This is a genomic window from Cellulomonas sp. A375-1, assembly GCF_001040865.1.
In the GTDB taxonomy this organism is placed as follows: domain Bacteria; phylum Actinomycetota; class Actinomycetes; order Actinomycetales; family Cellulomonadaceae; genus Cellulomonas; species Cellulomonas gelida.
The window spans coordinates 1-41,486 of sequence record NZ_LFKW01000013.1; the positions used below are offsets into that span (position 1 = coordinate 1).

Annotated in this window: 34 protein-coding genes and 1 pseudogene; 12 read left to right on the forward strand and 23 right to left on the reverse strand. The window is 73.3% G+C overall.

Annotation, left to right across the window (positions count from 1 at the left end):
• A pseudogene (locus CWIS_RS18565) lies at positions 1–877 on the forward strand (DEAD/DEAH box helicase); the annotation flags it as partial.
• A gap of 48 nt (positions 878–925) precedes the next feature.
• Positions 926–1,681, forward strand: a complete 756-nt coding sequence (locus tag CWIS_RS01420; RefSeq protein ID WP_048341449.1) for a DNA-formamidopyrimidine glycosylase family protein — start codon at positions 926–928, stop codon at positions 1,679–1,681.
• Positions 1,682–1,879: 198 nt separating this feature from the next.
• On the opposite strand, the gene CWIS_RS01425 is transcribed toward CWIS_RS01420, so the two are convergent.
• The 3 genes from CWIS_RS01425 to pgsA all read right to left on the reverse strand — a co-directional run bounded on the left by CWIS_RS01425 (position 1,880) and on the right by pgsA (position 3,651).
• Positions 1,880–2,221 (reverse strand): helix-turn-helix domain-containing protein, encoded by a 342-nt coding sequence (locus tag CWIS_RS01425; protein WP_048341450.1) that lies wholly within the window; start codon positions 2,219–2,221, stop codon positions 1,880–1,882.
• A gap of 319 nt (positions 2,222–2,540) precedes the next feature.
• Complete coding sequence (locus CWIS_RS01430; RefSeq protein WP_048341451.1) at positions 2,541–3,062, reverse strand: CinA family protein; 522 nt, start codon at positions 3,060–3,062, stop codon at positions 2,541–2,543.
• A gap of 1 nt (position 3,063) precedes the next feature.
• Entirely contained in the window at positions 3,064–3,651 is a 588-nt protein-coding gene (gene pgsA, locus CWIS_RS01435) for a CDP-diacylglycerol--glycerol-3-phosphate 3-phosphatidyltransferase (RefSeq protein ID WP_048341452.1), read from the reverse strand.
• Between the two features lie 134 nt (positions 3,652–3,785).
• Here pgsA and CWIS_RS01440 point away from each other — a divergent pair, with 134 nt between their 5' ends.
• Positions 3,786–5,096 carry a CapA family protein gene (locus CWIS_RS01440; RefSeq protein WP_048341453.1) on the forward strand — a complete coding sequence of 437 codons (1,311 nt, stop codon included), beginning with the start codon at positions 3,786–3,788 and terminating at the stop codon, positions 5,094–5,096.
• Positions 5,097–5,105: 9 nt separating this feature from the next.
• Here CWIS_RS01440 and CWIS_RS01445 read toward each other — a convergent pair whose 3' ends face one another.
• Both CWIS_RS01445 and CWIS_RS01450 read right to left on the reverse strand, forming a co-directional pair.
• Entirely contained in the window at positions 5,106–7,535 is a 2,430-nt protein-coding gene (locus CWIS_RS01445) for a bifunctional diguanylate cyclase/phosphodiesterase (RefSeq protein WP_229747442.1), read from the reverse strand.
• On the reverse strand, positions 7,532–10,213 hold the full coding sequence (locus tag CWIS_RS01450) for a DNA translocase FtsK (protein ID WP_048341454.1): 2,682 nt from the start codon (positions 10,211–10,213) through the stop codon (positions 7,532–7,534). Before CWIS_RS01450 ends, CWIS_RS01445 begins: the two co-directional genes overlap by 4 nt.
• A 164-nt stretch (positions 10,214–10,377) precedes the next feature.
• Between CWIS_RS01450 and CWIS_RS01455 the strand changes: the two genes are divergently transcribed.
• Positions 10,378–11,322 carry a DMT family transporter gene (locus tag CWIS_RS01455; RefSeq protein WP_048341455.1) on the forward strand — a complete coding sequence of 315 codons (945 nt, stop codon included), beginning with the start codon at positions 10,378–10,380 and terminating at the stop codon, positions 11,320–11,322.
• Positions 11,323–11,359: 37 nt separating this feature from the next.
• Here the strand turns inward: CWIS_RS01455 and CWIS_RS01460 are convergent, their stop codons facing one another.
• Positions 11,360–12,151, reverse strand: coding sequence for an MBL fold metallo-hydrolase (locus CWIS_RS01460; protein ID WP_048341476.1), 792 nt, complete (start codon positions 12,149–12,151; stop codon positions 11,360–11,362).
• 70 nt (positions 12,152–12,221) lie between these two features.
• Between CWIS_RS01460 and CWIS_RS01465 the strand changes: the two genes are divergently transcribed.
• Positions 12,222–13,238, forward strand: a complete 1,017-nt coding sequence (locus tag CWIS_RS01465) for a GlxA family transcriptional regulator (RefSeq protein ID WP_048341456.1) — start codon at positions 12,222–12,224, stop codon at positions 13,236–13,238.
• Here the strand turns inward: CWIS_RS01465 and CWIS_RS01470 are convergent.
• The 4 genes from CWIS_RS01470 to CWIS_RS01485 form a co-directional block, all read right to left on the reverse strand.
• Complete coding sequence (locus CWIS_RS01470) at positions 13,213–14,898, reverse strand: ribonuclease J (protein WP_048341457.1); 1,686 nt, start codon at positions 14,896–14,898, stop codon at positions 13,213–13,215. The genes CWIS_RS01465 and CWIS_RS01470 overlap by 26 nt on opposite strands.
• A gap of 115 nt (positions 14,899–15,013) precedes the next feature.
• On the reverse strand, positions 15,014–15,931 hold the full coding sequence (gene dapA, locus CWIS_RS01475) for a 4-hydroxy-tetrahydrodipicolinate synthase (protein ID WP_048341477.1): 918 nt from the start codon (positions 15,929–15,931) through the stop codon (positions 15,014–15,016).
• Positions 15,932–16,019: 88 nt separating this feature from the next.
• A complete protein-coding gene (locus CWIS_RS01480) occupies positions 16,020–16,553 on the reverse strand; it encodes a dihydrofolate reductase (RefSeq protein ID WP_048341458.1) in 534 nt (177 codons plus the stop codon).
• Positions 16,550–17,398, reverse strand: a complete 849-nt coding sequence (locus tag CWIS_RS01485; RefSeq protein WP_048341459.1) for a thymidylate synthase — start codon at positions 17,396–17,398, stop codon at positions 16,550–16,552. Before CWIS_RS01485 ends, CWIS_RS01480 begins: the two co-directional genes overlap by 4 nt.
• Before the next feature lie 67 nt (positions 17,399–17,465).
• Between CWIS_RS01485 and CWIS_RS01490 the strand changes: the two genes are divergently transcribed.
• The 4 genes from CWIS_RS01490 (at position 17,466) to CWIS_RS01505 (ending at position 19,833) form a co-directional block, all read left to right on the forward strand.
• Positions 17,466–18,215, forward strand: a complete 750-nt coding sequence (locus CWIS_RS01490) for an AzlC family ABC transporter permease (protein ID WP_231583628.1) — start codon at positions 17,466–17,468, stop codon at positions 18,213–18,215.
• Positions 18,212–18,532 carry an AzlD domain-containing protein gene (locus tag CWIS_RS01495; RefSeq protein WP_048341461.1) on the forward strand — a complete coding sequence of 107 codons (321 nt, stop codon included), beginning with the start codon at positions 18,212–18,214 and terminating at the stop codon, positions 18,530–18,532. Before CWIS_RS01490 ends, CWIS_RS01495 begins: the two co-directional genes overlap by 4 nt.
• Positions 18,533–18,640: 108 nt before the next feature.
• A complete protein-coding gene (locus CWIS_RS01500; RefSeq protein WP_048341462.1) occupies positions 18,641–19,282 on the forward strand; it encodes a TIGR00645 family protein in 642 nt (213 codons plus the stop codon).
• Positions 19,279–19,833 (forward strand): GNAT family N-acetyltransferase, encoded by a 555-nt coding sequence (locus tag CWIS_RS01505; protein WP_048341463.1) that lies wholly within the window; start codon positions 19,279–19,281, stop codon positions 19,831–19,833. Before CWIS_RS01500 ends, CWIS_RS01505 begins: the two co-directional genes overlap by 4 nt.
• A gap of 66 nt (positions 19,834–19,899) precedes the next feature.
• Here the strand turns inward: CWIS_RS01505 and CWIS_RS01510 are convergent, their stop codons facing one another.
• The 3 genes from CWIS_RS01510 to CWIS_RS01520 are packed head-to-tail and all read right to left on the reverse strand — an operon-like array spanning position 19,900 to position 22,054.
• Positions 19,900–20,364 (reverse strand): hypothetical protein, encoded by a 465-nt coding sequence (locus CWIS_RS01510; protein WP_048341464.1) that lies wholly within the window; start codon positions 20,362–20,364, stop codon positions 19,900–19,902.
• A 3-nt stretch (positions 20,365–20,367) separates the two neighbouring features.
• On the reverse strand, positions 20,368–21,123 hold the full coding sequence (dapB, locus tag CWIS_RS01515) for a 4-hydroxy-tetrahydrodipicolinate reductase (protein ID WP_082156132.1): 756 nt from the start codon (positions 21,121–21,123) through the stop codon (positions 20,368–20,370).
• Between the two features lie 43 nt (positions 21,124–21,166).
• Entirely contained in the window at positions 21,167–22,054 is an 888-nt protein-coding gene (locus CWIS_RS01520) for a hypothetical protein (RefSeq protein WP_048341465.1), read from the reverse strand.
• 218 nt (positions 22,055–22,272) lie between these two features.
• Here CWIS_RS01520 and CWIS_RS17365 point away from each other — a divergent pair, with 218 nt between their 5' ends.
• Entirely contained in the window at positions 22,273–24,135 is a 1,863-nt protein-coding gene (locus CWIS_RS17365) for a S8 family serine peptidase (RefSeq protein ID WP_053071485.1), read from the forward strand.
• Positions 24,045–25,442, forward strand: a complete 1,398-nt coding sequence (locus CWIS_RS01530) for a calcium-binding protein (RefSeq protein ID WP_053071486.1) — start codon at positions 24,045–24,047, stop codon at positions 25,440–25,442. The genes CWIS_RS17365 and CWIS_RS01530 overlap by 91 nt, the downstream gene beginning before the upstream one ends.
• A 109-nt stretch (positions 25,443–25,551) precedes the next feature.
• Here the strand turns inward: CWIS_RS01530 and CWIS_RS01535 are convergent, their stop codons facing one another.
• The 8 genes from CWIS_RS01535 to CWIS_RS01570 form a co-directional block, all read right to left on the reverse strand.
• Entirely contained in the window at positions 25,552–26,895 is a 1,344-nt protein-coding gene (locus CWIS_RS01535) for a pitrilysin family protein (protein ID WP_048341466.1), read from the reverse strand.
• 1 nt (position 26,896) lies between these two features.
• Positions 26,897–29,137: a polyribonucleotide nucleotidyltransferase gene (locus tag CWIS_RS01540; RefSeq protein ID WP_048341467.1), complete on the reverse strand. Its 2,241-nt coding sequence runs from the start codon at positions 29,135–29,137 to the stop codon at positions 26,897–26,899.
• Between the two features lie 272 nt (positions 29,138–29,409).
• Positions 29,410–29,679, reverse strand: coding sequence for a 30S ribosomal protein S15 (rpsO, locus tag CWIS_RS01545; protein WP_048341468.1), 270 nt, complete (start codon positions 29,677–29,679; stop codon positions 29,410–29,412).
• A gap of 140 nt (positions 29,680–29,819) precedes the next feature.
• Positions 29,820–30,863 (reverse strand): CAP domain-containing protein, encoded by a 1,044-nt coding sequence (locus CWIS_RS01550; protein WP_048341469.1) that lies wholly within the window; start codon positions 30,861–30,863, stop codon positions 29,820–29,822.
• Positions 30,864–31,031: 168 nt separating this feature from the next.
• A complete protein-coding gene (locus CWIS_RS01555) occupies positions 31,032–32,021 on the reverse strand; it encodes a bifunctional riboflavin kinase/FAD synthetase (RefSeq protein WP_048341470.1) in 990 nt (329 codons plus the stop codon).
• Positions 32,022–32,127: 106 nt separating this feature from the next.
• Complete coding sequence (locus CWIS_RS01560) at positions 32,128–35,475, reverse strand: glycoside hydrolase family 9 protein (RefSeq protein ID WP_053071487.1); 3,348 nt, start codon at positions 35,473–35,475, stop codon at positions 32,128–32,130.
• Positions 35,476–35,633: 158 nt separating this feature from the next.
• Positions 35,634–36,626, reverse strand: coding sequence for a tRNA pseudouridine(55) synthase TruB (gene truB, locus CWIS_RS01565; protein ID WP_048341471.1), 993 nt, complete (start codon positions 36,624–36,626; stop codon positions 35,634–35,636).
• The gene (locus tag CWIS_RS01570; protein WP_048341472.1) at positions 36,623–37,222 is read right to left on the reverse strand and encodes a TetR/AcrR family transcriptional regulator; all 600 of its coding nucleotides are present in this window, start codon (positions 37,220–37,222) and stop codon (positions 36,623–36,625) included. The genes truB and CWIS_RS01570 overlap by 4 nt, the downstream gene beginning before the upstream one ends.
• Before the next feature lie 91 nt (positions 37,223–37,313).
• On the opposite strand from CWIS_RS01570, the gene CWIS_RS01575 reads away from it, so the two are divergent.
• Complete coding sequence (locus CWIS_RS01575; RefSeq protein ID WP_082156135.1) at positions 37,314–38,831, forward strand: DHA2 family efflux MFS transporter permease subunit; 1,518 nt, start codon at positions 37,314–37,316, stop codon at positions 38,829–38,831.
• Positions 38,832–38,939: 108 nt separating this feature from the next.
• On the opposite strand, the gene rbfA is transcribed toward CWIS_RS01575, so the two are convergent.
• Positions 38,940–39,389 (reverse strand): 30S ribosome-binding factor RbfA, encoded by a 450-nt coding sequence (gene rbfA / locus CWIS_RS01580; RefSeq protein WP_048341473.1) that lies wholly within the window; start codon positions 39,387–39,389, stop codon positions 38,940–38,942.
• Positions 39,390–39,560: 171 nt separating this feature from the next.
• Positions 39,561–41,486, reverse strand: a 1,926-nt coding sequence (gene infB, locus CWIS_RS01585) for a translation initiation factor IF-2 (protein WP_048341474.1), incomplete at its 5' end; no start/stop codon positions are given.

A 41,486-nucleotide genomic window follows, 5' to 3' on the forward strand; every position in this document is an offset into this window, starting at 1 on the left:
CGGGAGCGGGCTGGGGACAGGCCGGCCGGCCCACGGCTCGAGCATCGGGAGCGCCGCCGGCCGCTGGTCGCTCCTGCCCCCGCGCGAGCCCGACCCCACGCTGCGCGCGCACGCCCTGGCGGCCCAGCTCCTCGACCGGCACGGCGTGCTCACGCGCGCGGTCGCCCCGCTCGAGGGCATCGGCGGCCGGTTCGGGGACGTGTACCGCGTGCTCGGCGCGCTCGAGCAGGGCGGCCAGGTGCGCCGCGGGTACTTCGTCGAGCGGCTCGGCGGGTCGCAGTTCGCGCTGCCGGGCGCGGTCGACCAGCTCCGTGCGGACGCCGCGACGGTGCAGGCCGCGCGGGACCGCGCGGTCGAGCTGCGCGACGAGCCGGCGACCGTCCCCGCGCGAGGGTCCGCAGACGTGTGGACCACCGGCCGCGGAGGTCCGACGACCGGTGGCGGGAGCGACGACTCCGCGCGCCGCTCCGGATCGGGGTCGCACCCGGTGGTCGTCGTCCTGGCCGCGACGGACCCGGCCAACCCGTACGGCGGGTCGCTCGCGTGGCCCGAGCGGCCCACCGGTGGCGACGGGACGGGGCACCGCCCCGGGCGCAAGGCCGGCTCGCTCGTCGTGCTCGTCGACGGCGCGCTCGCGCTGTACCTCGAGCGCGGCGGGCGCACCGCGCTGTCGTTCGCGGACGACGAGGAGACCCTCGCCGCGGCGACGCGCGGCCTCGCCGCCGTCGTGGCTCGCACGGGCCGGCTCACGATCTCCCGCATCGACGGCGCGACGGTGCTCGCCGACGGCGCCGTGCACTCGCCGCTCGGGCAGGCACTGGTCGCCGCGGGCTTCGCGACCACGCCGCGCGGGCTCCGTCTCGGCACCGACCGATGACGCGCCGATCCCGGCGGCACGGCGCACGCCCCGCGCAGGCGGTGCCCGGTGCCTGAGGGCGACATCCTGCGGCGCACCGCGACCAGGCTCGACGAGGCGCTCGCGGGGCAGGTCCTCGAGCGCGCAGAGCTGCGCTGGCCCACCGCGGCCGGCGTGGACCTCACCGGCCGCACCGTGCTCGGCACGCGCTCCTACGGCAAGCACCTGCTCACGCGGTTCGACGACGGTCGCACGCTGCACACCCACCTGCGCATGGACGGCGAGTGGCGGCTGGCGCGCACCGGGACACCCGCGGCACGCGGCCGCGCCCCGGAGCTCCGAGCGGTGCTCGCGACGTCCCGCTGGACGGCGCTCGGCCGGCTGCTCGGCATGCTCGACGTGCTGCCGACGCGCGACGAGCCCCGCCTGCTCGCGCACCTCGGCCCCGACCTGCTCGCCGACGAGCTCGCGCTCGACGAGATCCTCGAGCGGTGGCGTTCGGCCGCAGACGTCCCGGCCGCCGAGGTGCTGCTCGACCAACGGGTCGCCGCGGGCATCGGGACGATCTACTGCGCCGAGTCGTTGTTCGCGCTACGCCTGTGGCCGTGGACCCCGGCGCGCGAGGTCCCCGACCCGCGCCGGCTGTACCTCACGGCGCGGCAACAGCTGCAGCGTGCCGTGCTCACGGGGTTCCCACCCGGGCGGGTGCACGGGCGGCTGAGGCAGCCGTGCCCCCGGTGCGGCACGCCGATCACGGTCGGCCAGGCGCGCCAACCCCCGATGCAGCGGCCAGTGTTCTACTGCCCGTCCTGCCAGCGACCCTGAGGTCGGCGATCGGCCGCCGCCGCAGGCGCTCGTGGGCCACCCGGCAGTCCTCACATGGTCGCGGACACCACGAGCCGCAGACAGCAACGAGCCGCAGACAGCACGAGCCCCGGACGGCGATCCGTCCGGGGCTCGTGGTGAAGTCCGCCCAGCGCGTGCGCTGGAGTGTCTGTCGAGCAGTGGGCCGACGAGCAGTCGTCAGCCGATCGGCGCGAGCTCCGAGCGCGTCCGCGCCCAGCCACCCTCGCCGGTGCATCCCATCGACGCTGCCAGGTCCGCGGGGACCGTGTCCGGGATGAGCAGCCCTTCGGCGACCGCGACCCGGTCGCTCACCTCGCGCAGCACGAGCGACATCGGCACGTCGAGCGCGGCGCAGATGCTCTGCAGCAGCTCCGACGACGCCTCCTTCTGCCCTCGCTCGACCTCGCTCAGGTACCCGAGCGAGACCCGTGCCGCCGACGAGACCTCACGAAGGGTCCGGCCCTGGCGCTGACGCGCGTCCCGCAGCACATCGCCGATCTCACGACGCAGTACGACCATCGGGGCTCCCCCTCTCGTCTCGTCCGTCCGGCCGACGGTCCTGCCGTCGAGCCGGAGTGTCGAGCCAGTCGGCACGTCCCGTGCCGGCTGGCGTGTCGCCTCGCGTGTCGCCGTCCTGTCCGCCGACACCTTGCCACCGTACCGTGCGCCACTCACACGCGCGGTCGCGCGGCGGGCAGGAGGTCGAGTGTTCATCACGCTCGCTCCAACGTCCGAGCACGTCGCCGTGTTCCCGCGTCCCGTCGGCCGCTCCCTCGCGCTCGCGAGGATTCACCCTCGCGGACGGCGCACCGGTCCCGGCCGGCCCGCACCGCGGCAGTCACGACGAGGCCCGGCGCCGCCCACCCGGCGCGACAGCCTCGACCAGGAGCCGCAGCGCGGCCTCGACCGTCTGTGCGCGCACCGCTGCTCGGTCGCCCGCGAGCAGCAGCGAGACGACCCGCCGGCCGAAGGGTGTCACCACCGCCACGTGCACCGTCCCCGGCGGCTTGCCGTCCTGGCCCTCGGGTCCGGCCACCCCCGTGGTCGCGAGACCCACGTCCGCGCCGAGCCGCTCGCGCACGCCGTCGGCCATCTGCAGCGCGACGTCCGGGTCGACCGGACCGCGCTGGGTCAGCAGGTCGTCGTCGACGCCGAGGAGGCGGGCCTTGAGGTCGGTCGCGTAGGCCACGACCGCGCCGCGGTGGACCAGCGAGGCACCGGGGACGTCGACGAGGCGCGCGCTGAGCAGCCCGCCGGTCAGGGACTCGGCGACCGCGAGCGTCCACCCACGATCCCGCAGCGCCTCAAGAGCCACCGCGGCCGCGCTCGTCGTCGGGCCGGGCGTTCCAGAGCCGGGCACGCTAGATCCCGGGCGGGACGGTCGCGGTCCGACGGATACGGGCTGCGGTGCGTACGTAGTCGAGGCCGGTCACGACCGTCACCACGAGCGCCGCGGCCATGACCACGCCCGCGAGCACCTCGAACGCGCCGGGCATCGCGAACAGCGGCAGCACGTAGAGCCCGATCGCGAACGACTGCAGCACGGTCTTGAGCTTGCCCCCTCGGGACGCGGGCAGGACGAAGTAGCGGAGCAGGAAGAAGCGCATGACCGTGATCCCGAGCTCGCGCACGAGGATCACGACCGTGATCCACCACGGCAGCTCGTCCAGCGCGGAGAGCAGGACGAGCGCCGTGCCGATCAGCAGCTTGTCGGCGATCGGGTCGAGGAGCTTGCCGAAGTCGGTGACCTGGTTCGTCCGGCGCGCGTACCAGCCGTCGATGCGGTCCGTGACCGCGGCGACCCCGAAGATGCCGGCGGCGAGCAGCCGGTAGCCGACGCTCTCGCCGCCTTCGGCGAGCAGCGCCCAACCGAAGACCGGCACGAGGAGAACCCGCGCGACCGTCAACACGTTCGCGAGGTTCCACGACGGCTGGGGTGCGGCGCTCACCCCGACAGCCTAGGTCGTGGAGCGCCACGGGCCCGTCACCTGGGCGACCTACCCGCGCGTCGTCCGTGCGCCGCCCGGGTGGCGCACGCGGGGCGCATTCCCGCTGAGCGAGGCGGGACGGCTAGGGTCCGCGTGTGACCCGCCACGCCCGCTCGTCCCGGCGCCCACCCGTCATGGCGTCGCTCCTCACGCTCGCGCTCGTCGTCGCGGTCGCCGGGGGCGCCGCCGCCGCGCTGCGCCCGTGGGAGCAGCGCGCCGACGAGCCGACGCAGCCGCAGGCCACCGCGACCGAGACGAGCGCGAGCCCGACCCCGTCGCCGACACCCTCGCCGACGCCCGACCCGGACGCCGAGTTCACGATCGTCGCGACGGGTGACGTCCTCCCCCACCTCCCGGTCATCTCGTCGGCCACCACGGGCGGGACGGTCGACTTCGGCCCCCTCCTGGCGCCCCTGGACCCGTGGGTGCAGGGCGCCGACCTCGCGCTGTGCCACCTCGAGGTGCCCGTCGCGCCGGCCGGCAGCAAGCCGAGCGGGTACCCGATCTTCGGGGCGCCCGCGCAGGTGGTCGCCGGTCTCGCCCAGCAGGGCTGGGACGGCTGCTCCACCGCGTCGAACCACTCCGTCGACCGCGGGTTCGCGGGCGTCTCCGCGACGCTGGACGCGCTCGACGAGGCCGGGCTCGGTCACGTCGGGACCGCTCGCACGCAGACCGAGGCGGCCCAGCCGCAGCTCTACACGCTCGAACGTGCGGGGCAGTCGATCACCGTCGCGCAGATCGCCGCGACCTACGGCACCAACGGCATGCCCGTCGACGCGGACAAGCCGTGGTCGGTCGCGCTCATCGACGTGCCCGCGATGGTCGCCGAGGCCAAGGCAGCGCGCCAGGCCGGCGCCGACCTCGTCGTCGCGAGCGTGCACTGCTGCGTCGAGTACCAGACGGAGCCCACCGCAGAGCAGGTCGAGGTCGCGCAGGAGATCGCCGCCTCGGGCGAGTTCGACCTGTACATCGGCCACCACGCGCACGTGCCGCAGCCGGTCGTGCGGCTCGAGGGCGGCCCCGACGGCACGGGGATGTGGGTCGCGTACGGGCTCGGCAACTTCCTGTCCAACCAGGACGGCGCGTGCTGCACGGCCAAGACCGACTCGGGCCTGCTGCTCACCGCGCACGTGAGCAGTCCCGGCGGCTTCGACGCCGAAGGACGAGCCGCGGGGCCCGCGCGGGTGACCGGTGTCGAGTGGACGGCGATCACGGTCGACCGCAAGAGCGGGCACAAGGTGCACGCGCTCGCCGACATCGCAGGCGGCACGTCGACGCTCTCCGCGAGCGAGGTCACGGCACGGCTCGCGCGCGTGACCGAGGCCGCCGGCTCGCAGGCGCCGCAGCGCACGAGCCCGCTCACGCCGACGGGTGACGCTCCGACGGTCGTGCCCCGCGCCAGCTGACCCTCGGGGTCAGTGCGGCGGTCGCGGCAGGGGCCCGGCGGTGGTCCCGTGCGAGGGCGGGCGGCCCCCGGGCGGGACGGGCGCGGGGCCCGACGACATCCCGGGCATCGACGGGCCCGACGGCGTGGGGAGGTCGGCCGCGACGGGTGCCGAGCGCGTCGCGTCACGCACGAACGCGGGCGCCACCGGGCTCGGTGCCGCGGACTCCGCGGGCGGCGGAGCCGGCTGCGCACCCCCGTACAACCAGCCCTGCCCGTACCGCCAGCCGTTGCGGTGCAGGTACTCGGCCTGCTCGGCGTGCTCGATGCCCTCGGCGATCGTCACCATCGCGAGCTCGCGGGCGAGCGCACCGAGCGCCCTCACGACCTTGCCCGCCGTGGGGTCGTCGGGGATGCCGGACGTGAACGACATGTCGAGCTTGACACCCGCGACCGGCAGGTCGCGCAGGTAGGACAGCGGTGAGACGCCCGTGCCGAAGTCGTCGAGCAGGATCGGCACGCCCGCGGCGGACAGCTGCGTGAGCTCGTGACGGATGCGCGTGCCCGACGCGACGAGCGAGGACTCGGTGAGCTCGACGACGATCCGGCCCGCCATGAGCCGGTGCCGGGAGATCTCCGACAGCAGCGTCGTCGCGAACTCCCCGTCCCCGAGCTGGTCGGCCGAGACGTTGACCGACACCCAGGTGGTGCGGTCGGGCGACGACGCGACGAACTCCGCGACCTTGGTCGCGACCAGCTGCCCGAGCGGCACCGCGAGGCCCGCCTCCTGCGCGAGCGAGAGGAACGCCGCCGGCAGCAGGAGCCCGCGGTACGGGTGCTGCCAGCGCACGAGGGCCTCGTAGCCGACGACGCGGCCGTCGGCGAGGTCGACGATCGGCTGGTAGTGCACGACGAGCTCGTCGGCGTCGAGCGCCTCGGTCAGCTCGCGTAGCAGGTCCGAGCCCGACGAACGGGCCATCGAGTGGTCGTACACCTCGGTGCGCCCGCGTCCACCCGCCTTGGCCTTGTAGAGCGCGGAGTCGGCCGCGGCCAGCAGGCCCGGCGCACCGCCCTGCACGGTCTCGGGGTCGGCCAGGGCGATCCCGATGCTCGCGGCCACCGCGAGGCGCCGGCGCGCGACGCGGACGGGCTCGGCCAGGCCGGCGTGGATCGCGCCCGCGACCTCGAACACCGCCCGGGGACCGTCGACGTCCTGCACGACGACGACGAACTCGTCGCCACCGAGCCGCGCGACGGTGCCGCGCCGGGCGGTCGCTGCCCGCAGCACGCCCGCGACGTGCACGAGCACCTCGTCACCGGCCGCGTGGCCGTACCGGTCGTTGATCTCCTTGAACCCGTCGAGGTCGCACGCGAGCACCGCGACCCGGTCCACGACGCCGGGCTGCTCGAGGACCGACTGCAGCACCTCCTGCAGCAGCGTGCGGTTCGCCAGGCCGGTCAGCGGGTCGTGCATCGCGCGGTGCGTGAGCATCTCGGCCTGCAGCCGCGACTCGGTCGAGTCGCGCACCTGCACGACGAAGTGGTCGGGCTCGCCCGTGGGGCTGCGCACGAGCGCGGCGTCGAGCACGACCCACACGAGGTGGTCGTCGGCCCGCTGGTAGCGCTTCTCGATCGAGAACCGGTGCTGGCCGCCACCCAGCAGCCGGTCGACCTCCAGCCGCTCGCTCGCGCGCGAGTCCGGCGTGCCGAGCGCCTCCATCGGGTAGCCGCGCAGCGCCTCGACCGTGGTCCCGAGCAGCTCGGCGAGCGCCGCGTTGGCCTCGACGATGTGCCAGTCCAGGTCGACGAGCGCCATGCCGATCGGCGCGTTCTCCATCGCGACGCGGAACTGCGTCTCGGACCGGGACAGCGCGGCCTCGACCTGGCGCGACCCCGTGACGTCGACGAGCGTCGTGAGCACGGCCGGCGCGTCACCGTCGGCGGCCGCGACGAGCTGGCTCGCGACCTGCACCATGCGCGCCTGGGTCCCCATCGGCCCCGGCAGCGCGACCCCCACGAGCTGCGAGTCGACCGTGTAGCCTGCCCGGCCCGTGCGGTAGCCGAGCACCGCGGCGGGGTTCATGGACAGCCCCTGCTCGTTGACGAGCACCACGGGCAGGTCGGTCAGGTGCCGGCCCACCACCGCGTCGCTCTCGAGCCCGAGGATCGCCGCGGCTCGCTCGGAGATGTCCAGCACCGTGCCGGACAGCGAGACGACGAGCACGCCCTCCTTCGTCACTGCCTGCAGGGCGTCGTACCGGTGCCGCAGCTCGCGCGACAGGTCGAGCAGGCCGTTGGCCCGGTGCACCTCGCGACGCTGGCGGGCGAGCAGCACCAGGACCCACACGAGCGCGACGACCGCGATCGCGGCGATCACGAGCAGGCCCACGCCCACGGTGTCGGTCGTGCCGGAGACGAGCGACGCGACCGACGCGTCGTGCGGCGCGCGCCCGGCGCTCACCGAGCGCCGCCGGGCCAGTCCTGGCCCTCGTCCTCGAGATCGTCGTGGTAGTCGGTCGCGACGGGGATCCCCTCGTCGCCGGGCAGCGCCTCGGGAGCCCCGCGCAGCATCGCGAGCGTGGCCGGCAGGTCGTCGGCCTGCACCAGCACCTCCCGGGCCTTCGAGCCCTCCGACGGCCCGACGATCTCGCGCGACTCGAGCAGGTCCATGAGGCGCCCGGCCTTGGCGAAGCCGACGCGCAGCTTGCGCTGCAGCATCGACGTCGAGCCGAACTGCGTCGTCACGACGAGCTCGGCGGCCTGCAGCAGCAGGTCCAGGTCGTCGCCGATGTCCTCGTCGACCTGCTTCTTGGGCGCGGCCTGGGTGACGTCCTGCCGGTACGACGGCTTGAGCTGGGTCTTGACGTGCGCGACGACCGCGTGGATCTCGGACTCCGCGACCCACGCGCCCTGCGTACGCATCGGCTTGGCCGCACCCATCGGCAGGAAGAGCGCGTCACCCTGACCGATCAGCTTCTCGGCACCCGGCTGGTCGAGGACGACGCGCGAGTCGGTCAGCGAGGACGTCGCGAACGCCAGGCGGGACGGCACGTTCGCCTTGATCAAGCCGGTCACGACGTCGACGGACGGGCGCTGGGTCGCGAGCACCAGGTGGATCCCGGCCGCGCGCGCGAGCTGCGTGATGCGCTGGATCGACGCCTCGACGTCGCGCGGCGCGACCATCATGAGGTCGGCGAGCTCGTCGACGATCACCAGCAGGTACGGGTACGTCGCGATCTTGCGCTCGGAGCCGGGCAGCGGCTTGACCTTGCCCGCCCGCACCGCGGCGTTGAAGTCGTCGATGTGCTTGAACCCGAACGCTGCGAGGTCGTCGTAGCGCGCCTCCATCTCCCGCACGACCCACTCGAGGGCCTCCGCGGCCTTCTTCGGGTTCGTGATGATCGGGGTGATGAGGTGCGGGATGCCCTCGTAGATCGTCAGCTCGACGCGCTTGGGGTCGACGAGCACCATGCGCACCTCGTCGGGCGTCGCACGCATGAGGATCGAGACGATCATCGAGTTGACGAAGCTCGACTTGCCGGCGCCGGTGGCGCCCGCGACGAGCAGGTGCGGCATCTTGGCGAGGTTCGCGGTCACGTACCCGCCCTCGACGTCCTTGCCGACGCCGATGACCATCGGGTGGTCGGAGCGCTTCGCGGCGGCCGAGCGCAGCACGTCGCCGAGGGCGACCGTCTCGCGGTCCGTGTTGGGGATCTCGATGCCGATCGCCGACTTGCCGGGGATCGGCGACAGGATCCGCACGTCCGCGGAGGCCACCGCGTAGGCGATGTTCTTGGACAGCGCGGTGACGCGCTCGACCTTGACGGCCTGGCCCAGCTCGACCTCGTACCGGGTCACGGTCGGGCCGCGCGTGAAGCCCGTGACCTTCGCGTCGATCTCGAACTGCTCCAGGACGCTGGTGAGCGACTCGACGACGCGGTCGTTCGCCGCCGAGCGCACCTTGTGCGGAGCGCCCTTCACGAGCGACTCCTCCGACGGCAGCGTGTAGAGCACGTCGCCGTCGAGCATCGGCTGCTCGCCGCGCGGCACCCCCGTGGTCACGGGCGGGGCCAGCGGGGCCTTGGTGCGGCTGGGGACGGCGGCTGCCGCCTCGGCGTCGACGGCGGCCGTCGGCTCGGTCGGGGGTGCGGGGTCGAACGCCTGCGTCTCGTCGTCGTGCTCGGCCCCGGGCACCACGACCGCGGCGCGCACGAACGCCTCGTCCGCCTCGTAGGCGTCGAGAGCGGCCTGCTCGGCCTCGGCCTGCGCCTCCGCCCGACGGCGGGCGAGCCTCCCCCGGCGCCTGCCGGGCCGAGCCTCGGGCTCCTCGACGGCGGAGTGGAGGGCGTTGATGACGAGCGGCTCGTCGTCGGCCTCGTCACCCGTCGCCTCGTCGTGCTGACCCGTGAGCCGCCGGTACAGCGCACGCAGGCGCGGGACGACCTGGTGCACGGGCGTGGCCGTGACGACCAGCACCCCGAAGAACGCCAGCAGGAAGAGCAGCACGACGGTCACCGGGGTCGTCACGAGCGTCACCAGCGGCGTCCCGACGATGAGCCCGAGCATCCCGCCGGCGCCACGGACGGCGTCCATGTCGTCGGTGCCGGGAGCGTCGGCGAAGACGTGCACGAGCGCGCACACCGCAAGCAGGATCGCCGCGAAGCCGATGCCGATGCGACCGTTCGCCTGGCCGCGGTCCGGGTGCCGCATGAGCCTGACGGACGTCGCGAGCAGCAGGATCGGCACGACGACGCCGACGACGCCGAACGTGCCCGCGACGATGTTGTGGACCACGCCGCCGGCCGTGCCGGACAGCGACCACCACTCGCGCGCCGCGACGATCACGGCGATCCCGAGCAGGGTGAACGCGAGCCCGTCCCGCCGGTGCGAGGGGTCGAGGTCACGCGCGTCGCGACCGACCCGCCGCGCGGCGCCACCGACGAGGTGGGCGCTGCCCATCCAGATGCCCCGGACGATCCGCACCGGGAGCGCGGGCCGGCGCGGGGCCGCGGGCGCGGCGGTGCGGCTCGCCGGACGCGATCCCCCCTGCCGCGCGGGCTGCTTCTTGCCGGAGGACGTGCCGGCGGACCGTGCAGCGGGCGCGCCGGAGCGCGACCGGGGAGTCGTACGGGTCGCCATGGTCCTCACGGTAGCGTCGCGGCCCGCCGCAGCGCCGCTGCCCGCGCCGTGTCGTCCGGCGGTTCGCGAGCTTCGCCCGCACGTCGGGCCCGTGCGCCGCCCGCTCCTGTCGGTGGTCGGTCCTACGGTGTGCCCGTGCACACACTCGCGACCGGGCCGCTGACATGACGCGCCGCGGCTGGGCCCTGCTCCTGGCGATGGGCGTGATCTGGGGCGTGCCCTACCTGCTCATCAAGGTGGCCGTCGAGCAGGTCACGCCGGCGACGGTCGTGCTCGCCCGCACGTCGATCGGCGCGCTCCTGCTGCTGCCGTTCGCGCTGCGGCGCGGCGGGCTGCGCGCGTTGCGCGGGCACTGGCCGGCGATCGGAGCGTTCGCGGTGCTCGAGCTCGTGATCCCGTGGATCCTGCTGTCGAACGCCGAGCGCACGCTGTCCAGCTCGACGACCGGGCTGCTCGTGGCGACCGTGCCCATCGCGGCCGTGGTGATCGGCCGCTTCGTCGACGGCCAGGCCGTGGCGCTCGTGCGGTGGGCGGGCCTGCTGGTCGCGCTCGGCGGCGTGGCGCTCCTGCTCGGTCCCGGCGCGGCCGCGGGAGACCCGTGGGCGGTCGTGCAGGTGCTCGTCGCGGCGCTCGGGTACGCGATCGCGCCGATCGTCGCGGAACGGCATCTGCGAGGGGTCCCGGCGATCCCGATGACGACGGCCTGCCTCGTGATCGCCGCGCTCGTCTACCTGCCGGTCGTGCTCCTCGAGGCGCCGCACGAGCGACCGGGCACTGACGCCGTGCTCGCCCTCGTCGCGCTCGGCGTGGTCAGCACCGCGCTGGCGTTCGTGCTCTTCTTCCGGCTCATCGCCGAGGTCGGCGGCGCGCGCTCCACGCTCGTCGCCTACCTCAACCCCGTGGTCGCGGTCGCGCTCGGGGCGCTCGTGCTCGACGAGCCGCTCACCCTGGCGGTCGTCGCCGCAGCCGCTCTCATCCTCGCCGGGTCGGCCGCCGCGTCGCGCCGATCGCACGGCGTGCCCGAGCCCGAGCCTGCGGGCGTCGCCGACGCCGCGACGGCGCTCACGGTCGAGCCCGCGCCCACCGGGAGCCGCGGCGACGCGACCTGACGAGGACCCGGGCGGGCCTCGACCCGGCGCGACGAGGTCACAGCGTCAACGGGATGCCTCGCTCCGGCACGACGAGACGGTCGAGTCGTCCCCCGCGCTCGAGCCGCTCCTCGAGAACCGCGAGCGGTTCGACGAAGTGTGCCCAGTCGGTGTGGTGCACAGGGACGACGCGCGCAGGTGCTAGCAGGTCGATCGCGGCGCTGGCCCGCAGTGCGTCGAGCGTGAGCGGCTCCGCCCCGAACCGGCCGACGTTCGCGGCACCCACGAAGAGCACGGCCAACGCGATGTCCGGGAACCGGCGCACGACCTGGTCGACCACGTCGAGCGAGGCGTTGTCACCCGAGACGTAGACCGTCGGCCAGGCCTCGGCCTCGAGGACGAAGCCGACCACGGAGCCGCTGAGCGCCTCGCTGCCCTCGGGGCCGTGCCGCGCGGGCACCGCCGTCACACGCACGCCGCCGTCGAGATCGACGTGGTCCCAGGGGTCGAGCCCACGCACCTCAGGCACCCGAGTCGCAGCGGCGGTCGTGGACAGGACGGTCGGGACTGCGGCCAGGAGTGCGCGACCGGCCGCGTCGAGGTTGTCGGCATGCTGGTCGTGCGACAGCAGGACGACGTCGACGGGTCCGAGCGCGTCGACGGGCACCGCCGGTCCGACGAGCTTGCGCAGCGTGACGGGTCCGGCGTACTCGGCGGGGGCCTCGTCGAACGTCGGGTCGGTGAGGAACGCCGTGCCGGCGTAGACGAGGTGGAGCGTCGGACCGCCGACCCACGTCGCGACGACGTCGTGCGGCGTGGCGGAGTCGTGCTGTGCTGGCGTCTGGGTCATCACTCCATGCTCGATGGACTCACCTCACGCGGCCAGTGGCCCGCGAGTCGATGATCGCTAGGATCAGGCCATGCCCGCGACCCGGCAGGACGCCGCCGAGCACACTCGGCCCCGTGCCACGACGCACCGGGTCGCCGTCGTCGCCTTCGCAGGGATCAGCCCGTTCCACCTCGCGGTCCCGAGCGCCGTCCTGGCCTCGGGGGGCGGCGTCGCTCCCCACACCGGGTACGAGGTCGCGGTGTGCGCCGAGCGCCCCGGCCGGGTGCCGACGTCAGCCGGGTACGACATCGTCGTCGACCACGGCCTCGAGCTCCTCACCGAGGCACGCACTGTGGTCCTGCCGAGCTGGGACACGCGCCGGGATCCGCCGCCGGCGCTCGTCGAAGCGGTCCGGGCAGCGCACGGCCGCGGCGCGCGCGTGGTCGGGCTGTGCCTCGGCGCGTACGTGGTCGCCGCCAGCGGCATCGCCGACGGCCGCACTCTCGCGACCCACTGGCACGCCGCTGACGACCTCGCGAGGCGCTACCCCGCGGTGCGGGTGCGCTCGGACATCCTGTGGTCCGACCTGGGCGATGTCGTGACGTCCGCCGGGGTCGCGGCCGCCCTCGACACGTGCCTGCACGTCGTGCGCACCGATCTCGGTGTCACGATGGCCGACAGCGTCGCGCGCGCGCTCGTGCTCGCGCCGCACCGTGACGGCGCCCAGACGCAGTTCATCCCTGCCCCGGTGTCTCGCCGACCGGGCGCGGACCCGGTCGACAGGGCCATCGAGTGGGCGCTCGACCACCTCGACGATCCGCTCGACCTCGACACGTGGGCCGAGCAGGTGCATCTCGCACGACGCACGTTCACCCGCAGGTTCCGGGACCGGACCGGGATCAGCCCCGGCCGGTGGCTCGTGCAGCAGCGCCTGGCACGTGCGCGCGTGCTGCTCGAGACCACCGACCTTAGCGTCGACGAGGTCGCCCGCAGGTCCGGGTTCGGGTCGGCGGCGACGCTTCGTGTGCACTTCACCGAGCACCTGCGCACGACGCCGCGTCGCCACCGCGAGACGTTCTCCGTCAGGCCTCGACCACCACGGGGATGATCATCGGCCGGCGCCGCAGCCGGCCCGAGACCCACCGGCCGACCACGCGCCGGATCACCTGCTGCAGCTGGTGCGTGTCGGTCGCGCCCTGCGCGACGGCCTCCTCGAGCGCCCGCGTGACCTCGGGGAGGATGTCCTCGAACACGTCGTCCTGCTCGGCGAAGCCGCGCGCGTGGATCTGCGGCCCGGCCAGGACCTTGCCGTCGGCCGACGAGACGACCGCGAAGATCGACACGAACCCCTCGTCGCCGAGGATGCGCCGGTCCTTGAGCTCGGCCTCGGTGATGCCCCCGACGCTCGACCCGTCGACGTACACGTACCCGCAGGGCACCGCGCCGACGACCGACGCGCGCCCGTCGACCAGGTCGATGACCACGCCGTCCTCCGCGAGGACCACGCGGTCGGCCGGGACACCGGTCTGCACCGCGAGCGCCGCGTTGGCCACGAGGTGACGGACCTCGCCGTGCACCGGCATGACGTTGCGCGGGCGCAGGATGTTGTAGCAGTACAGGAGCTCGCCGGCCGACGCGTGGCCCGAGACGTGCACCTTGGCGTTGCCGGAGTGCACGACGCGTGCCCCGAGCCGCGTGAGGCCGTTGATCACGCGGTAGACGGCGTTCTCGTTCCCCGGGATGAGGGACGAGGCCAGGATCACCGTGTCGCCGGCGCCGACCGAGACCTTGTGGTCGTTGTTCGCCATGCGTGACAGCGCGGCCATCGGCTCACCCTGCGAGCCCGTGCACATGAGCACGACCTCGTCGTCCGGCAGGTCGCCCACCGCCTTGAGGTCGATCAGCACGCCGTCCGGCACCTTGAGGTAGCCGAGGTCGGCGGCGATCGCCATGTTCCGCACCATCGACCGCCCGACGAGTGCGACGCGACGGCCGTGCGCGGCGGCGGCGTCGAGGACCTGCTGCACGCGGTGCACGTGCGAGGCGAACGACGCCACGATGATGCGCTTCGCCGAGTCGGCGAACACACCGTCGAGCACCGGCCCGATGCCGCGCTCAGGCGCGACGAAGCCGGGGACCTCGGCGTTGGTCGAGTCGACCATGAACAGGTCGACGCCCTTCTCACCGAGCCGCGCGAACGCGCGCAGGTCGGTGATGCGCCCGTCGAGCGGGAGCTGGTCCATCTTGAAGTCGCCCGTGTGGAGCACTGTCCCGGCGGGCGTCGTCACGGCGACCGCGAGCGCGTCCGGGATCGAGTGGTTCACGGCGACGAACTCGCACTCGAACTGGCCGAACCGCTCGACCTGGCCCTCGCGCACCGGGCGGGTGCGCGGCGTGATGCGGTGCTCCTTGAGCTTCGCCTCGACGAACGCGAGCGTGAGCTGCGAGCCGACGAGCGGGATGTCGGCCCGCAGCCGCAGCAGGTACGGCACGGCGCCGATGTGGTCCTCGTGGCCGTGCGTGAGGACGATTGCCTCGATGTCGTCGAGCCGGTCCCGGATGTAGTCGAAGTCCGGCAGGATCAGGTCGACGCCGGGCTGGTGGTCCTCGGGGAACAGCACGCCGCAGTCGATGACGAGCAGACGGCCGGCGAACTCGAGCACGGCCATGTTGCGGCCGACCTCACCGAGGCCGCCCAGTGCGACGACGCGCAGGGCGCCCTCGGGCAGCGGCGGCGGGGTGTCGAGCTCGGGATGGGGGTGGCTCAAGGGCTCTCCCTGCAACGGGCGGGCCGGGCTTGCGGCGCGGACCCGCGACGGTCCCGGACCTGGTCCGGGTGATGACGTGTGTGGTGGTGCGTGCGGCCCGGGGGTCGCGTGGGCGTCAGGTGAGCGCGGCGTCGAGCAGGCCCGCAGCGCGCAGCGCGGCCCGGATGCCGTCGACCTCCTCGTCGGACGCGGCGACGTACGGCAGGCGCACGGGGCGCCGCGGGATGAACCCCAGCACCTCGAGCGCCGCCTTGACGTGGACGGCCTGGAACCCGGCGCCGTTGACGGCGTCGGTCACGGGCAGGGTCGCGGCGTAGGCGCGCTGCATGCCCGTGACGTCGCCCCGGTCCCAGGCGGACAGCACGTCGACGAACATGCGGCTCGCGGCCTGCGTGACGACGCCGACGATGCCCGCGGCGCCCACCGCGAGGAACTGCGCGATCAGGCCGTCGTCGCCCGAGTACCAGGCGAGGTCGGTGCGCGCGATCCCCCGTGCCGCGTTGACGGTGTCACCCGTGGCGTCCTTGAAGGCGACCACGCGCTCGTCGGCCGCGAGGGTGTCGATCGTCGCGTCGGCGAGGCGGACCCCGGCGCGACCCGGGACGTCGTAGAGCATCGCGGGCAGGTCCGCCGCGTCGAGCACCGCGCGCACGTGCGCGACGACGCCCGGCTGCGAGGGCCGCGAGTAGTACGGGCTGACGACGAGGAGCCCGTGCGCACCGGCCTCGGCGGCCTGCTCGGCCATGCGGACCGCGTGCAGCGTGTCGTTGGACCCCGCGCCGGCGACGACGTACGCGCGGTCACCGACCGCCTCGACCACCGCCGCGATGAGCTCGGCCTTCTCGGGGGCGTGCGTGGTGGGGGCCTCACCGGTCGTGCCGTTGAGGACCAGGCCGTCGTGGCCCGCGTCGACGAGCCGGCGGGCGAGCCGCACCGCGGCGTCGAGGTCGACCTCGCCGTCGGCCGTGAACGGGGTGACCATCGCGGAGAGCAAGGCCCCGAACGGTCGCGTGCTCGACGTCACCTGCGGCATGGCGCCCACCGTACCGCTCCCCGACCACGCGGACCGCCCAGGATCCACGTCCCGGGCACGTCGCGCACGACGACCGGGCGCCCCGGCGTCAGCGGCGTCGGTAGGTCTCGAAGCGGTAGCGCACGCCCGACGACGACGTGTGCCACGCGCCCGCCGGGTCCGCGGACTCGAGCCGCCACTCCTGCGGGTCCAGGCGCGGCGCGTGGGTGTCGCCGGCGACGGTGGCGTCGATCTTCGTGAGCTCGACGCGGTCGGCGCGCGGCAGCGCGAGTGCGTACACGGCCCCGCCGCCGACGACCCACACCTGCTCGCCGCCGGGCACGGCCGAGGCCACCTCCCACGCGGCCTCGAGGTCGCCGCACACCGTGGCGCCGTCGAGCGCCAGGCCGTGCTGGCGCGAGAGCACGACGTTGGTCCGCCCGGGCAGCGGCCGCCACCGCGGTGGCAGCGAGTCCCACGTCGCGCGTCCCATCACGACGGGATGCCCACCGGTGAGTGCCCGGAACCTCGCGAGATCCTCAGGCACGTGCCAGGGCATGGCCCCGTCCGCGCCGATCACCCCCGTCGCGCTCTGCGCCCACACGAGCGCCACCTCGGGCGCTCGACGCTCCCCCGTCGTCATACGGCGATCGGCGCCTTGATCGTCGGGTGGTGCTGGTAGCCGACCACCTCGACGTCCTCGAACGTGTAGTCGAAGATCGACGGCGCGTGGCGCAGCTGCAGCGTGGGCGCGGGGTACGGCGCGCGCGCGAGCTGCTCACGCACCTGCTCGACGTGGTTGTCGTAGATGTGGCAGTCGCCGCCCGTCCACACGAAGTCGCCCACCTCGAGGCCGGCCTGCTGGGCGACCATGTGGGTGAGCAGCGCGTACGACGCGATGTTGAACGGCACGCCGAGGAACAGGTCCGCGGAGCGCTGGTAGAGCTGGCACGACAGCCGGCCGTCGGCGACGTAGAACTGGAACAGCGCGTGGCACGGCATGAGCGCCATCTGCGGCAGCTCGGCGACGTTCCACGCCGAGACGACGTGGCGCCGTGAGTCCGGGTTCGTGCGCAGGTTCTCCACGAGCTGCGCGATCTGGTCGACGTGACCGCCGTCGGGCGTCGGCCAGGACCGCCACTGCACGCCGTACACCGGGCCGAGCTCACCGTTCTCGTCGGCCCACTCGTCCCAGATCTTCACGCCGTGCTCCTGCAGCCAGCGCACGTTCGAGTCGCCGCGCAGGAACCACAGCAGCTCGTACACCACTGAGCGCAGGTGCACGCGCTTGGTCGTCACGAGGGGGAAGCCCGCGGACAGGTCGAACCGCATCTGGTGCCCGAACACCGAGCGCGTCCCGGTGCCGGTGCGGTCGGACTTCGGCGTGCCGGTCTCGAGCACGAGCCGCAGGAGGTCCTCGTACGGCGTGGCGATCGGCGTCGGGGACGGCGTGGTGGGTCCGGACGGCTCGTAGGACGGCAGCGTCATGCGCGTCATCGTACGTTCGGGCCCGGCGGAACGGGACCAGGCGTCCGCGTGTGCGACAGTGACCGACGTGAGCAGGCAGGACGCGCAGCACGACGAGGTCCGCGCAGCCGTCCGTCAGGCGGTGTCGGTCGCCGTGGCGACCGGCCTGTACGGCGTCTCGTTCGGTGCCCTGTCCGTCGTCGCCGGGCTCTCGCTGGGCCAGACCATGGCCCTGTCGCTGCTGATGTTCTCGGGCGGCTCGCAGTTCGCGTTCATCGGCGTGGTCGGTGCGGGCGGCACCGCGACTGCCGCGGTCGCGACCGCAGGCCTGCTCGGCGTGCGCAACGGGCTGTACGGACCGCAGGTCGCCCCGCTCCTGGGCGTGCACGGGCCACGACGCCTGCTCGCCGCCCAGCTCACGATCGACGAGTCCACGGCGGTGGGGACCGCGCACCGCCCCGGCCCGGCGGCGCGCGCGGGGTTCTGGTGGACAGGCGTCGGCGTGTTCGTGCTGTGGAACCTGTGCACGCTCGGGGGCGCGCTGCTCGGCGACGCGCTGGGCGACCCGCGCCGGTACGGCCTCGACGCCGCAGCGGCGGCCGCCTTCCTCGCGCTCGTCTGGCCGCGCTTCTCGGGTCCGCACGGGCGGCTCGCGCGGCTCGTCGGCGCCGCTGCGGTGCTGGCGGCGCTCGCGACCACGCCGTTCCTGCCCGCCGGAGTCCCCGTGCTGCTCGCGGCGGCGATCGCGATCGTCGTCGGCATGACGGCACCTGCGGACCGCGACGCACCCGACGACGACGAGCGGGCGCACGCGCCCGAGGAAGAAGGTCGTGCGTGAGCCCCACCGCCACCTGGATCGCCGTGCTCGTGGGCGCGGGCGTCGTGTTCGCGATCAAGCTCGTCGGGCACCTCGTGCCCGAGCACTGGCTCGCCGAGCCGCGCGTCGCGCGCACTGCCGCGCTCGTCACCGTCGCGCTGCTCTCGGCGCTCGTGGCGGTGCAGGCGGTGGCGCATGGTCGCGAGCTCGTCCTCGACGCCCGGCTGCCGGCCCTCGCGGTCGCTGCGGTCGCGCTCGCGCTGCGCGCGCCGTTCGTCGTCGTGGTGATCCTGGCCGCTGCGACCGCCGCGCTGCTGCGCGCGCTCGGCATGCCCTGAGTGACGCGCAGATCACAGGCGGTGGGCGGGCACCAGGGACGTAGGTCGTGCGTTGTACCCTCGCCCGACGACGAGGCCGCGCCGCGGCCACCGCAACCCGGAGGACCGATGGCCGAGGCCACCATCACGACCACCACGGCATCCGTGCGCCGATCCCCGATCGGCACGCTCATCTTCATGTCCCGCTGGCTGCAGGTGCCGCTGTACCTGGGTCTGATCGTCGCGCAGGCGTTCTACGTCTGGCAGTTCATGAAGTCGCTCTGGTACCTCGGGGTCGGCCTCTTCACCGGGCACACGACGAGCCACGGCGAGACCGTCGAGTTCGACGAGGGCACGATGATCATCGCGGTCCTCGGGCTCGTGGACGTCGTGATGATCGCGAACCTGCTGATCATGGTGATCATCGGTGGCTACGAGACGTTCGTCTCGCGCATCCGCCTCGACGACCACCCCGACCAGCCCGAGTGGCTCTCGCACGTCAACGCGAACGTCCTCAAGACGAAGCTCGCGATGTCGATCATCGGCATCTCGTCGATCCACCTGCTCGCGAGCTTCATCGAGGCGGGCGACACGATCGCGCACGACGGCGGGGCGACCGCGCTCATGTGGCAGACGCTCATCCACCTCGCGTTCATCGTCTCGGCGATGGCGCTGGCGTGGATCGACAAGGTCTCGACCAAGCACCCCCCGAAGCCCAAGCCCGCGCCGGTCACGGACGCACCGGTGCCCGTCGGAGCGGGCGCACTGTGACCCTGTTCCGCGAGACCTCGGACGTCTCGGTCCGGCCCGCGGTCCCGGGCGACGAGACCGCGATCGTCGCGATCCAGGTCGAGGCGTGGCGGCGCTCGCACGGCGAGCTGCTCGGCGGGGCGATCGACGCGCTCGACCACGACGCGATGCGCGGCCAGTGGGCCGCAGCCGTTGCTGCTCCCCCTGCCGGGCACCGCGTGCTCGTCGCGTGCGCGGGCGCCACGGTCGTCGGCTTCGCGTCGATCGCGCCCGTCCCGGCGACCGACCCGACGTCCGCTCCCGGCGGTCTCCTGCTCGCGCTCGAGGTCGACCCCGCGCACCAGCAGGGCGGGCACGGCTCGCGCCTCCTGGCGGCCGCCGTGGACCTGCTGCGCGAGGACGGCGCCGACCAGCTCCTGACGTGGGTCCTCGACGGCGACACGGCGCGCGCGCAGTTCCTGTCGGGTGCGGGGCTCGGTCCGGACGACACCGTGCGCGAGCTCGCCTCGGGCACGTTGCCCGACGGCACCACTCGCACGGTCCGCGAGCACCGCTGGTGGGCGACGATCTGACGTCGGCTCGGCGCGGGCGGTGGACGTCGCTGCCCCGCCGCGGAGAGGTCAGCTGCGGCCCTCCGGTCAGCGGCGGTAGAGCGTGCGGGCGTGCCGCAGGGACTCGCGCGCGCGCCTGCGGTCGCCTGCGGCGTCGTACGCGAACGCGAGGTGGTACCACGAGCGCCAGTCGTCGGGCTCGGCCTCGCAGCGCTCGCGCACGTCGTCGAACGCCGCCCGGGCCGCGCCGCGGTCGACCCGACCGCCGGGTGAGCGCGGCAGGTCGTCCACGGGCAGCTCGTCGGCCTCCGCGAGCGTGTCCGCCATGCGTTGCACGTCGATCGCGAGCGCCCACTCGCGGGCCAGGAACCAGATCGCCACGACGGGCAGCACCCACAGCGCGACGCCCAGCGCGATCGCCACGGGCTCACCCGTGCGGACCAGCGCGGTCGCGCGCGCCGCGACGAGCACCACGTAGAGCGCGAGCAGCGCCGTGAGCGCGACCGCCGCACCGATCGCGACAGCCGAAGAGCGGGGACGTCGTCGCGCCATCGCTCAGGCCAGGTCGAGCAGGTGCTCGAGGCCGACGGTCAGGCCGGGTCGCGACCCGACCTGGCGCACCGCGAGCAGGACGCCGGGCATGAAGCTCACACGGTCGAACGAGTCGTGCCGGATCGTGAGCTGCTCGCCGGGGTTGCCGAGCAGGACCTCCTCGTGCGCGGTGAGGCCGCGCAGGCGCACGGCGTGCACGCGCACGTCGTCCACGAGCGCCCCGCGCGCACCGTCGAGCGACTGCTCGGTCGCGTCCGGGCTCGCCTCGACCCCGGCGGCGCGACGCGCACGCGCGACGGCGTGCGCGGTGTGCAGCGCGGTGCCCGACGGCGCGTCGACCTTGTCCGGGTGGTGCAGCTCGACGATCTCGACCGACTCGAACCAGCGCGCGGCGCGTGCGGCGAACGCCATGGTCAGCACCGCACCCAGGGCGAAGTTCGGCGCGATCAGCACGCCGACGTCGGGGCGGTCCGCGAGGTGGTCGCGCACGCGGGCCCGCGCGGCGTCGTCCCAGCCGGTCGTGCCGACGACCGCGTGCACCCCCGCGTCGACGAGCGCGTGCACGTTGCCCTCGGTCACCGACGGGACGGTGAAGTCGACCGCCACCTGCGCGCCGGCGGCGGCCACCTTCGCCAGGTCATCGCTCGCGTCGAGCGCCGCGACGAGCTCCAGGTCGGGCGCGGACTCGACCGCGCGCACCGTCGTCGACCCCATGCGTCCCGCCGCGCCCAGCACGGCCACCCTGATCCGTTCGCTCACGATCCGTAACCCTAGCCGCGCGCGGCACCGGCCTCGTGCGCGGCTACGCGATCCCGACGAGCTCGGCGACCCGCTCCTCGACACGCCGCAGCTCGACCGGGCTGAGCCCCGTGAACCGTTCGACCTCGCGCGGCGCGACCGCCGACTGCGCGTACCAGCGCAACGCGGCGACCACGTCGGTGGGCGCGACCGGGCCGGGACCGACGGCCTCGCGGACGAAGCCCGTGAACCGCACCGCCGCGAGGTAGGTCGCGGGCGGTACACCCAGGTAGCGAACCGACCACCGGTGCAGGTCGCTCACGGTCACCTCGTGCGCGCGGGCCAGGTCGGCGGCCGCGACCAGGCCACGCTCGGCGTCGACCTGGCTGACGACCTCGGCGAACGTCGCCCGGTGCTCGTCGTCCTCGTCCGACCCCGGCCGCTCGTCGGACGACTCCTGCGCGCGCCGCACGACCGCCGCGACCACGAGCCGCGCCGCCTCGTCGTCCTCGCCCGCGGTCAGCGCCGCCCGCGCCGCCTCGACGACCGCTTCCCCGAGCAGGTCCTGCGGCGGCGCAGCACGGTCGACGAGGAGGTCCGCGGCCCGCCCCGCCGCAACGCGGGCCTGCGGGGCAGCGACGAACAGTCGCGAGAGCGCCATCGGGTGCAGCTGGACGCCCAGCCTGACTGCCCCGGCCGGGAGCTCGCGCACCGCCGCGCGCGTGAGCAGCCCGCGGACGTCGTCGCCCTCGGCACGCCGCGCCCCGGTCAGGGCGTCGGTGAGGCGACCGGGCGCGCCGAGCGCGAGCTGGACCAGGCCCCGGCCGTCCGGCAGGAGCAGCTCGCGCACCGCACCGGCGTCGCGCAGCACCCACGCGTGCTCGACGAGACCCGGCACGGCCAGCGCGAGCCGGCGGTAGGCGCGGTCGGAGAACGCCGACGAGTTGCTCACCAGGCCATCATCGCCCTCGCGGGCCCGACGACGGCGCTGATGCGCGCGACCGACAACCGGGTGAAATAGCCCAGACCGTGACATCGGCACCCCCGGTGGCGTCCGTACCGCCTGTCGCCCGTCCTCCTCCTTGTCGCACGAGACGGCCCGCCGTGCGCGCCGAGGCCCTCCACCGAGGCCGACGGCAGCCGTCTTCGATCAGCACGAGGGGGTGCACGATGTTCGTGCCCGCAAGATGTCACCGGAGAAACGCACGACGAGTCGCAGCAGCAGGGATCGCTGCCCTGGCGCTCGCCATCACGGGCGGCACCGCCGCCCTCGCAGCCCCGCCGGCCGTCGCTGCCAGCCTCGCGACCAGCGGCCTGCAGGACCCGGACGGCGCACAGCCCGAGTTCGAGGGCTACGTCGGCTACCACGCCGACGCCTCATCCGCAGCGGCCTCCGCCACGACGACGGACAAGCCCAAGACCACGGACCCGGGGCCTGTCGCGACCCCGGGCTTCGACACGCCCGACGTACCCGGCACCAAGGTGCCGCAGGTCAAGAAGCTCCCGGCCGTCGCCCCGCTGCCCAGCGCACCGGACCCGCAGCAGGTCGCCGCGGTCCGCAAGGCCGTGGCGACGAACGGCAGCGCGCGGGTCGCCGTGACGGCCACCGGGTCGCTGCGCTCCGACCTCGGGACATCGGCCACCGCCTCCCGGGTCCAGGGCGAGCTGACCGCTGACGCCCAGGCCGGGCTGTCCGCCACGCTCGCGGGCACCGGCTCGACGCTCGTGGGCCTCGACCCCGTGCTGCCCGCCGGCGTCTGGACCGTCACCCAGGACGGGCTGGACGCGCTGCTCGCCGATCCTCAGGTCGGTTCCGTGGTGCTCGACGGCGAGGCGTACGCGACGCTCGCGACGAGCACCGGGGTCATCGACTCCGACCTGCTCAACACCGCCGGCGTCCTCGGCAACGACTTCGACGGAGCGACGGGCGGCGGGTACCAGGTCGCCGTGATCGACTCCGGCGTCGACAACCAGCACAACGCGTTCACCGGACGCATCGTCTCGCAGGCCTGCTACGTCACCGACTCGTCCTGCCCCGGCGGGCTCAACGCGTCGACGGCGGCCGGCTCGGCCGACGAGTGCACGCACTCCAGCGACTGCGACCACGGCACGCACGTCGCCGGCATCGCGGCGGGCTCCTTCTTCACGGGTGGCCACGAGGGCGTCGCACGGGGCGCCGGGATCCACGCCCTGCGCGTGGCGCAGGACAACCCGAACAGCTCCCGGTGGACCGCGCAGTTCTCGTCCATCAACAACGCGCTCGCGCGCGTGTACGCGCTCAAGACCACGACGAGCCCCAAGATCGTCTCGGTCAACCTGAGCATCGGCACCAACACGGTGTTCGCCCCGGGCGACGCCGCGTGCGCCGCGGTCAACCCGACGACGAACACGTGGTTCTCGCTCCTGCAGGGCCAGGGCGTCGCGGTCGTCGTGGCCGCGGGCAACAACGGCAGCAGCACCGGGATGAGCTTCCCCGGCTGCTTGACGACCGCGTTCGCGATCGGCGCGACGAGCGACACCGACGTCCCGGCGGGGTTCACCAACTCCTCCTCCGGGCTGCGCTGGTGGGCTCCTGGCGTCTCGATCGACGCGCCCGTCCCGACCGGGAACAACCACGGGTTCAAGGACGGCACCTCGATGGCCGCTCCGCACGTCACCGGGGCGTTCGCGCTGCTGCGCGAGTGCGTCGACGGCAACGGTGTGCCCATCACCAACGCGGCCGCGGCCGCCAACCTCGACGCCACGGGCGTGGACGTGACGCGCGCGGGCGTGACCCGCAAGCGCATCAACGTGCTCGACGCGGCGACGCGGACGGTCAACAACAACGACTTCGCCTCGCCCGAGGTCTTCAGCGGCAACGGGCCGATCAACGACTTCGACTTCACCGTCTGCTCGGACGCCGAGCCCGGCGAACCGGGACCGTTCAGCGTCGACAACGGCGTGTGGGGCGGTGGACCCCCGCCACGACGGGCACGGCGACGATCTCGACGGAGGACAACGGGACGAACGTCACGACGTTCGACACGACCCTGACCGTCTACACGGGCACCTCGCTGGCCACGCTCACGCCGCTGGCCTGGGACGACGACTCGGGTACGGGCAACCGCAGCCTGGTCACCTTCCCGGTCAACGGCGGCACCTCCTACCGCATCAAGGTGGACGGGTTCGGCGCGACCAACGGTCTGCTCAACCTGCACATCGAGAACGGGCCCGCCCCGCTCTGCCAGGGCGTCGCGGCGACGATCGTCGGAACGCCGGGTGCGGACACGATCAACGGAACCGCCGGTGACGACGTGATCGTCGCGGGTGCGGGCAACGACGCCATCGACGGGCTGGGCGGCAACGACCGGCTCTGCGGTGACGCAGGCGACGACACGATCCGTGGCGGTACGGGCAACGACATCGGCTTCGGCGGGTCGGGCGCGGACTCCCTGCGGGGCGACTCGGGCAACGACACGCTGCTCGGCAACCCCGGCAGCGGGTCGACCGACGACGTCGGCGACTACCTCAACGGTGGCACCGGCAACGACACCCTGGACGGCTGGGTCGGCGACGACCAGCTCAACGGCGGCACCGGGAACGACCAGCTGCTGGGCATGGACGGCACCGACACGGTGATCTTCGCGACCTCGGCCGCGGGCGTGGTCGTCGACCTCGCCGCGGGCACCGCGACGGGTGACGGCACCGACTCGGTCGTGCAGGCCGAGAACGCCATCGGTTCGGCGCGGGCCGACAAGCTCGTGGGCACCTCGGGCACGAACGTGCTGCGCGGTGGCGCCGGCAACGACCGGATCGAGGGGTGGAACGGCAACGACACGATCGCCGGCGGCCCCGGCACCGACACGGTCCTGGGCGGCAACGGCAACGACACGATCGCCGGAGAAGCGGGCAGCGACCGCCTGTACGGCAACCCCGGCAACGACACGGTCCGAGGCGGTGACGGCGACGACCAGATCGACGGCGGCACGGGCAACGACCGGTTGTACGGCGAGGCCGGGGTCGACCGCATCGCCGGTGCCGACGGCACCGACACGATCGACGGTGGCGTGGGCAACGACGTCATCGACGCGGGCGACGACGCCGACACGGCGACCGGAGGCGCCGGCAACGACACCGTGCGCGGTGGCACAGGCAACGACACCGTGCGCGGCGGGGCCGGCAACGACTCCGTGTACGGCGGCACGGGCAACGACCGGGTCTTCGGTGACTCGGGCAACGACCGGGTGTTCGGCGAGTCCGGCACCGACGTCCTCAACGGCGGTTCCGGTTCGGACAGCTGCTCCGGCGGTACCGGCGTCGACACGGGCGCGTCGTGCGAGAGCACGTCGTCGATCCCCTGATCACCTGACGGCACTCCCGCCGCTCGCTGCGGGAGCCGAGAGGTCCGCGCTGCGCGGGTCGGCCACGGCCGGCCCGCGCAGCGTCGTGGAACGGGTCAGTGCGCGGTGGTCAGTCGCCGAACGGCCCGACGCGCACCACGGACCGCGGGCGTGACGCGAGCTCGGCAGCGAGTTCCTGCACGTCGGCCGCCGTCACCGCGCGCACGCGCTCGAGCGACTCGTCGATGCTCAACAGCTGGCCGTGGACCAGCTCGGCCTTGCCGAGCCGGCTCATGCGCGAGCCGGTGTCCTCCATGCCGAGCACAAGCCCGCCCGACAGCTGCCCGATCGACCGCTCGAGCTCGGCGGACGAGATGGGGGTCGACGCGAGCCGCTCCCACTCCGCGACCATGAGCGCCACGACCTCGTCGACCTTCGCCGGGGTGCACCCGGCGTAGAGCCCGAACACGCCCGTGTCGGTGTGACCCGACGCGAACGAGTAGGTCGAGTAGGCCAGGCCGCGCTTCTCGCGCACCTCCTGGAAGAGCCGCGACGACATGCCGCCGCCGAGCACCGCGTTGAGCACCGACAGCGTGAAACGACGGTCGTCGGTGGCCGTCAGGGACGCGCACCCGACGATGACGTTCGCCTGCTCGGTGTGCCGCCGCACGGCGCGCTCGACGCCCACGATCGGCAGGCCCTGCTCGCCGGCGGTCAGCTCGACGGCACGCGCGCGGCGTCCCGTCGGGTCCGCGTCGCCTGCGAGGTCCCAGCCGCCGGCGACGAGAGCGTCGGCGACCTGGGCGCACAAGGTGTCGTGGTCGACTCCCCCGGCCGCGCTGACGACGAGCGTCGCGGGCTGGTAGTGCCAGCGGTAGTGCTCCCAGACCGCGTCACGCGGGACGTCCCGGATCGTGTCGGGTGTGCCGCCGATCGGACGGCCGAGCGGGGGGTCCCCCAGCACCGCGGTCGCGAACTGCTCGTGGACCACGTCGCTCGGGTCGTCGTCGTTCATCGCGAGCTCTTCGAGGATGACCCCGCGCTCGGTCTCGAGCTCGTCGGCCTCGAGGCGCGCCGAGGTCACCATGTCGGCGATCACGTCGACTGCCATGGGCAGGTCCGAGTCGAGCACCCGCGCGTAGTAGCACGTGTGCTCCTTGCCCGTGGCCGCGTTCGCCTCACCGCCGACGGCGTCGAACGCCTCGGCGATGTCCATCGCGGTCCGCCGCGCGGTGCCCTTGAACAGCAGGTGCTCGAGGAAGTGCGTCGAGCCGAAGTGGCCCGACTCCTCGTCGCGCGAGCCGACGCCGACCCACGCACCCACGGTCGCGGACCGCAGGCCGGGCATGTGCTCGGTCAGGACCCGGACGCCGCCGGGCAGGACGGAACGACGCACGAAGGCGTCGCCGTCCTGCCCGGCGGACTGCTCGGCGCCAGGGAGCCCCTGGCGCACGAGCGGGAGGTCGAGAGGCACGTCAGGCGTCGGTCGTCGTGGGCTCGACCGTCTCGTCCGCGGGCTTCGCGTCCTCGGCGGGCTCGTCCACGACCGCGTGCAGCGACAGCTTGCCGCGCGGGTCGATCTCGCCGATCTCGACCTGGACCTTCTGGCCGATGGCCAGCACGTCCTCGACGTTCTCGACGCGCTTGCCGCCGACGAGCTTGCGGATCTGGCTGATGTGCAGCAGACCGTCCTTGCCCGGCGAGAGCGAGATGAACGCGCCGAAGGTCGTCGTCTTCACGACGGTCCCGACGAAGCGCTCGCCGATCTCGGGCATGTGCGGGTTGGCGATCGCGTTGATCGCGGCCCGCGCGGCCTCGGCCGACGGACCGTCGGTCGCACCGATGTAGACCGTGCCGTCGTCCTCGATCGAGATGTCGGCGCCGGTCTCCTCCTGGATCTGGTTGATCATCTTGCCCTTCGGGCCGATGACCTCGCCGATCTTGTCGACCGGCACCTTGACCGTGATGACGCGCGGGGCGAACGGGCTCATCTCGTCGGGCGTGTCGATCGCCTCGGAGATCACGTCGAGGATCGCCAGACGCGCCTCCTTGGCCTGAGTCAGCGCGCCGGCCAGCACCGAGGCGGGGATGCCGTCGAGCTTGGTGTCGAGCTGGATGGCCGTGACGAACTCGCGCGTGCCGGCGACCTTGAAGTCCATGTCGCCGAACGCGTCCTCGGCACCGAGGATGTCCGTGAGCGCCGCGTAGCGGGTCTCACCGTTCACCGTGTCGGAGACGAGGCCCATCGCGATGCCCGCGACGGGCGCACGCAGCGGGACACCGGCGTTGAGCAGCGACAGCGTCGAGGCGCAGACCGAGCCCATCGACGTGGAGCCGTTGGAGCCCAGTGCCTCGGAGACCTGGCGGATCGCGTAGGGGAACTCCTCGCGGCTCGGCAGGACGGGCATGAGCGCCCGCTCGGCCAGCGCGCCGTGACCGATCTCGCGACGCTTCGGCGAACCCACGCGGCCCGTCTCACCGGTCGAGTACGGCGGGGAGTTGTAGTTGTGCATGTAGCGCTTGCGCGTCTCGGGCGACAGCGTGTCGAGCTGCTGCTCCATGCGGAGCATGTTCAGCGTCGTGACGCCCAGGATCTGGGTCTCGCCACGCTCGAACAGCGCCGAGCCGTGGACGCGGGGCAGGACCTCGACCTCGGCACCCAGGGTGCGGATGTCGCGCAGGCCGCGGCCGTCGATGCGGAAGCCGTCGGTGAGGATGCGCTGACGGATCAGCTTCTTCTGCACCGAGCGGTACGCGGCGGAGATCTCCTTCTCGCGACCCTCGAACGCGGCGGCGAGCTCGGCCTGGACCTCGGCCTTGATCTCGTCGAGCCGGCCCTCGCGGGTCTGCTTGTCGGCGATGCTCAGTGCCTCGTTCAGGCGACCGGTCGCGGCGGCCTCGACCGCGGCGAACACGTCGTCCTGGTAGTCGGGGAACGTCGGGAAGGCCTGCGTCTCCTTGGCAGCCTTCGCGGCGAGCTGCGACTGCGCGTCGACGAGGACCTTGATGAACGGCTTCGCGGCCTCGAGGCCCTGCGAGACGATCTCCTCGGTCGGCGCCTGGCCGCCCTCGTTCTTGATGAGGTTCCACGACTTCTCGGGCGCCTCGGCCTCGATCATCGCGATGGCGACGTCGTCACCGACGACGCGACCGGCGACGACCATGTCGAACGTCGCCCGCTCGCGCTCGGAGTAGCGCGGGAACGCGACCCACTGACCGTCGACGAGCGCGATGCGCACGGCGCCGACCGGGCCGGAGAAGGGCAGGCCCGACAGCTGCGTCGAGATCGACGCGGCGTTGATGGCGAGCACGTCGTACGCGTCGTCCGGGTGGATCGCCAGGACCGTGATGACGACCTGGACCTCGTTGCGCAGACCCTTGACGAAGAGGGGACGCAGCGGGCGGTCGACGAGACGGCACGCCAGGATCGCCTCGGTCGAGGGACGGCCCTCGCGGCGGAAGAACGAGCCGGGGATCTTGCCGGCGGCGTACTGCCGCTCCTCGACGTCGATCGTCAGCGGGAAGAAGTCGAACTGCTCCTTGGGGTGCTTGCCGGCCGTCGTGGCCGACAGGAGCATCGTGTCGCCGTCGAGGTACGCGGCGGCGGAGCCGGCGGCCTGCTTGGCGAGGCGGCCGGTCTCGAAACGGACGGTGCGGGTGCCGAAGCGACCGTTGTCGATCACGGCCTCGGCGAACTGGATCTCGGGACCCTCCACGGGTGCCCTCCTTGCTCTCGAAGGCGCCGGCCGGTCCCGGCGGTCTTCGATCGAGGCTCACGGAGCAAGGCTCCGGGGGCCACTACCGAGGACCGGACAGGTGGACCGACGCGGTGGGTGATGCGTGTCGAACGTGTGGTGCGTGCTGCTCGGACGAGCAGCTGAGCACGCCGACGATCTTGCCGGGGTGCTGCCGGGCCTGTCGCGCGACGCGCGGGCCCGACATGCGGACCAGCCCGGACCCCCGCGGGGGCCCGGGCTGGTCCGGAAGGTCAGCGACGCAGACCGAGGCGCTCGATGATCGAGCGGTAGCGGTTGATGTCGATCTTCTGCAGGTAGCCGAGCAGGCGACGACGACGACCGACGAGCAGCAGCAGGCCGCGGCGGCTGTGGTGGTCGTGCTTGTGCTCCTTGAGGTGCTCGGTCAGGTCCTTGATGCGCTTCGTGAGGACAGCGATCTGCACCTCCGGGGAACCGGTGTCGCCCTCGTGCGTGGCGTACTCGGTCATGATGGCCTGCTTGGTGGCAGCGTCGAGGGACACGGCTCTCCTTGTTGATCTCGTTGCGCGGTGCGCCGGGGCACGTCCACCCGGGCTCTCTCGTTCCGCGGCCGTTCTGACGGCTACGACAGACTACCAGGCACGAGCCCGCACCGAAGCCCGCCCTGACGGGGGCGACGCGGTCAGGCCGTGGGGTCGTACAGCCGCACGACGTAGCTCAGCGAGCGCGACGACCCACCGGTGATCCCCGAGACCGTCACGCGGTACTGGATCGACCGCTTGCCCTGGGGGTCCGCGACGCCCTTGACGCGGAACACGAGCGTGTTCGGCCCGTACCCGACGACGGGCGCGTACTTCTTGACCGTGAGCGTGCGCGCCACGTTGCCCGACGACCACAGCCGCTGCACCTTGACGGTCGCCCTGGAGAAGCTGACGTTCGGGTCGGACGACGACAGCGACCAGCGCCCGTTCGGCTCGAGCTGCTCGGGGAACCAGCCGCGGGCGGGCCACTCCATCCAGGTCGGCCTGGCGACCGACGAGGACGTGCCGAGGCCGATGACCGTGAGCGCGTTGGCCGAGGGCGTCGAGCCCGTCGCGATGCGCGTCGTCGTCGGGTTGAGGATCCACCGGCGGTGCCCGACGGCCGTGTTCCCGTCGCCGGGGTCGACCATGTACGCGGCGATCGCCTTGGCCCCGCTGGTGCCGAGGGCGAGGTTCGAGACCCCCGCGGCGCTCTTGGCGTCCCGGGTCCAGCAGTGCGGGAACTCGCTCGGGGTGGGCGAGTGCGACAGCTTGCCGTTCGCGTCCATGAGCAGCGCCGCCTTCTGCGCCGCTCCGCTCGCGTCCGCGTCGAGCTCGACCGGCGCCAGCTGGACGAGCGCGCGCATCGCGTTGACCGTCGTGAGCGTCGCCGTGCGCGACGCGTTCGACTCGCGGCCGGCCGAGCACGACCCGACGCTGCCGGTCCAGGTCACCGGGACCTTGAGCGCCTGCGCGATGCGGGAGGTGTAGAGGCGCGTGACCCAGGCCTTCGTCGGCTTGACGTCCACGCTCGCGGCGACCGCCCCGGCCGCCGCGACGCCGCCCCGCTGGGCGCTCGTCGGTGCTGCGATCGTGGGTCCGGCGACGACGGGTGACGATGCGACGACCGGACGCTCGGACCGGGCCTGCGCCGGCGCGAAGGCCGTCGCGAGGAGCGCGCAGGAGGCGACGGCGCAGAGCAGCACGCGAGTGCGACGGTGGGCCACACGGACCTCCGAGGGGCGACGACAGGGCGAGGACCCCGTGCGGGGCCCCTGCCCCACCATCGGCACGCCTGGCGGGCGACCTGAGCCGGCCGGTTCAACAACTCGCTGACCTGCCGCTCGGCGCTCCCGCTGGCACAGCCCGCCGCGTCACTGCGCGGGGGCGAGCACCTCACGCACGCGCTCGACGTCCGCGTGCATCTGCACCAGCAGCTCGTCGACCGAGTCGAACCGCAGCGTGGGACGCAGCCGCGCGACGAGGTCGAGCACGACCTCCTCGTCGTACAGGTCGAGGTCCGTGCGGTCGAGCACGTACGCCTCGACGCGGCGCTGCACACCGTCGAACGTCGGGTTGGTGCCGATCGAGACCGCCGCAGGCAGCGGTGCGTCGTCGACGACCGGGGTCCCGTCGGCGCGGCGCGTCCGGCGCAGCCACCCCGCATACACGCCGTCCGCGGGCACCATGCCGATCGCGTCCTGCGCGAGGTTGGCCGTCGGGAAGCCGAGCTCGCGGCCCCGTGCGTCGCCGTGCACGACGATGCCGCGCAGCCGGTGGGCCCGGCCGAGCACGTGCGCGGCCTGCTCGACGTCGCCCGCCGCGAGCGCCTCGCGCACCCACGTCGACGACCAGCGACGGTGCGGCGCCTCACCGTCGGGCGCCTCGGGGGGTGTGATGTCGTCGATCACCTCGACGTCGAACCCGTACCGCCGGCCGAGCTCGACCATCGTCGACAGGTCACCCGAGTTCTGCCAGCCGAACCGCACGTCCCGTCCGACGACCACGGTGCGCGCCCGCAGGCCGTCGACCAGGTAGGTGCGCACGAACTCCTGCGGCGACTGACGCGCGAAGTCGAGCGTGTAGTCCAGCAGCAGCACGGCGTCGAGCCCGGTCTGCTCGAGCAGGTCGAGCCGGTCCTCGTCGCCGGTGAGCAGCGGCGGGGCGTCATCCGGCCGGTGCACCTGCAGCGGGTGGGGGGTGAACGTCACCGCGACCGCGGCGGACCCCTGGGCCCGCGCGTCCGCCGCCATGCGGCGCAGCACGCTCGCGTGCCCGCGGTGCACTCCGTCGAAGTTGCCGAGCGTCACGACCGTCGGACCGAAGTCGGACGGCACGTCGGCGAGGTCGGTCCAGCGATGCACCCGCCGATCATGCCACCGCGTCACGGTCGGGCGCTGCGCCGTCCCGTGGCGCGGCCTCGCCGTGCTGCCTGCGGGGCAGCGACGACGAGGCCGCGCACGGGGTACGTCACCTGGGGCCGCGGACCAGGGTGACGGACGCCTCGTCGGTCGTGGCCGAGCCGGCGTCGTTGGTGAACACCGCGCGGTAGCGGTCCCCGTCGGTGCCGGGCCCGACGACGAGGCTCAGCGCCGTGCCGCACGCGTGGCGCACGTCCACCCACCGCGACGAGCCGCGCTCGCGCACCTGCCACTGGATGCGCGGCACCGGGTAGCCGCTGGCCGCAGCCCGCAGCGTGACGCGCGTACCCGCCTTGCCGCTCACGGACGCCGGGTGCGTGGTCACCTGCGGCGCCGCACGCTCGATCCGCAGCGTCGCGGCGTCGGTCGCGACCGAGCCGGACGCGTTCGTGAAGACCGCGCGGTACTGCGTGCCGTCAGTCGCCGGGGACGCCTTGACGGTCAGCGTCGTGGACGTCACCCCGCGGACCGTGGCCCAGCGACCCTTGCCGTGTCGCGACTCCCACCGCACGGTGGGCGTCGGGCTACCCGTCGCGGCCGCGACGAACTGCACGGTCGCGCCAGGTGCGACCGTCGCGTCCTGGGGCTGGGTCGTGACGACCGGCGCGGCCGGCACACCCTTGGCACCGAGATCGGCGACGAACGACGCGACCCACGACATCGGCGCGTTCCAGTTGATCGTCAGCTCGTTGACCGACCACGCCTCGATGTCGTCGACGTAGCACAGCTGCGGCGCGCACTCGTGGCCCGCGGGGTAGAGCCGGTTCATCACCGGGTCCCACGTGCCGCGCTGCGAGTTGGGACCACCCGAGACCGTGCCCGGCGGCGGCGGCACGAGCCACCGGCTGTGCTGGTGCGACGAGAACTCGGTGCCGTACCCCGTGATGTACGAGTTGTTCAGCGCGTTGCGGCCGAGCAGGTAGTCCATCGACTCGAGCACGGCGCGGGCGTACGCGGGGTCACCCGTGAGGTCGTAGGCCGTGGCCAGGACCACCTGGTTGTTGAGCACGGCCGAGTTCGAGCCCCACTCGTAAGAACCGTCCGCCTGGCCCGGGTAGGCCTGGCCGAACGCCTCGTCGCCCTGCCACGCGAGGTAGGTGTCCGCTCCTGCGACCACCGAGGCACGGATGGCCTTGCGCGTCGGCAGGTTGTTGGGCACCGTCGCGAGGTCCATCCGCGCGAGCGGGGCCACGCTCCCCCACGAGAACCCGGTGCGCGACCAGATGTCGGAGGCCGCGAGCGGGCTGGCGAGCACGTCGGCCTTGACGTCGCGGTCGCCCGTGGTCAGGAAGAGCTCCGCGGCCGCCCAGTAGAACTCGTCGGTCACGTTGGCGTCGTCGTACGGGCCTCCGCCGTTCTGCCCCGCCGTCACCGGCGCGTACAGGTCGGGCACGCGCTTGGCGGCCGCGTAGGCGGTCCGCGCCGCGGTGAGCAGCTTCTGCGAGTACGCCTTGTCGTACGTGCGGAACAGTCGCGCACCCTGCGCCGCAGCCGCGGCGAGGTTGAGCGTGGCCGCCGTCGACGGGCGGTGCAGGCGTCGCAGCTGCGGGTCCTGCGACGGCAGGAGCCCGAGGCCCGTCCAGCCCACGTCGTGGATCTTGTGGTGCACGAGGCCGTCGAGCGAGCGGGAGTCCGTCGCGGAGACCGTCATCCCCGAGCCGGCGGGCACCTGCATCGCGAGCAGGAAGTCGAGCTGCCAGCGCGCCTCGTCGAGCACGTCCGGCACGCGGTTGCCGCTCTCGTCGCCGGGCACGTCCAGCGTGGCGTCGCCGAGGGCGCCCTTGACGGCGTTCTTCGTGTGCAGCGTCCGCTCGTACATGCCGAGCAGCTGAGCGACCGCGATGCCGCCGTTGACCACGTACTTGCCGTGGTCGCCCGCGTCGTACCAGCCACCGACGACGTCGAGCGAGTACCCCTCGGGGCACGCCCACGTCCCGTACGACCACGAGCCGCCGTCCTCGGCGGAGGTGAGGCACGCGACGTCCAGGTCACCCTTGTTGACCGCTCCGTCGGGCCCGGACACGTGCCCGGCGGGCCGGTCGTACCGGTCGTCGGGGACGTCGACCGCGATGCCCGATCGCACGGGGTAGAAGTAGTTCAGCGCGTCGTAGCGCAGCTGGTCGTACAGCGTCGCCGAGATGGCGAACGGGTCGCTGCGGTCCTCACCGACGACGAGCGTGTACCCGCTTCCCGGCGTGCTGAAGCTGCTGAAGTCGATCGTCTGGACCGCGAGCTGCGACGTCGGGTCCACGCCCGCCGGGGTGGCCTCGCCGGAGGCGACCACCTGCTGCGCCGCGTCCTGCAGCTCCCACGCGAGGGGCTCGGCGGCGTCGCTCACGACCGTCGCGTTCTTCGGCCCGTCCGGCAGGTAGCCGAGCTGGTTGACCCGGATCGGGCCGCGCACGTCCGGCTCGTACGGCGGCGGCGGCGTGGCGACCTTCTGCAGCGAGATGCTCGTGATGCAGAAGGTGAAGTCGCCGCGAGCACCCATCTGCAGCGCGAGCTGGCCCACGCCGACGGTCGGGTCGGACGACTCGGCCGGGAACGTCAGAGGCGACGTGAACGCCAGGACGTGCTCCTGCAGGTCGGTGGTCAGCTCGGTGTTGTCGACGAACGCGGTGCGCCACGGCTCGGCGTTCTCGCCGACGATCGTGCGGATCGTCGCTCCGTTGCTAGCGCTCGCCGTGTACGCGAGGCGGTAGTTGGCGTCCGCCTCGATCGGCAGGCCGTTGAGCACGAGGCCCGCGTACTGGCCCGAGCTGTCGAGGACCTCGAAGCACAGGGGCTCACCCTCACCGGGCTCGGACGTGACGGTCCAGCCGTTCGCGCTCCAGCCCTCGGGCAGCACACCGTCGAAGCTCGTGTCGGGGAGCAGCTCGACGTCCCCGCTGAGCTGGAAGTCGTCGAGGCAGAACGTGTAGTCGGCCGCCTGCGCGCCGAGCTGGAAGGAGAGGTTCCCGTCGCCGCTGAACTCGGGCGTCCAGGAGAACGCGTAGTCCTGCTTCTCCTCGGTGAGGGCGACGGTCGACGACACGTCGTCGGGCCACCCGATGCCGGCGCGCAGGTTCACCGAGACGGGCGCGGTGGTGTGCGCGGAGAACGACACCGTGTAGGTGCCGCCCGCCTGGAACGCCACCCCGTCGTGCTGCGCCGCGACGTCCCAGGGGTTCGTCGTCCCGGCGGGGACGACGACGCAGAGCTCACCGTCCACCACGGACGACGACGAGTCGCCGCCGTAGCTGTACCAGCCCTGCGTCCCGTCGGCGAAGTCGTGCGGGGACTCGACGGGATTGGCGAACGCTCCGGGCGCGACTGCGGCGGTCGCGACGAGGGCCGCGGCCGTCAGGCCGGCGGACAGGGCGGCCGTGCGCGCACGGCGACGGAACCAGGAAACCACGTTGTCTCCTTGAGAGGCCTGACAGCGCTTGCCCCGGGAGCGGACGGAGCTCCCGATCGTCGCTACGCGGAACGTACCAGGACATACGGGACGCCGAAACCGGTCCCGGACCGCCTGAACCGTTTAGTTCACCCGTCCAGCCGTCGCCGATCGCGGGATCAGGCGACGGCGAGGACGAGCACCGGCCGGGCTTTGCCCTCGCGCAGGCGCAGCAGGGCGACGAGGCGTCCGTCCGGGCCGATCGCCGCGACCGTCTGGTCCGGGTCGTCGGTGACCGACGGCGGGTAGGCCTCGATCCCCTGGCCGTAGCCGAGCGCACGCTCCTGGGCCTCGGTCACGTCGTACACGGGGAAGGTGCCGCGTGCCGCGTCCGCGAGCGGCATCACGTCGAGCGGGACGTCGTCCGGCGTGCGTGCGAGCTCGTCGAGCGTGCGCGCGTCGTCGAGCCGGTAGCCGCCGACGCGCGTGCGCCGCAGCGCGACCAGGTGCGCCCCGACGCCGAGCGCGAGGCCGAGGTCGCGCGCGAGCGCCCGCACGTACGTCCCCGACGACACGACCGTGCGGACGTCGACGTCGAGCACCCGCACGCCGTCGGCCGACGCCTCACGCATCTCGCCGACGACGAGCTCGGCAATCGTCACCGGGCGCGCCGCGAGCTCGACCTGCTCCCCCGCCCGGACGCGTGCGTACGCGCGCTCACCGTCGACCTTGATCGCCGAGACGGCACTGGGCACCTGCATGACGTCGCCGGTGAGCCCGCGAGCCGCCGCGACGATCTCGTCGCGGGTGAGGTGGTCGGCGTCCTGCGCGCGCGTGACCTCGCCCTCGGCGTCCTCGGTCGTCGTCGCGACGCCCAGCCGGATCGTCGCGGTGTACTCCTTGTCGGCGCCGACCACATAGGTCAGCAGCTTCGTGGCACGGCCGACGCCGACGACGAGCACGCCCGTCGCCATCGGGTCGAGCGTGCCGGCGTGACCGACCTTGCGTGTGCCTGCGAGTCCGCGCATGCGCGCCACGACGTCGTGGCTCGTCCAGCCCCCGGGCTTGTCGACGATCACGAACCCGTCCGGTGCGGTCGGGCGCCGTCGTCGTGCACCCTCGTCCCGCTGCCGGCGCGCGCCGGGCGCGCGCACCTCGGGCGCTCCGCTCATGCCTGGGCCCGGCGGGTCGCGAGGACCACGCAGTCGATCAGCGCGTCCATGCCGGCGTCCTCGCCGCGGTGCGCGTCCGCGTCGACCGCGACGAGCACGTTGAGGAGCATGCCGAACGCCACGAACTGCCGCGCCTCGTCCGGCTCGGCGCCCGTGCTCGCGACGAACAGGCGGTACGCCTCGCCGAGGCAGTGCCGCGCGACGCGCCCCACCTCCTCGTCGGCGCTCGCGATGAAGCCGTGCATCAGCAGCCGCAGCAGGTCCCGGTCCTCGATGAGCTCGAGGTAGGCACGTCCCATCGCCTCGCCGGGGTCGGCCTCCTGGGCGGCGGCGGTCAGCACCTCGATGACCTCGCCCGCCGCCTGGCGGTACACCTCGACGAACAGGTCACGCTTCGAGCCGAAGAGGCGCACGACGTACGGCTGCGAGATCGCCGCGGCGCGCGCGACCTCGTCGGTCGTCGCCGCGAACCCACCCTCGGCGAACACGTGGCGGGCCGCCAGCAGGATCTGCTCGCGGCGCTCGTCGCCCGACATCCGGACGGCACGAGCGGACTCCTTGACGGCGACCTCGCTCGGCACAGCGCTGCTCGACATGGTTGACAGGTTATCAGCCGATGCCTACGGTCGGATCTTGTTAGTAATCACTCAATGCCAACAGATCGACCTCGACCGCAGGGAGCACCCGATGACCACGTCCCGCCACGACGAACCGCCCACCGCGGTGCGTGCCCCTCGCGCACGCCCCCGAGCGGCCCGCACCGGCATCGCGCTCCTGGCCGCGTCGCTGCCGATGTTCATGGCGACCCTCGACAACCTCGTGATGACCACGGCGCTGCCCGTGCTGCGCACCGAGCTGTCCGCCTCGCTGAGCGAGCTCCAGTGGATGATCAACGCGTACACGCTCGCGTTCGCCTCGCTCATGATCGCCGCGGCGACCCTCGGCGACCGCCTCGGCCGGCGCCGCGTCTTCCTCGTCGGGATCGGGGTCTTCGCGCTCGCCTCGATCGCCTCGGCGCTCGCCACGACCCCCGAGGCGCTCATCGCCGCGCGTGCGGTCCAGGGCGCCGGCGCAGCCGCGATCATGCCGCTGTCCCTCACGCTGCTCGCGGCCGCCGTGCCGCGCGCACGCCGCGCGATGGCGATCGGAGTCTGGGGCGCGGTCTCGGGTCTCGGGGTCGCGCTCGGGCCCGTGATCGGCGGCGCGGTGGTCCAGGGCATCTCGTGGGAGGCGATCTTCTGGATCAACGTGCCCGTGGCGCTCGTCGCCGTGCCCCTCGTGCTGCGCGTCCTTCCCGAGTCGTTCGGTCGTCGTCAGCGCATCGACCTGGTGGGTCTCGCGTTCGCCGGCACCGGCGTCCTGGCGATCGTCTGGGCGGTCGTGAACGGCAACGACGACGGCTGGACGTCCGGCAGGGTGGTCGGGGCGCTCACAGCAGGCGTCGTGCTCCTGGTCGCGTTCGTCCGGCGTGAGGCGTCCACGGACCACCCGTTGGTCCCCCTGCGGCTGTTCCGGGTGCGGTCCTTCGCGGCCGCGAACGGCAGCTCGTTCCTGTTCTCGGTGGGCGTGTTCGGCACCGTCTTCGTGCTCTCGCAGTACCTGCAGATCGCGATGGGCTACACGCCCCTGCAGGCCGGGCTCCGGACGCTGCCCTGGACCGCGGCTCCCATGCTCGTCGCGCCGATCGCCGGGATGCTCGCGCCGCGGCTCGGCGTGCGCCCCCTCCTCACGGCCGGGCTCGCGCTCCAAGCAGTGGGCCTCGCATGGCAGGCCGCCGTGATCGGGGACGCGACCGTGTACGCCGACATCGTGCCCGGCCTGGCCCTGGCGGGGCTCGGCATGGGCCTGACGTTCGCACCGTCGGCGACCGCCGTGCTGGCCGACATGGTGCCCGACGACCATGGCACCGCGAGCTCGGTCAACGCGACGATCCGCGAGGTCGGCGGGGCCGTCGGTGTCGCCGTGATCGTCGCCGTGTTCCAGGCCGCCGACGGCACGCTCACGCCCGACGGCTACGCGCAGGGGTTGCGGCCCGCGGCCTTCGTCGGCGCGGCCGTGGTCGCCCTCGGCGCGGTCGTCGCCGCGCTCATGCCCCGCAGCACGGGCCGCATCACGCCGGAGGCGCCGACCCTGCCGGTCGACTCGGCAGATCTCGCACGCGTGGCCGACGAGAACGACGACGAACCCGCGCTCGCCACGCGCTGAGAGCGCCCGGCGCCCGGAGCGAGACGCCGTGCACGCGCGAGGGCGGCCCGACCTGTGCAGGTCGAGCCGCCCTCGTGATGTCGCCGGACCGCCGCGGTGCGGGATCCCTCATGCCTCAGCCTCGTCCGACTCGTCGTCGTCCTCGTGCTTGCGGTAGGGGTCGGCCTCGCCGGCGTACGTCGCCGACTTCGCCAGCGCCTGCACCTGCGCGTCGCGTCGGGCCGCGTCGGCGAGCGCCTGCTCGAGGTGCGCCGCGGTCTCGGGCACCGCGTCGAGGTGGAAGGCGAGCGTCGGCGTGAGCCGGATGCCCGTCTGCTTGCCCACCTCGGAGCGGATGATGCCCTTGGCTGACTCGAGCGCGAGGGCGGAACCCGCGCGCTCCTCGTCGTCCCCGAGCACCGTGTAGAACACGTCGGCGTGTTGCAGGTCCCCCGTGACACGGACGTCGGTCACGGTCACGAACCCCAGGCGCGGGTCCTTGACCCGGGTGTCGAGCATCTGCGCGACGACCTGCTGGATCCGCTCCGCCAGCTTGCGTGCACGAGCACTGTCCGCCATCAGACTCTTCCTCTCACACGACGGCCGTCCTGGAGCCCTCCCCAGGGGCAGGGCTCGGCGAGGGTGCGGTGTGCGCACACGGCCGTGGTTGGGCCTGGCGGGCGGCCGCCCCGTGAGGGGGCGGCCGCCTGGTAGGCCGTGCGCGCACACCGCGCGCGGCCTCGCCGACGATCAGGACCGCGGCTTCTCGCGCATCTCGAACGTCTCGATGATGTCCTCGACCTGCAGGTCGTTGTACGACCCGAGACCGATACCGCACTCGTAGCCCTCGCGGACCTCGGTCGCGTCGTCCTTGAACCGCTTGAGCGACTCGATCGTGAGGTTGTCCGCCACGAGCTTGCCGCCGCGCAGGACGCGCGCCTTGGTGTTCCGTCGGATCTCGCCCGAGCGGACGATCGAGCCGGCGATGTTCCCGAACTTCGAGGAACGGAAGATCTCGCGGACCTCGGCGGTGCCGAGCTGCGCCTCCTCGTACTCCGGCTTGAGCATGCCCTTGAGAGCGGCCTCGACGTCGTCGATCGCCTGGTAGATGACCGAGTAGAAGCGCACGTCGACGCCCTCACGGTCAGCCAGCTCCTCGACCCGCTCGGCGAACTTCACGTTGAAGCCGATGATGATCGCCGAGTCGACGGTGGCGAGGTTCACGTCGTTCTGCGTGATCGCACCGACGCCGCGGTGGATGACCCGCAGCTCGACCTCGTCGCCCACGTCGATCTTGAGCAGCGCGTCCTCGAGGGCCTCGACGGCACCCGAGACGTCACCCTTGATGACGAGGTTGAGGGTCTCGACCTTGCCCTGGGCGAGCGCCTGCGTGAAGTCCTCGAGGCTGATGCGCTTGCGACGCTTCGCCAGGAGGGCGGCACGCTCGGCGGCCTCACGCTTCTCGGCGATCTGGCGGGCCGTGCGCTCCTCGGGAGCCACGATCAGCGTGTCGCCCGCGGACGGGACCGACGCCAGACCGAGGACCTGGACCGGACGGGACGGGCCCGCCTCGGCGACCGGGCCGCCGTGCTCGTCGAACATCGCACGCACGCGGCCGTAGGCCGTGCCCGCGACGATCGCGTCACCGACGTGCAGCGTGCCGGACTGGACCAGGACGGTCGCCACCGCACCGCGACCCTTGTCGAGGTTGGCCTCGATGGCGACGCCTCGCGCGTCCTTGTCCGGGTTGGCCCGCAGGTCGAGCGCGGCGTCCGCCGTGAGCAGCACCGCCTCGAGGAGCTGGTCGATGCCCAGCCCCTGCTTCGCGGAGACGTCGACGAACATCGTGTCGCCGCCGTACTCCTCGGCCACCAGGTTGTACTCGGTGAGCTGCTGGCGGATCTTGGCGGGGTTCGACCCCTCCTTGTCCACCTTGTTGACCGCGACGACGATCGGCACGCCGGCCGCCTGCGCGTGGTTGAGCGCCTCGATCGTCTGGGGCATCACGCCGTCGTCGGCCGCGACCACGAGGATCGCGATGTCCGTGACCTGCGCACCACGGGCACGCATGGCGGTGAACGCCTCGTGACCCGGGGTGTCGATGAACGTGATCGGACGCTCGACGCCCTCGTGCTCCTTGACGACCTGGTAGGCACCGATGTGCTGGGTGATGCCGCCGGCCTCGCCCGCGACGACGTCCGTGGACCGGATGGCGTCGAGGAGCTTGGTCTTTCCGTGGTCGACGTGACCCATGACGGTGACGACCGGCGGACGCGCGACGAGGTCCTCGTCGGACTCGCCGGCCTCCTCGGCCTCGAGGTCGATGTCGAAGGCCCCGAGCAGCTCGCGGTCCTCCTCCTCGGCCGAGACCATCTCGATGACGTAGCCGAGCTCGGCCGCGAGCGAGCCGAACGTGTCCTCGTCGAGCGACTGCGTCGCGGTCGCCATCTCACCGAGGTGGAACAGCACCGTGACGAGCGACGCGGGGTTGGCGTCGATCTTGTCGGCGAAGTCGTTCAGCGACGAGCCGTGCCGCAGGCGGACGACGGTCTTGCCGTTGCCGCGAGGGACCTGCACGCCACCGAGCGACGGGGCCTGCATCGCCTCGAACTCCTGGCGCTTGGCCCGCTTGGACTTGCGCCCGCGGACGGGGCGACCTCCGGCGCGGCCGAAGGC

Bases quoted from the DNA above. Each gene is read 5' to 3' on its own strand.
- CWIS_RS01570 (WP_048341472.1), bottom strand. From the start codon at position 37,222: ATGTCGAGCAGCGCTGTGCCGAGCGAGGTCGCCGTCAAGGAGTCCGCT.
- CWIS_RS01575 (WP_082156135.1), top strand. From the start codon at position 37,314: ATGACCACGTCCCGCCACGACGAACCGCCCACCGCGGTGCGTGCCCCT.
- CWIS_RS01465 (WP_048341456.1), top strand. From the start codon at position 12,222: ATGCCCGCGACCCGGCAGGACGCCGCCGAGCACACTCGGCCCCGTGCC.
- rbfA (WP_048341473.1), bottom strand. From the start codon at position 39,389: ATGGCGGACAGTGCTCGTGCACGCAAGCTGGCGGAGCGGATCCAGCAG.
- CWIS_RS17365 (WP_053071485.1), top strand. From the start codon at position 22,273: ATGTTCGTGCCCGCAAGATGTCACCGGAGAAACGCACGACGAGTCGCA.
- CWIS_RS01480 (WP_048341458.1), bottom strand. From the start codon at position 16,553: ATGACGACGGGGGAGCGTCGAGCGCCCGAGGTGGCGCTCGTGTGGGCG.
- CWIS_RS01450 (WP_048341454.1), bottom strand. From the start codon at position 10,213: ATGGCGACCCGTACGACTCCCCGGTCGCGCTCCGGCGCGCCCGCTGCA.
- truB (WP_048341471.1), bottom strand. From the start codon at position 36,626: ATGAGCGGAGCGCCCGAGGTGCGCGCGCCCGGCGCGCGCCGGCAGCGG.
- dapA (WP_048341477.1), bottom strand. From the start codon at position 15,931: ATGCCGCAGGTGACGTCGAGCACGCGACCGTTCGGGGCCTTGCTCTCC.
- CWIS_RS01500 (WP_048341462.1), top strand. From the start codon at position 18,641: ATGGCCGAGGCCACCATCACGACCACCACGGCATCCGTGCGCCGATCC.
- CWIS_RS01485 (WP_048341459.1), bottom strand. From the start codon at position 17,398: ATGACGCTGCCGTCCTACGAGCCGTCCGGACCCACCACGCCGTCCCCG.
- CWIS_RS01425 (WP_048341450.1), bottom strand. From the start codon at position 2,221: ATGGTCGTACTGCGTCGTGAGATCGGCGATGTGCTGCGGGACGCGCGT.
- CWIS_RS01460 (WP_048341476.1), bottom strand. From the start codon at position 12,151: ATGACCCAGACGCCAGCACAGCACGACTCCGCCACGCCGCACGACGTC.
- CWIS_RS01510 (WP_048341464.1), bottom strand. From the start codon at position 20,364: ATGGCGCGACGACGTCCCCGCTCTTCGGCTGTCGCGATCGGTGCGGCG.
- CWIS_RS01455 (WP_048341455.1), top strand. From the start codon at position 10,378: ATGACGCGCCGCGGCTGGGCCCTGCTCCTGGCGATGGGCGTGATCTGG.